Origin of the sequence: Streptomyces sp. NPDC058045 (genome assembly GCF_042885635.1) — a bacterium.
Classification (GTDB): domain Bacteria; phylum Actinomycetota; class Actinomycetes; order Streptomycetales; family Streptomycetaceae; genus Streptomyces.
This window is the reverse complement of record NZ_JBHVRR010000036.1, coordinates 1-57,413: the sequence shown is the minus strand read 5'-3', so window position 1 is coordinate 57,413 and position 57,413 is coordinate 1. Positions and strand designations below refer to the sequence as shown.

Below are 57,413 nucleotides of genomic sequence, written 5' to 3'. Positions count from 1 at the left end.
CTGGGCACTCGACCTCATAACCCTCGGCGAACCCTACGTCTTCTGCGCCAGAGACGAACACGACACCCGATACACCTTCACCACCCAGACCGTGACACCCCAACTCCCGCCCGCCTCAAGGAAGTTCCCGAAGTTCCCGGCAGTGGCCGGGTGCCCCCACCGCTCAGGTGTGGGCGGCTACTGGTCCCAGCCGTTCAGGGAGACTTCCGGGCCTCCGTCGAGGTAGCTGTGGAGAGCGCTCGCAGTGGTGTCCACGAACTCCTCCGGGATGGCGTCGGTCCCGACCCAGCGGACCTGGGCGTGCTTGCGCGGCTCGCGGTTCTCGGGCTCGCCGGTCCATTCATGGGCGACGAAGACGACCGTCAGAAATCCGTTGGGGGCTTCGACTCCCCATGCTCCGTGGATGATGTGGGCGACCTTGAGGGACTCCGGCTGCACGGTGAGGCCGGTCTCCTCGTACAGCTCGCGCACCGCGGTTTCGGTGATCGGCTCGCCGGGTTCGCTCTTGCCGACGGGCAGGTCCCACATGCATTGGGCGAACTTGGCGTTCTCGCTGCGCTGGAGGAGCACGACGCGGTTGGTGGCCTGGTCGTGGACGATGACGGCGGCGACCAGCAGGGTCATGGATTCGAGTGCGGGTTTGAGGGCTTCGGGCTGGTCGTCGGTGGTCGGTTGCGCCACTGTGCGTCCCTTCGTCGGCCGGTTGGTGGGCATGTTAGGCAAGTGCTTCGCGGGCTCGGCGGGCGAGTTCGGCGGCGCCCGGTACCTTGCGGCGCTGATAGATCGCGAGGGTGGACCGCAGTGAGCCCTTTCCAACCTCCCGCGTCGGCTGGGCAGTTGGCCTGACGGACGGGTGAAGCCCCTGGTAGATGGGTTTTCGACCAAGAGAACCGTCTCCAACGATCACAAGCGGCCCGTTCCAGCACGCACCCCCAGCGACCAGCTCATGCGATTATCAGCCCTACGAACGAGCCTGTGAAGGAGTCGCGAGGTGGGTCACGAGTCATCGCACTACCGAAGGCTCTACCGGCAGTCACTCTTCTACCGACCCGGAAGCACGCTGCTGACCACGATCCGCGCGTACACGGGCAGGCCCACACCTGCCCGCCCCGACGACCCGGCTGTCCGTTTCCATCCCGAAGGAGTCGCGTACCACCAGGCATTCGGATACGTCCCCGTGATCAAACTGGGCTGGCCGGCGGTCCGAGCGGTCGCCGTTCTCCCCGGACCGGTCCCGGACCGACAGGCCCTGTGCGTGTACCGGATCAACGAACCACCACAGCCCGACGTCCCGGCCGACGAAGTGTTCACCGGCACTGGCCGGGGCCTCGGAGCCCACTTCCAGGCGCTGTTCGGCACGAGACTCGTGGTGAATCTGCACCACGTACGGGGCCCGTCACTGAAGAAACTCGCCCGGCGCCTACCCGTCTGGATAGACGGGCGCATCACCCTCACCACCGAACGCCCGGCCTGAAGCAGGCCGCCCACCAGGGGCTCTGTGGGCACATCGACTGGAGCACGCGGGCCCGCCGGGGACCGTAAGACGTTCGTTTGACAGACCCTGTCCACGCAATGAGGGTCCATGACCAACGCACCCCTGGGACCAGGGGCTTCACTCCGATCCCGAAGCGGTGGACGGTCGAGCGGACCTACGGCTGGCTGATGCGCCACCGCTGGCCCGCGACTACGAAGCCCTCCCGGCCCGCTCCGAAGCCGTGATTCACCTCGCCATGACCGACCTCATGGCCCGCCGACTCACCGGCGAGAACACTGAGCTTTTCCATCCTCAGTCTGAGCTGGCCAGATGGAGGGTGAGGACAGCTTGGACGAGGCTCGTGATACGGGTCGTCGAGCAGCGGAGCTTGCGGAGGAGCCGCCAGGACTTGAGGGTGGCGATGGCCTGCTCGACCAGTGCCCGGACCTTCGCATGGGACCGGTTGACGGACTGCTGACCCGTGGAGAGGCGGTCCCATCGGCCGCGGTAAGGGAGACGGACCGTGCCACCTGCGCCCTGGTAGCCCTTGTCCGCCCAGCAGGTGATGCCGGCCTCGGCGAGGGCGTCGATGATGCCGTGCTCGCGTGCGGCCCGGACGTCATGGACGGCACCGGCCAGGGCCGGTGAAGCCCACAGGAGACGACCCTTCGGGTCGGCTATGACCTGCACATTCATGCCGTGCTTCTTGTGTTTGCCCGAGTAGAAGGGACGGTCGGCGGCGATCCGGTCGATCGGCAGAAGCGTCCCGTCCAGGATCAGATAGGCCTTCATCGACGCGGCCCGTACGGCGTCGGCGAGCGTGGGGGCCAGGGCGGCCAGGAGCACGACGGCCTCGTTGACGTACCGGTAGACGGTGGTGGTGCCGACGCCGAAACCGGCCGCGAGCTGGGCATAGGGCTGGCCGTTGCGGAGGTGGGCGAGGGTGAGCAGGGCCTGTCGGCCCGCGCTCAGGCGCCGCCATCGGGTGCCGAGAGTGCGGCGGCGTTCCCTCAAGCGGGCGGCGAGGAAGCGGAGGGCGGAGCTGGACACGTCGACGCCGGACGAGTAGACAAGCATGCGAAGCCTCTGGTGGAGACGGTTCTCTTGGTCGAAAACCCATCTACCAGGGGCTTCACCCGTCCGTCAGGCCAACTGCCCAGCCGACGCGGGAGGTTGGACAGGGCTCAGTGGCTTTGTTCACGAGAAGCGACAGCACCTATACACGAGGTTTGGGAGGCGTCGGCGGTGCGTTGTGTTCGATATTCATGAGAAGCCACAGCGCCAGTGCACCCCGCTTCCCGAGTGGGTCTCTGAGGCTGCGCCACGGAGACTCCGCAAAACCCGTTAGAGGACGAGGGCGACACCTGCTACGTTTCCGGGAGGCCGTGCGAGAGATTGAGGAGGTGGTACCCGTGAACACAGTATCGACGTGGGTGCTCCCCTCCGGGGTCACGGTCGGGCGATAGGCAGGTCGTCCGGGAGCGCCGTTCCAGTGCACTCCCGAAAGGCACGACCATGCATTTCACTTCCGAGCAGCCCCTCGACGACGGCATCCTCGAACGCGAGTTCACCCTCGGCGAGATCCCCGGATTCCTGTGGACGCCCGAATCCGCATCCACATCCGCACCGGCGCCGCTGATCCTGCTCAGCCCCCCTCCGCTCGGGCTGCGCAAGGTGTACCCCCGACTGGTGGCCCGAGCCCGGCACGCCGCGGCGGACGGCTTCGCCACGGCCGCCATCGAGCTCCCCGGAAACGGCGACCGCCCCCGCCTGCCCGGCGCCGAGCAGGCCCTCGCCGACCTGCGCCGGGCACTGGAGGCCGGCGAGCCGGTCAGCGACGAGATCATCGATGCCCTCATCCTCCCCCTGGTCGACAAGGCGGTCCCGGAATGGCAGGCCGCCCTGGACGCCATCCTGTCGCTGCCCGAGATCGGCGGCCCGGTCGGGTATTCGGGGGGAGTGATCTCCATCGGGACCCGGCTGGCGGTGGTCGAGCCGCGCATCTCGGCTGCTGTTCTGTTCGCCGGGAGTTTCGTGCCTCGCGCGATGTTCGAGGAGGCCCGGCAGGTCACCATTCCGCTGCATGTCCTGCTGCAGTGGGACGACGAAGGGAACGACCGGCAGGCCGCCCTGGACCTGTTCGACGCGTTCGGCTCCGAGGAGAAGACCCTCCACGCCAACATGGGCGGGCACACCGGTGTCCCGCAGTTCGCAGGGGACGCCGCGGCCCAGTTCTTCACCCGCCATCTGAAGTGAGGCCGGGCCGTCAGATCGGCAGCAGACGTTAACTGGTGTCGGTCGACATGCCGCTCATCGAAGGTAGGTAGCGGCCCTCCGAAGGGTTCGTCACCGTGGGCCCCTGCTGAACTCTCGGCAGGGGCCTGTTCTTCCTGAAGCCATGAATCGTTCGATTTCTGCAGAGCTTCGAGTGCTGCCCAAACTTGTGTATAGGTGCTGCCGGTTCTCGTGAACAAAGCCACTCATCGGGGAGTTGGCGATGGGCAGCGAGCGCTTCCGCCGCCTGTGGGCCCGTGCCGACGTGTGTGCCCGCACCCATGGGCGCAGGGCGTACCGGCATCCGCTGGTCGGGCTGCTGGAGTTGCACCAGGAGAATTTCGCGCTGCCGGACGGGTCGGGCATGGAGTTGCTGGTGCTGTCCGCGGCGCCCGGCAGCCCCACCGAGGACGGTCTGCGGCTGCTGGCGGGCCTGGGGGCGGAGGGCGATGCCGCGGGTGCGGACGTGGAAGTCCGGCGGAGGTGAGAGGTGTCCCTCTGAGGGGTCTCCCGCGCGGTCAACTCCGGGGCGGAGCAGGCTCGTTGGGCTGCTCCGCCCCGGGTGTGGCGGCGGCCGGGGGTGCGGTCCCCGGCGGCCGTCAGCGGGTGGCGGCCGGAGCCGTCACGCGGTGTTGTTGGCCAGGGCCAGCAGACGGGAGCGGTCGCCGCCGAAGACATCGCGGTCGACGTTCCCGGCGACGCCGTTCACCCTGCCGGTGGAGCTGTACTGCCAGACGGTGTAGAAGGGGAAGCCGCGCGGGATGGCGGGGCTGCCGGTGGTCCAGTGGGCCACCCACAGCGGGCTCCTGGCGGACATGCCGGACCAGCCGCCGGTGCAGGAGTTCCACCAGCTCGCGGTGGTGTAGATGACGACGTCGCGGCCGGTGCGGGCCTTGTACCGGTTGTAGAAGTCCAGGATCCAGGACTGCATCGACGCGGCCGACTTGCCGTAGCAGCTTCCCTCGATGTCCAGCACGCCGGGGAGGGTCAGGTTGTCGCGGGACCAGGCGCCGCCGTTGCTGGCGAAGTAGTCGGCCTGGGCCGCGCCGCCGGACACATCGGGCCGCGCGAAGTGGTAGGCGCCCCGGACCACCTTGGCGTTGTAGGCGTTGACGTAGTTGGCGTTGAACGTCGGGTCCTTGTACGTGAGGCCCTCGGTCGCCTTCATCCAGGCGAACTCGATGCCCGCGGCGCGGACCGAGCTCCAGTTGATGCCGCCCTGCCAGCTGGAGACGTCGATGCCCTGGGGGTTCGCCTGGAGGTTGGCGCTGGGGCCCGACGCGGGCTTGCCGAGGTGCAGTTGCCCGGTGTCGGGCTTGAAGTCCTTGCGGTCCTGGACGTAACCGACGCCCATGTAGCCCTTGCCCTGCGGTACGGGGTCGTGCGAGGCGGGGGCCGCGGAGGCGGTGCCCGACATCAGGCTGAAGGTCAGTGCGGCGCTGGTACCGATGACGCCTGCCGCGGTGAGTCTTCGCTGGGGGGACGTGAGGGAGAGGCTCCGAGGGAACAAGGTTTCCTCCTGTTTGGTGGGGGCGAGCTGCGATGGTGCACGAGTGGTGCCGAGTAGTGCTGCGGTGCGGTGGATCTCGGCGCGCCGTGCGAGCGCGGCGCGGCAAACAGAAAGACGTACGGAGTGCGGCCGGCCAGGAGCGGTCGGGCGCGCGCTTCTCCCGTGGTGGAATCTACGCGCGTCCAGTTGACGCGAGCACGACATAGTTTCCACGGGAAAGCAGTTTTGGTAAACGACTTTCCGGCCCATTAGAGGTCTAGGCCAATCCTTGTCCGGCTGAGCTGCGGAAACAGCTCGGCGGCCGCAGAAATTTTATCAATTGGCGTATCCGCACAAGGAGTTGGCGGGCTTCCTGTGCTTCTTGCCCATCGGCTGCTTCCTGCCCCCCGGCTGCTTCCCGCCCATCGGATCGGGCCGCGGAACGGGTCGGCCGTCCCGGCGGCAGATGCCGGGACGGCCGGTGTGATCCGCTTACGGGTCCTCGGGGGTCAGCCCTCACCCCCGTCCACCCGGAGGGCGCCGAGCAGCATCGGCAGGGCGGAGTGCAGTTCGCGCTCCCAGTAGGACCAGCGGTGGGTGCCCGGTCCGTAGAAGTGGGTGGTCACCTGCTTGGCGCCGACCTCTTCCAGCCGGGCGGCGAGTGCGTGGTTCTGCCGGTTGAAGTCGGCCTCCACCGCGCTGGTGCTGCCCGCCGGGTCCAGGGGTCCGGTGGTGCCGTCACCGCAGGACAGGTACACGGGTATGGACCGCAGCCGCTTGGCCAGGTGGTACGGGTCGTGGGCCTGCCAGACGCGGCGCTGGGCGACCGGGTCGCCCCAGACCCGCAGCGGGTCGCCGCCCTGGCCGCCGAAGTACCCCAGGAGGCGCTTCTCGGACTCCTCGCTCAGCAGCGGGTGCACCGAGCCGGAGAAGGCGGCGGTCGCCTTGAACATGCCGGGGTGCCGGGCCGCGTACAGCAGGGCGCCCTGGCCTCCCATCGAGAGCCCGGCCACGACGCGGTTGCTGCCGGCGCCCCAGTCGCGCTCCAGGAGGTGCCGCAACTCCACGGTGTGGAAGGTCTCCCAGGCCGGGTCGCCGCCCTGGCCGTGGTTCCACCAGTCGCTGTACCAGCCGTTCCAGCCGGCCTCCGGCATCACCACCAGGACCTTGCGCAGGCTGTCGGTCCGCGCGAGGTCGGTGAGGGTGGACCACGCGGTGTAGTCGCCGCAGCAGCCGTGCAGCAGCCAGAGGGTGGGCCAGTGCCGGCTGCGGTCGTCCGGATCCCAGCCGTCGGGGGTGAGGAGCCGGACCTTGGCCGAACTGCCGCCCAGGGAGGGCGACTTGACGGTCAGATCGAGTTGGCGGTCCGCGACCCGGGTGGTGTCGACGACCTCGGCACCACCCGGTGCCGCGGCCCGGGTGGCGCCGGCTCCCCCTTCGGGTCCGGCCAGTGCCGGGGCGGCGGGGAGGAGGACGGCGAGCAGTGCGGTGAGGACGAGCAGGACACGGCTTCGCATGGCCTGTACGGAGGACACGGCGGCTCCCTGCGGTTGTTCGCTGCTTGGGGGTGTGTGCATGGGTGTGTGCGCTGGACCGGGACCGGGGTCAGTCCTTGTCGGGCAGGACCAACAGGGCGTCTCCGACGGGGCGTTCACCGGCTGCGTCGGACGGGCGGTTGATCACCTTGCCGTCGACCACGGCGGTGGTGGAGCCGCCGCCGTCGAAGTTGATCGCGTCGCGCATACCGAGCGCCCTGGCGACCTCGGCGGTCTCGGGGATGCTCAGCCCGAGCGCCCCGGTGCTGCGTCCGTCGGCGGTGACCAGCAGGGTCCGCCCGGCCGCGTCCACCCCGGCCAGGGTGCGCGGATTGCGCTTGTGGACCCAGCCGTAGTACCAGCTCGGGTCGCCGGGGTGCACCATGCCGTCGGTCGCCGGGGTGACGTGCAACTTGCCGTCGCGGACCAGTTCGGGGCCGCCGTTGATGACGTCGGTCCTCGGGGACGGCGAGACCGGCTTGCCCTTCCCGTCCAGCAGTGTCGTCTTCAGGCGCAGGGCCTCGCCGGTGCGGGCCAGGCCGGAGAGTTCGCCGACCCGCTTGCCGGTGGCCTGGACGGAGCTGCCGCCCGCGGGCAGCGGTCCGCCGCGCGGCGAGCGCATCTCCGCGACCCGGTCATGGGAGTCCAGGACGGCCTCCACGCCCTCGCCCTGCGGGGTGTTCTTGCCGAAGTCCGGTGTGAAGGCGACGAGTTGGTCCTTGTTGGTGCAGGTCACATCATGCAGCGGCAGGGAGGTCGGGGCGTCGTGCGCGCTGCCGCCGCAGTTCCTGATCAGGCCGGGTACGCGGTTGACGCCGTCCAGGTCCAGCGAGGTGCCGCGGGCGGTGGCCTCGCCCTTCCAGGTGAAGCGGTCGATCCGGCTCTGGCGGGCGTTGTCGTGGAAGACGAACGCGGGGCGCCCACTGACCGGTTCGCTCAGCAACCGGCCGTCGTAGACACCGACACCGGCCGGGTCGCCCGGGGCACCCGCCTTGGGATCGAGGACGAAGAACCCGCCGTTGACCGCCGCGGTCGCCCCCGCCGCCTTCGCCAGCTCGCTGGTCGTCTCCCGCTCCTCCAGATCGGGGCCGTACGCCGCGGACAGGCTGCCGTGGAATGCGCGCGGGTCGATGGTGAGCACCTCGACGCGCCAGGGGCCGCGGTCGGTGGCGGCGCCGTCCCAGCCGGTGTACCAGGCGGAACCGGTGTATCCGGCGGTCTTCAGCCGGGCCCGTTCCGCGTTGGCGGCGGCATCGGAGCCGAACGAGCCGACGCGGACCCGCCAGCCGAGCTCGCCGCCCGCGTAGTCGGTGGTCCGCTCGGTGGTGACCCGCTCCACGCGGGCCTCGAAGCCGTCCCGCTTCAGCCCGGCGGCCAGGGCGTCGGCACTCGCCTTGTCCTTCAGCGAGGTCGGCGGCGCGTCCGGGTCCGGTGAGGTCTCGCCGCCGGGGACGGACATCTCGACCGTCCAGTGCAGCGCCGCGTCCGCCTCGCCGCGCACGATACGGGTGAGGGTGACACCCGGCTGGAGTGTCGTGGTGGTCCGGGTCTCGGTGAGGCCGGAGGGGCCCAACGGCAGTGTGTGCCGGGCCTGTTGGGCGTCCGCGGAGGTCTGCGGGCCGGGGGACGCCTGCGCCGGGAGTGCGCCCGCCGTGACGAGGACCCCGAGGACAGCGGCCGCACCGCACAGTCTCTTCTTCATCTGCACCGCCTGAGAACGTGGAACGGGTGGATTACAGGACACGTCTGAGCACCCTGGTGTAGGCGTCGGCGTAGCGGACCATGCCGAGGTCGTTGGGGTGCGAGCCGTCGGTCGTCGCCTCGTCGTCGTCGCCGAGCAGATCGTCGCCCTTGAGGTAGGTGAGCTGCTTGACGCCCGAGGTGAGCAGGTTCTGGTAGGCCCGGCGGTACGCGGCACGGCTGCCGGCGAGCCGGGTGCGCTCGGCCTCGATCAGCCAGGCGTTGGCGTAGGTGCGGTCCTCGACCATCACGATCGGGGTGTCCGGCCGCGCGGCGCGGAGCCGGCGTACGAAGACCTCGCCGCGTTCGGCGACGAGGTCGGGCTCCATGTTGGGCAGGGCGTCGATGACAAAGGCCTCGGCGTCGAGTTCGGCGAGCAGATCGCCGACCTCCGGGTCCATGAAGGCGTTCCCGGAGAAGCCGAGGTTGACGGTGGGGCGGTCGAAGCGGCGCCCCAGGATGGAGGTGAACGCCATCCCGGGGCGGGAGGCGCAGGCGCCCTGGAGGATGGACGACCCGTAGAACACGACGGGTCTCTCGGTGCGCGGCCGGACGGCCTGGAAGGCGGCCCCCTTGGCGACACCGATCTGCACCGACTCCACGCCGTTGTACAGCGGCAGATAGGCCGTGTACCGGCGGGTGCCCGCGTCGAGTCCGGCGACCATACGGGCGTTCACCGACTGGGCGGTGGGCTTGATCACCGCGAGCCAGCGGTCCCGGCCGCGGGCGTCCTGGGCGTAGAGGTCGATCCCGCTGACGCCGGTGGCGGGCATGTGCGCCAGCGCCAGGCTCGGGGAGTGCAGGGTGTAACGGGCGTGGATGACGGGCGAGTCGGTGCGGAAGCGGGTCAGCATTCCCGCGGAGTTCCGGCTGAGGTTCCACACCGCGGCCCGTACCGTGCCCTCGGCCTTCGCGGGCAGCCGGTCGTAGTAGCGGGAGGTGTCGTTCCAGCCCTTGCCCTCCACGCCCCACTCCGCCACGTCGTACCAGGCGATGTCGTCCTCGATCGTCGCGTTCCGCTCAGCGGAGGCGGCGGAGGCGGCGGTGTCGGCTGCTGTGGAGGTGGTGGCCGCGGCGGCGGCCGGGGCTCCGCCGGTGACCGCGGGGCCGCCCAGTACCGCCGCGCTCGCCCCGAAGGCGGCCATTCCCAGCAACTGCTTGCGGGTGAGTCCCTGGCGCTCCATGGTTGGTCCCCTTCCGCGCGGGGCGGGGGTGAGCCCGCCCGCCTAATGAAACGGACATGACAACATCTCGGCACCCGGCCGAGCGGAACCGGACCGGGCCACGGTCCAACGGCCGCTCGCCCGCCCCATGTTGACGCGGCCGCACGACCAACTGCTGACACAGCCGCAACCAACTAACTAACGGACGATGCATTAATATCGGCGCGCTTCCGACTCACGTCAAGGGCCCGGGAGCGGGCAACATGGCCCCTGCACCCGTGCGGCAGCCCGCCCCGCGTGTAAGGAGGACGCTCCGTGACATCAGCAAGGCCCGCCAGCGGACCGCATGTGCTGCGCCGGATGAACCGCTGCGCGGTACTCGCCGCGGTGAGATCCGCGGCCGCCCCGGTGAGCATCGCGCTGCTGATCGAGACCACCGGACTGTCCCGGCCCGCGGTGACCCGCGCCCTGTCCGACCTGGCCGGCCTCGGGGTCGTCGAACGCCTCGACGCCGGACCGCCACCGGGGAACATCGGGCGCCCCGCCCAACAGGTGCGGTTCCGCGCCGAGTTGGGCTTCGTCGCCGGGCTGGACATCGGCACCCACGGCGTCCATGTGGTGCTGGCCGACCTCCTCGGCCGGAAGATCGCCGAACTCCAGGCCGACGCCGCCCCGTTGGGCACCGACGTCGTCGACACCGCCGCCGACGCGATCCAGCGGTGCGCCGCCTCCGCCGGGCTCGACCCGGGCGGTCTGTGGGCGATCGCGGTCGGGACACCCGGGGTGGTGGACACCGAGACCGGCGAGATCCGCGTCGCGCCCAGCATCCCCGGCTGGGCCGGAGTCCCCGTGGTCGAGACACTGAGCCGGCGGCACGGCTGCCCCGTCCTCATCGACAACGACATGAACTTCGCCGCCCTCGCCGAACAGTCCCACGGCGCCGCCCGCGGCATCGACAACTTCATCTACGTGTACTGGGACGAGCGCGTCGGCGCGGGCATCGTCATCGGCGGCCGGCCCTACCGGGGCGCCTCCTCGGCGGCCGGCGAGCTGGGCTTCATCGACCTCGCCGGCGACCTCGACCGCACCCCCGGCCGGTCCGACGGCGCACCCCCGGACGGCGCCGGCAGCTTCGAACGCCTCGTCGGCGCCAAGGCGGTACGCGATCTGGCGCTGGCCGCCTGCACGGACCGGGGCGCCGGGGAGCTGTACGAGGCGGTGCGCGACACCGCCCTCGACCGGGTCGGACCGATGCTTTTCAGCCGGGCCGACACGGGGGACGCGGTGGCCGCCGCGATCTGCGACCAGGTCGTGGCCCGCTTCTCCGCCGGACTCGCCATCCTCATCATGCTCATCGACCCCGGCGCCGTGATCCTCGGCGGCTCCATGAGCCAGTCCGGCGAACCTCTCCTACGCCGCCTCCGCCACAGCGTCCAGGTCCGCCTCTTCAACCCACCCCGCCTCGTCCTCTCCCCCCTCAGAGAACAAGCAGTAGCCCTCGGCGCCATCGAAGACGCCCTCACCACCGCGGAGAAACACCTGATGCGACTCTGCACGGAGTGACGGGGCCAAGTCCCTTTCTCTCTTGGCCATTTGGGGTCGGTGAGGTCCGTTACGCGAGAGCGGTCACTTGGTCCATGCGTACGCCCTCACCAGGAGGGTGCCTTGGTCTTGCCCTTCTGGGGGAGGGACGATCTCGGCCTTGATGTCCGAGTACCCCGACGAGGTCAGAAGGGCCGACCACTCCTCTGGGGAGTAGTCCCACCTGGTCACCGCCTTCGCCTCCCTCAGCCTGCCCACCGGGTCAGTACCGGCCGTCAGGGGCTTGTGGGAGAAGGCCAGTACGCCGCCAGGGGAAAGCCTCTTACGGACCAGGGGAAGGAGCTGCCCGGGGTCGGTGAACCAGACAGGCCCGAAGATGGACAGCACCACGTCGAACGGGCCTTCCGTGTGTGCCAGGTAGTCGGTCACCTCCGCCGTGTGGAAGGCGAGACCGGGGAGGTGGCCCCAGCGGGCCACGGCCTTCTTGTGCTGGCTGGGTGCGATGTCCACACCGATGCAGTCGGCGCCGAGCGTGGTGAGATGGGCGAGGTTGCATCCCGTACCGCAGCCCAGTTCCAGAACGGTCCGGCCCTGAAGCTCTCCGAGGATCGATTCGTCAGGGCCGTGGTCGGGGTACTGCGTCCAGTTCAACCACGTCTCGGCCCCGGAAGCGTTGGCCTTCCTTCGTGGCGTCCGTCCCCGGGCGTACCGCTCCCAGGCGTCAACGACCTCCATGCAGAACCTTTCCTCATGGCGGCAACTCCCCTGAACCTGAAGGGGAGTTGCCGCGGTCAGTGCGGTGTCACTTCCCGCCGTTGGGACTGTCCGTACACCCGGCGTGGCACTGGGAGCAGTCGGCCGCGTCCTTCATGGTCCACAGCTCCGGGTCGATCTCGAACCCGGAAGCCTTGATCGCCTCGACCGTGTCCCACAGCGCGGGCGGCTCCTGCGTACCCTCTCCGGGCAGGTGCCCTTGTTGCTCTCCATCCGACTGATCTTGGATTGAGACATGTTGCAACGTGCAGCAAGCCGGACCCCTGAGCCACCCCTGGCCCCATGGTGGTCAACTACCGTTGCGGGTAGGGCAGTTACAGGATGCGGGCGACAGGGGGCTGCGATGGCTGCGTCTGGGGTGTGGGGCTGGGCGGTGGCGACCGGCCGGTGGGTGCGGGGGACGCTGATCGAGCCCGGCTCCTGGGCGCCGCGCCGGCCGCGGTTGGCGGGAGCGCTGACGGGGCTCACCGGGGCGGGCGTCCTCATCGGGAGCGGCGTGCTGATCGCCGTCGGGCACCACCTCAACGAACTGGTGCTGGTCGGCCCCGTCCTGCTCGGTGTGGTCGTCCTCCTGTGGCTGCCGCTGATCCTCGGCACGGACTCACCGGGCCATCTGATGGCGCTGCTGCTCCTGGGGATCTTCCTGCTGGTCATGGTCCCGTACGGGTTCCGCAGCGCGGTGCTCGACTGGCGCGGTGAGCATATACGGTCCACGGTCGTCGCGGTGGAGCGCAGCACCTCGTCGCGGACCGGCGGCGACAGCTACACCTGCAAGCTCCGTGACGCACAAGGGCGTTCGTCCACCCTCCAGGCCGACAAGTGCGGCAGCGACTCACGCCCCGGCGACCGCTACGAGATCCTGCGCGACCCCGGCGACCTGGTGGGCGCGCTGAGCTCCGACCCGCCCATCTCCTTCCCGGTACTGCTGGGGTCCACCGGCGGGGCGGCGCTGCTGATGGCCGCGGTCGGCGCCTGGACCATGAGCCAGTCGGCGGGCACAGCCGGAGGAGGGAGAGGCGGGGGATGACACCGGCCGTGCCCACCTTTGAGTCCGGGGGCGCGCGGGGTCATGTCCTCCGGTGGGCGACGCGCGGGAGAGCCGGGTGTTGACGGAGAACTCGGCGGCGGCGACATCCATGTGCTGACCGCTGACCGCTGATCAGCTCCGAGCGCAGGGTGGTGTTCCAGGCCGGGACGACCGCGGTCGGAGCGGGCCGGGTTCGGCATCGAGGAACTCATGGTGATCGCCGAGCGTCGGCACTGCTGAGGCCGGCGCCCACGGGGGTACCGGACATGTGCACGCTTCCGGGGCCGTCCGCCGGGCAGTTGACCGGTCGGGCGGGCCCGGCTGACAGAGGAGTCCTTGCGATGGAACCGGGCGATGCCGCCGCCGAGCCCCACCGGCTCACGGCGCTGGCCATGACCAACTACGGGCATTTCACCACCCTGCGCGCGGAGGGCCGGCGGGTGCGCGGACTCTCGCTCCACCTGGAGCGGCTGCGGCGCGACTGCCGTACCGTCTTCGGCACCGAACTCGACCCGGACGAGGTGCGCGCCCGGATCCGCGACGCCCTGGCCGACGCCCCCGACCCGGTCACCGTACGGGTGACGGTGTCCGATCCGGGGCTGCGGTTGGAGCGGCCCGGTGCCGGGGCGCGGCCGCAGATCCTGGTGACCTGTCGGGCGGCGGCCGGGGAGTTGCCGCCGCTGCGGGTGCGTACCGTGTCGCACTGCCGGGAGGTGCCGGCGGTCAAGCACACCGGGCTGTTCGGCGCGCTGCACCAGCGGCGGCTGGCCCAACTCGCCGGATTCGACGACGCTTTGTTCCTCGACGGGCGGTCCGCGGTGTCCGAGGGCCCGACGTGGAGCATCGGCTTCTTCGACGGCACCGGCGTGGTGTGGCCCGCCGCCGATGTCCTCCCCGGCATCACCACGGCCCTGCTGCGGCGGCACCATGCCGGTGCGCAGCGGACGGCGGAGATCGGCATCGCGCACCTCTCAGGGATGGCGGCGGCCTTCGCCACCAACTCGGCGTTCGGGGTCCGTCCCATCGCCTCCATCGACGAGGTGACCTACGACGTGGAGCATCCCGTCCTGCATGAACTGCGCGAGGAGTACGAGTCGGTCGGACCCGAGCCGGTGTGAGCTCGGGCATGACCGGACGTCAGCCGGCGGCTAGCCCGCAAGTGGGCCCGGGGCAGGCCGAGTTGGGGGTATGCGCACCGCCGTGCGAGGCGGCCCGGTGGGGCCTGCCTCGGTCAGCGGTGCGTCGTCGCGGGGGTCAGTTTCCGCGTTCCATCTGGACGTGGGCGCGCATGAGTTCGCCGGGGTTGGTCTGCGCCGCCAGCAGGGACAGTTCGCCGCAGAGGACGGTGGCGGCGCAGAGGGCGGCGAGCCGGCGGGCGTTGCCGCCGGGTTCGCGCTCGTCCCGGCAGCCGAGCCGGGTCAGATTGGTCTCCACGAAGTCGAGGCCCTTGCCGTTGCCGACGGTGCCGACGATCAGGTTGGGCAGGGTGCAGGAGAAGTAGAGGTCCCCGTCCCGGTCCTCGGCCACGGTCACCCCCTGCGAGCCCTCGACGATGTTGGCCGCGTCCTGGCCGGTCGCCAGATAGAAGCCGAGCAGCATGTTCGCGTAGTGCGCGTTCGCGGAGCGGATGCCGCCGGCCAGGAGCGTACCCAGCATGTTCTTGCGGACATTGAGCTGGGCGATCTTCGCGGCGGTGGTGTGCAGCATGTCCTCGACCACGGCGCGCGGCACCAGCAGTTCGGTGACGACGTTCTTGCCGCGGCCCAGGATGCCGTTGATCGCGGTCGCCTTCTTGTCGGTGCAGTAGTTGCCCGAGATCGACCCGTAGGAGATGCCGGGGATCGTCCGCAGGATGTGCGCCAGCAGGGCGTCGGCGGCGAGGGTGGCCATGTTGTGGCCGGAGGCGTCGCCGGTGCTGAACTCGAAGCGGATGAACAGCAGGTTGGCGGTGATCTCGTGCCGGATCCCGATCAGCCGGGCGAACCGGCTGCAGGTCTGCACGATCTTGTCGAACTCCTCGAAGCCGTCGTCGAGTTGGCGGGCCGCCGCGTGGGCGGTCGCCGCGTCCTCGGCCTCCACCAGGACCGAACGGGTCATCCGCTCGTCCACGATCGTGGCCACGATGCCCTGTTCGGTCTGCCGGGAGATCTTCGCGCCGCGGCCCACGGACGGCCACAGCGGCGACTCGTAGGTGGCGAGCGGGACTTCGGTCTCGGTGGTGGCGGCGTTGCCCGAAACCCTCAGAGGTCCCACCCACCGCATCGGGACCCCTGCGACTGCCTGTGCGTTGTTCAACGTATGCTTCCGATCTTTCGATGGATGGTGTCGGGGGAGCCGGAGCGGGTGGCCAGCCGGCTCGTGTCCACTCCGCGGTCGGCGCAGAACGAGCGCAGCGTGCCGTGGATCAGCACATCGCTCCTCGTCAGCCCGGCCGGGGTCCGGGCCCCCAACGCGGTCATCAGCGCCGCCAGTTGGTCGAGCCAGGTCGTGAGCTGGGCGACCAGCGCCGCCACGCCCTCGTCCACCACGGTCCGCAGAAAGCACCCGGAGGCCCCCGCCGCGGCGGCACCGAGCGCCAGGGAACGGGCGACGTCGAGCGGATGGCGCACACCGCCGGAGGCGAGCAGGGGCAGCCCCGTGCCGCCCGCGTCCAGCAGACAGGCCGGTGCGGACTGCCCCCACCCCTCCAGGAACGCGTAGTCGCCGAGGGCGCGCCGGCCGTTCTCGATACGGGCGAAGTCGGTGCCGCCGCGGCCGCCGACATCGGCCACGGCCACCCCGGACTTCTCCAGCAGGGCGATCGTCTCGCGGCTCAGGCCGAATCCGACTTCCTTCACCACCACCGGAACGTCGACGGCCGCCACGATCTCCTCGATGCGCCGCCCCCAGGAGGAGAACGAGCGGTCGCCCTCCGGCATCACCGTTTCCTGGATGGTGTTGAGGTGGATCTGGAGGGCGTCGGCCCGCACCAGGTCGATGGCCCGCCGCGCGTTGTCGACGGAGGTGGTGGCGTTGATGTTGGCCATGATGAACCCGTCCGGATTCTCCTGGCGCATCACACTGAACGTCCCGGCGGTGTCCGGGTCCTTGAAGTACGGGCTGACCGAGCCCGTCGCGAGGGGCACGCCCGTCGCGCGGGCGGCGATGGCGAGGTCCCGGTTGATGGCTCCGGTCATCTCGCTGCCGCCGGTCATGGCGTTGATATAGAGCGGAACCTGCCATTCGATGCCGGCGAAGCCGGTGGCCAGCGACACATCGCCGCGGTCGACGCCCGCCAGTGCGTGGTGGACGAAGGACACATCGTCGAACTCGTTGTGCCCGCCGTGCCGGTGCTGCTGCTCCACGGCGAGCCGAACGTGATCGTCCTTGCGTTCAGCGCTCAACGCTCATCGTCTCCTCGTCAGCGGGGCGGAGTTCCAGCGGCACCACATCCGCGGCGGCCCACCTCTCCTTCAACTGCGCGGCGGCCGGGCCTGCTTCGGCGTCCAGGAAGGCGATACCGCAGTCCCCGCCGCCGGCCCCGGAGGGCTTGGCGGCACCGCCGGCGGCTTCGGCGGCGTCGCACAGTGCCGTGAGCCGGTCGGTGAAGATGCCGAGCCCGGTGTCCTGGTCCAGTTCGGCCAGCAACTGCCGGGCGTCTCTGATGTGTTGGAGCAGTTCGCGGTGATCCCCCTGCTCGAAGGACTGGACGCAGGCACGCACCAGGGTGGTGGAGCGGGCGGTGAACTCCCGGTATCCGGCGTCGTGTTGCTCGTTGCCCCGGTCGAGGCGCGACACCAGCGATCCGGTGGAGACGGGCTCCCCGGTCCAGCCGATGTGCAGGGCCAGCCCGCGGGGCGGCGGGAGGCGGCGCAGTGCGAAGCCGGGCCACGGGGCGCGCAGCGCCTCCTCGACGCCGTGCCGCCGCGCCAGTTCGAGTACGGCGGCGCGGTCGGGGGCCTGGTAGGCGATCCAGCCGCCCCAGGTGCTGGCGGCGAGATCACCGCAGGAGGACTTGGCGTCGAGCCTCGCCGTCGCGAGCACCGCCAGCCGGAAGCGCGCCTCGGGTGTGAGGTCCAGGCCGCAGTAGCCGGCCAGCGCGGCGATCGCCGCCACCGTCACCGCGCCGCTCGACCCCAGGCCGTACTTCTTGCCCCCGGTGTGCAGGCCGCTGCTGACCGAGAGGTGCAGGGCGGGCGGTGTCAGCCCGCGCTCGGCCAGCAGGGCGTCCACCACCTCGATCGCGGACCGCACATGGGCGAGGCGGCTGCGCGCCCGCTCCTCGTCCGCCGTCTCGTACCCGGTGAGCCCGTCGCGGGTGCGGCGCAGGCGGGCGCCCTCCGGGCAAAGGTCGGAGGTGACGGTGACCGCGCCGGAGTCCATACCGGAGACGGTGACGCCGACCCGCCGGTCGACCGCGACCAGGATGGCCGGGGTGCCCGGTCGCACCACCGCGTACTCACCGGCGATGAACAGCTTGCCCGGCGCGTACCGCACCACCGGCCGACCGTGCGTCACAGGCCGTCCCCGGCCGGCAGACCGTCCCCGGCCCTCAGGCCGGCACCGGGGCCGCGGCGGGCGATGTACGTCCGCGAGGCGCCGGAGCGCAGGGCCCGCGCCACCCGGGGAGCGTCCGCCCCGTCGCAGAGCACCTTGACGTTCGGGCCGGCGTCCATGGTGGCGTAGGCGGCGACCCCCTCCCGCCTGAGCTGGTGCACGGCGTCGAGGACGACGAGGGTGGCCGGGGACATGTACCGCACCGCCGGGCGCGCCCCCAGCATCGTGGCGTGCATCCCCAGCGCGTTCCGCTCCGCGATCTCCCCCACCGCCGCCAGATCGCCCCGCAGCAGCGCGGCCCGCATCTCGGTGAGGTCCGCCCGGCTCGACTCGACCCAGGGCCGGTAGAGCGGCGAGGTGTCCACGGTGCGCCGCATCGCGACCCGGCTGGAGACGGCCTTGGGCCCGGCGTCCACGATCGCGATCACCAGGGCGGCGTCCAGGTCCCCGACCGCGACCGGCTCGGCGTACGAGCTCAAGTCCCCCTCCACGCCCGTGCCTTGGCCGGCGTGCCAGACGGCGAAACCGCCGAAGATCGACCGGGAGGCCGAGCCGGAACCGCGCCGCGCCAGCCGGGAGAGTCCGGTGGCGTCGAGCGGCAGGTCGTAGGCGTCCGCGGCGGCGACGGCCAGCGCGGCGAAGCCACTGGCCGAGGACGCCAGGCCCGCCCCGGTCGGCACGGTGTTGCGGGTGTCCACCACGGCCCGCTCGATCCGCCCGGCCCGGCCGCGCACCAGATCCAGGAAGGCGGCGACGCGCCGGTACGGTTCCTCGGCGGCGGGGGCGCCGTTGAGGGTCACCCGGTCCACCGGAGCCTCGGAATCCAGCCGGACGGTGGTGGTGGTCGAGAAGACGTCCAGGGTCATCGACAGACTGTCCGCCACCGGCAGGATCAGCTCGTCGTCGCGCTTGCCCCAGTACTTGACCAGCGCGATGTTCGGATGGGCGACGGCGGTGGCGCCCCCCGTGGAGGACCGCTCGCCGCTTTCCGGGGCGAGCGGGTACTGGTCAAGACGCATGGCCGGGGAACCTCCCGAGCGGCACGGCCCAAGTCTGCGACGCGCCTGCCGAGTTGAGTTGTCGTGTGATCTGCTGTGCCTGCTCGGGACCGCGGGCCAGGGCGATCATGCATCCGCCCAGGCCGCCACCGGTGATCTTGGCGCCGGGGCTGCCCGCCGCCAGGGCCGTCTCGACCCAGGCGTCGATCCGGCCGGTGCTGAGACCGGCGGTACTCAGCAGCTCGTGGTAGTCCGTGAGCCGCCGCCCGAGGTCGTCCGCCCTGCCGTCCGCGAGATCCCGTACGGCGGCGCGGGTCAGCTCAGTGGCGCGGCCCACGAACCGCTCCTGCGATCCGGGGACGCGCTGGAAGCCGGTGCGCAGCATCTCGACCGCGTCCTTGGTCCGGCCGAAGTCCCCACTGTCCGCGATGAGTACGAGTGCCTCACCGAGGGCGTCCGTCCGCAGTTCCTCGACCTCGCCCGCGGTGAACTTCAGCGGCACCGCGGCACCGGTGGCCACCGCGTCGACACCGCTGGACCTGCCGTGGTTGACGTTCTCGACGGTCTGCACCAGGTCGAACACCGCGTCCCCGTCGAGTTCGCGGCCGAAGAGGTCGGCGAGGGCCAGGATGATCGCCCGCGCGCACGCCGCGCTGGAGCCGAGCCCGCGGCCGGGCGGGACGGCGCAGTCGATGACCACATCCACATGGGACCGCCCGGCGACACCAGCCGTCCGCTTGAACTCGGCGACCAACCGCTGAAGCCCACCGGCCGCCTGCGCCACCAGGGGCCTCGACGCGGATCCGGTCATCGTGAAGGAGGCCTCGCCCCCGTCGGCAGGGGCGTGCGACGACCACCCGGCACTCGCGGTCACGGCCAACTGCGGAACGGGCAGAGCCAGCGCCGGCGCCCCGTAGACGACCGCGTGTTCCCCCAGCAGAATGGCCTTGCCATGGGCGCGCCCTCTACCGACCGAGCGACTGCCGGGCACCCCCTCCGCCGAAGTCGGTAACGTCAACGGGCTCAACTCCCCTTGTCTTTCCCGTATCGAAGACACGGGCAGGGTCCGGCGGAACACCGCATTCATATGGTGTTCCACCGGACCCTGCCGTGTGCTGAATGGAATGCCGCAGCGATACACCCTGGGTCTGAGCTAAACACCGAGGAACCGCGGCGCCGGCACATCCGCGTCACATACTTTCGGACACAGTGAACGTGCCGGAATAGTGACACGCGCGCCACACACACGCCAAGCCCACCAGATTGTGATCCAAATCACTCGACTTCACTCCATCCCCCGGAACCTCCGCTACCGCCTACGCACTCCCAAGTCCCCCCGGACACAACGGAGTTGAGTTTCCGCCAGCTTACTCAATGCCGGGCCTGATAGTGGTAAAAGACCACCGCCCGCCGATTTCATCTGGAGTCCCCTATGACCGTTCGCCGTGTCGTACCCAACATCCGTTCGGAGGCCATGGGCGAAAGCCGTGAGTTCTATGGGCTGTTGGGCTTCGAGGAGGTCATGGACCTCGGCTGGATCACCACCCTCGCCTCCCCCACCACCCCCGCGGCACAGGTCAGTTTGATGTCCGACGACCGGACCGCCCCGGTGGTCCCCGATATGAGCGTCGAGGTGGACGACGTGGACGCCGCCTACGCCGTCATGCGGGAGCGCGGGGCGGAGATCGTCCACCCCTTGCAGGACGAGGAGTGGGGGGTGCGCCGCTTCTTCGTCCGTGACCCCGACGGGCGCGTGGTCAACGTACTGGCGCACCGCTGACGCCCGTTGACGCCCGTGTCGCTACCGGTCACCGTGTCGTTGTGCCGCGTATGACACAGCCGCGTATGACACCTATGGCACCCCCTGACCCGGAAGAGATCGCGCAGGAGTGGCGTGAGCGCGCCACCCGGGCGGGGCTGGCGCGGGTGATGCGCGCCCAGCAGCCGCCGCTGATCGCGGAGGCCGTCACCGCCGAGACCCGGGAGACGGTGGTCCGCCTGCTGAAGCGCGCCGACCAGGAACTGCCGGACGGCCTCGGCTCCGTGGTCGAGGTGGGCTGCGGCATCGGCCGCCTCACCCCGACCCTGGCCGCGGCGGCCGACCGGGTCGCCGCGCTCGACATGACCCCCGGCATGTTGGACGCGGCCCGCTCCACCTGCGCCGGCCTGGACAACGTCACCTTCGAACACGCCCGCGCCCAGGACCTCCAACCGTCCGATTTCCAACGGCTGGTGGGCCGCCCCGCGGATGTCACGGTGTTCGTCTGGGTCCTGATGCACATCCTGGACGACGCCGAACTCGCCGCCCTCTTCCGCACCTTGGCCACCAGCACCCGCCACCTCCTCCTGATCGAGTACGACCACGCCGCCATCCCCGTAGGCCGCTTCTCCAGACTCCGCCCCCTCCCCCACTACCTCGACCTCCTCCCCCACGCCCGCGTCATCGAACACGACGCCCTGTACTACGGCGGCGACCGCTCCTTCGCGGCACTGATCGATGTGGGGGTGACGGAGGGGGCGGCGGCCTGAACCACAGCCCCCGCTCACACCCTGGTCCCCGCCTCGAAGCGGATCTCTGTCTCGGGGGTGAGGGACAAGTCGTGGCCGGTCAGTGGGCGGGGGGCGGTGATGACGATGTTGTAGTGGTTGGGGAAGTGGCAGGCGTCGAAGCCGAGTACGGTGCCGACGGGGCGGCCGGCGGCGAGTACCAGGTCGCCGCGGTCGAGGACGCCGGCGCAGGCCAGTTCCACGAAGCCGAGGAAGCCGACCCGGTCGACGCGGGCGCCGGCGGCCGGGTCGGTGTGGTCGGTGGTGAGCAGTTCGTGCACCTCGCCCCGGCGCACGCAGCGGCTGGCGTACGGCTCCAGTGTCATTCCGCGGGTGTCGAGGCGGTGGACGAGGACCTTGACGAGGGCGCCGTGCACCGGGCGTTTGGCGCCGTCCTCAGCGGGGTTCATACGGCGGGCCGGTGGGTGGCGAAGGCGCATACCGTGTCGGCGATGTGCTCGGTCTCCGCGTCGGTGAGGTGCGGGTTGATGGGGATGGCGAGTTGGCGGCGGCTCGCGGAGAGGGCGTGCGGCCAGGTCCGGCCGGGGGGTGCGAAGCGGGCGAAGGCCGGCTGGTGGGGCAGGGGTTGCGGGTAGTAGACGTGGCTGACGATCCCGGCCGCCGCCAGGTGCGCCTGGAGCGCGTCGCGTTCGTCGGCGAGGAGCGAATACACGTAGTGGCAGCGGCCGTTGCGGCCGGGGGGTGGGGGCACGATGCCGTGGCCGGTGAGCGGGGTGAAGCGTTCGGTGTAGTAGTCCGCGATCCGGGCGCGGCGCTCCAGTCTCGCGGGCAGGCCGGGCAGGCGGTGGAGTTGGAAGGCGGCGAGCAGTTCGTCGAAGCGGCTGTTGCAGCCGACGCGCTGGTGCACGAACCGCTGCCCCTCCTGCCCGTGGTTGCGCAACGCCCTTACCACGCGGGCGAGTTCGGCGTCGTCGGTGACGACCGCGCCGCCCTCTCCGGCCATGCCGAAGGTCTTGACCTGGACGAAGGAGAAGACGCCCGCCTCGCCCCAGGTGCCGGCGGGACGCCCGTCGAGTACGCCGCCCTGGGCGACGGCGGAGTCCTCCACCAGACGCAGCCCGTGCCGTGCGGCGAGTTGCCGCAGCCGCGGCATATCGGCCATCACGGAGAACATATGCGCCGGCATCAGCGCCTTGGTGCGCGGGCCGACGGCCTCCTCCGCGCGGTCCGGGTCGATCACCATGGTCACCGGGTCGATGTCGGCGAAGACGGGGGTGGCGCCGAGGTTGGCGACGGTGTTGCCGAGCGGCGCGCAGCCGTACGCGGGGACGACGACCTCGTCGCCGGGGCCGATGCCCATGGCGGTGAGGATCAGGGTGAGGGCGGAGGTGCCGCTGGAGCAGGCGACGGTGTGGGCCGCGCCGAGGGTCTCGCGCAGGGCCTCCTCGAAGGCGGCGGTGCGCTCGCCGAGGATGAACTTCTGCCCGGGGTCGGTGCCGGTGCGGCGTACCAGGTCGAGCAGGAACGCGCGGTCGTCCTCGAAGAGGTCGGGGGCGAAGAAGGGGATGGTCTCCTGCCGGGTCATGCGGCCCTCCCGGAGTGGTAGCGGCGGACGAGGGTGCACACGGTGTCGATGTCGGCGGTGGTCAGGTCGGGGTGCAGCGGTAGTGCGAGGGTGCGTTCGCAGGCGGCTTCGGCGTGCGGGAACTGCCCCTGTTTGTAACCGAGTTGGGCGAAGCAGGGCTGGAGGTGGAGGGGGGTGGGGTAGTAGGTCTCGGTGCCGATGCCATGGTCGGCGAGGTGGGTGGCGAGCCCGTCCCGCCGCTCGGACTCGACCAGGTAGACGTAGAACACCGGGTCGGTGGGTACGTCGCGCCGGGCGAGGGTGGGGAGGCGGAGCAGGCCGGGGATGTCGCGGAGGCGTTCGGTGTAGGCGTCGGCGAGTGCGCGTCGGCGGCGTACCGCGGTGGCGAGGTGGGGGAGTTTGGCGAGCAGGACGGCGGCCTGGAGGTCGTCCATCTTGCTGTTGACGCCGTTGAGTTCGGTGGCGTTGGAGATGCCGGGGAAGTGGCCGAGGGTGTGGCCGGCGCGGCCGTGGTGCCGCAACGCGGCTGCGGTGGCGGCGAGTTGGGGGTCGTCGGTGAGGATGGCCCCGGCGTCGCCGATGGCGCCGAGGGTCTTGGTGGGGAAGAACGACAGCACTCCGCCCGCGCCCAGCAGACCGGCGTGCACCCCGTCCCAGCGCATCCCGATCGCTTCGGCGCTGTCCTCGACCAGGGTCAGCCGGTGCCGTTCCGCGACCCGTGCCAGTGCGCTCATGTCGGCGAGCTGGCAGAACAGGTGCACCGGCATCAGCATGGTGGTACGCCCGGTGACGGCGTCGGCCGCGGCCCGCGGGTCGAGTGCGTAGGTCACGGGGTCGATGTCCGCGAAGACGGGGCGGCCACCTGCCAGCATCACGGACGACGCGGTGGCGATGAAGCTGAAGGCGGGGACGACGACCTCGTCACCGGGCCGCAGTCCGGCCGCGCGCAGCAGCAGTACCAGGGCGTCGGTGCCGCTGTTGACGGCGACGCAGTGCCGGGCCCCGGTCCATTCGGCCAGCGCGGTCTCCAGTCGGCCGACCTGCCGACCGTGGGAGAACTTGCCGTCGTCGAGCACCTCACCGATCCGGGTGCGGATCTCGGGCCAGATCTCCTCGAACGAGGCGGCCTGGGTGAAGAACGGCACGGGGTGCGCCGGGAGTTGGGGGGCGGTGGTCATCCTGGGGTGTCTTCCTTACGGGGAGGTCGTGAGTCGTGCTGGGGCTCGGTCGCGGTGTCCGGCGCCGGGCCGCCCGCCGCGAGGAATGCGATCACCGCGCATCCGACGGGCATCGCGAGCGACACCACCTGGGCGCCCTCCTCCACGCCGAACGGCCGGCCCAAGTGGGCGCTGTGGAAGGCGAGATGGGGGACGCAGAGGGTGAGTGCGGCGACGGCGGCGGCCCGTAGGAGGTGTGGTCCGGCGGTGCACGCGGCCCAGGCGAGCACCACGGAGAGGGCGAGCACGGCGGCACCGAAATCGCGTACCAGGTGCTCGTTGTAGGGCGGGAAGCCGGCGACCCAGGGGTGGCCGGGGAGGGGGTAGGAGTCGTAGAAGTGGCGCGGCCGGAGCAGCGCCCAGGCGCCCGGGAGGCCTTCGCCGAGGGCCAGCAGCGCCAGGCACCCGCGGGCCCACCGACGGCGGGCGCCGGTCGGAGACATCCCACTCCCTTTTTGTGTCGGCGGCTCGGTGTCCGCGGCGGGGAATCCCGGAAATCGATGCCGCGGCAAGGCGATTACGTATTCGCCGGCGCCGTGGACCGGACGCGGCTGTGGTGTGACAGGGCGCCGGCGCCGGTGAATTCGGCGCCGTATTCGCCGGGACCTGCGGGCGAATCGTACGACGTGGAACAACCCGGGTGGCGCACGACACGGGAACGTCCACACGGAGGCCGTGACGGGCTCTGGACCTGCGTATTCGTCCATCGGGGCGAACCGCGGGGGCGCGCACGCCCGGCGAGCGCCCTCGGACCGTAGAGTCCCCGGGGCGACAGGGGATCACCGATACGGATCAGCCGATATAAGTCAGCCGGTCAACCGATATAAATCATCGGAGTAATGTGATTCGCATTTCATTTGCCTCATCCGTCTTATTTGCCCCACTCGTTGATGTCTACGCGACGGAAAGCCGTTCCCGAAACCACTCCGCAGGAAAGGAACGGGGCCTGTGACGACCCGTACCGAGGCCCGCGTCTTCACACCCGGCGACCCGGTGGTGGAGAGCAAGGCGCGCAGCTACGCCCGGCTGGGCAAGCTCGACGTCTACGACTACTACCCGGCGATCGCCGTGGGCCTCTCGGCGGCGCTGCCGATGGCGAGCGGCACGGTGTCCGGGGCGCTGGCGGCCGCGGCCCTGTTCCTGCTCGGCTCGGTCTTCGTGATCATGTCGATGGTGGCCCTGGACGATGTGACCGGCTACCGCGACGGCAGCGACATCGCCAACTACGGCCCGGACGACCCGCTGCGCAACAAGCGTCGCAAACCTCTGGTCGCCGGGACCCTCACGGTCCGCGAGGCGCTCGGCTTCGCCTGGATCACCGCGGGCGTCGGCGCCGTGCTGTGGGCCGCCGCCGTGGGCGCCGCCCCGTACCGGCCGGTCTGGACGGTGGTGCTGATCGCGGTGCTGTTCGTGGTGTCGCTCCAGTACTCCTACGGCCTGAAGATCAGCTATCACGGCTTCCAGGAGGCGTTCATCTGCGTGCTCGGGGTGGCGATGGTGCTGGCGCCGTACGGTCTGGCCACCGGCCGGTTCTCCGGATTCCTGCTGGTGCAGGGGGTGTTGTTCGGTTTCGGGCCGCTGATGTTCGGGGTGTACTCCAACACCAACGACATTCCCGGGGACCGTGCCGTGGGGCGCCCCACCGCGGCCTGCCTGCTCTCGCCCCGGGGCAACGCGGTCTTCGTCGGGGCACTGTCCGCCGCCGAGTTCCTGCTCGGGGCGACGGCCTCCGCGACGGGGCTCGCGCCCTGGTGGTTCGTGCTGCTGATGCTGCCGGTGACCGTGCTCCGCGCCCGTCAGTATCTGGTCGGGTTCCGCGGCGACGGCGACATCATGCGGGCCCGCAGACTGGGCTTCCGGGTGCACCGGGTCGGCTTCGTCCTGCTGATCGCGGCCAACCTCCTTGCGGGGGTGGCGAGTTGAGCCCCGATCTGGATGTGGCCGTGGTCGGCGCCGGGGTCGCCGGGCTGACCACCGCGCATGAACTGCGGCGCGCCGGGCTCACGGTGCGCGTCTTCGAGGAGCAGCCCCATGTCGGCGGCCGGATGCACACCTTCCGGCACCAGGGCTATGTGATCGACGAGGGCGCCGAGCAGATCCCCGAACGCGGCTACCGCGCCACCTGGGAGTTGCTGGCCCGGCTCGGGGTGACCGGTCGCGAGGTGCCGCGGATCGGGAAGGCGATCGGTGTGTGGCGGGACGGCCGCGCCCACCCCGGGGTCGCCGACCCGGCCGCGCTGGTGTCCGGCGCCGGGCTGTCCCCGCGGGCCCGGCTCGACCTGGGCCGCTTCCTCGCCTGGACGGCGCTGCGCCGCCGGGAGTTCGACGGCGACCACCCCGAGCGCACCCCCGCCGGTGCGCGTACCGTCGCCGCCTTCGCCCGCCGCTACCACCGGGACCTGCACGACTATCTGCTGCAACCGGTCGCCGGGTGCTTCTTCGGCTGGGACACGGCACGTTCCACCGCGGGCCCGCTGATCAGCCTGATGCGGTCGGCGGGACCGGTGTCGGGCTGGCGCACCTACCACGACGGTATGGACCTGCTGGCCCGCCGGCTGGCCGAGGGACTCGACGTCGAAACCGGCTCCCCGGTGCACCAACTCGTGGGCGACGGACGGGCGGTGAAACTGCACGGCCCGTCGGGCACCGTCACCGCACGCGCCGCGGTGCTGTGCGTACCGGCGCCGGTGGCCGCCCGGCTGCACCCGGGGGCGCCGGAGGACGAGCGGGCCTTCCTCACCGCCTGCACCTTCACCCCCACCCTCAAGGTCAGTTGCCTGCTGGACCGGCCCCTCGCCCCCGCCTCCCCCCGCCCTCTGTACGCGCTGCTCACCCCGGACGCCGAGGACGAGTTGCTCTCCGGGATCCTGATCGACCACGCCAAACACCCCGGCCGGGCGCCCGCTGGGAAGGGCCTGCTGACGTTGATGGCCGACCCGCGCCGTATCCCGGAACTGCGCGGCGCCGACCCGCGGGAGACCGCCGGCCGCCTCGTGGAGGCCGCCGCCCGCTATGTCCCCGGCCTGCCCGGCGCGGTCCGCGAACACTTCATGCACGGCTTCACCCACGGCCTGCCCGAGGCCACCCCCCGCGCCCTGGCCCTCCGCCCCCGCTTCACCGCTCGCGCCCCGGGCCCCGTGGAGTACGCGGGCGACTGGCTGACCCTGCGCCCGGCCAGCGAGGGCGCCGTACGCTCCGCCGCCCTCGCCGCCTCCCGCGTACTGAGCCGCCTCGGCAGATCCCCCAGCGCCACCCTCACCTCCCCCGCACCGAGGAGCGACACCCTTGAAACCGCATGACATGGGCGTCCTGCTGGACGAGTGCGCCGACCGCGGCACCGGCACCACCGTCCACCTGGACCGCCCCTTCGACCTCGCCCCCGACAGCGGCACCCACTGGACCGTTCCCCAACTCGCCGAGCTGGTAAGGGAGTCGGCGGGACGGCTGGCCGCCGCCGGGGTACGCGCCGGGGACCGGGTCGCCATCGTCAAGGAGAACCACTGGGACTACGACCTGCTGGCCTGCGCCGCGGTGCGCCTGGGCGCGGTGCCCGCGCAGCTCTCCGCACACCTGTCCCGGGACGCCCTCGCCACCCTGCTGGCCCGGCTGTCCCCGGCGCTCCTCGTCACCACGGCGGGCGTACTGGAGCGGGCCCGGCGCCAGGACACCGACCCGGCCACCGCCGCGACCACCCTCGTCCTGGACGCGGACGGGGTGCCCGGCACCCTCGGCCCGGCCGACGTACGGGGCCACCGGGCGCCCGCACCGGTGCGCCGCGACGACGACGCGCCGCTGGTCATCAACCACACCTCCGGCACCACCGGTGTGCCCAAGCTGGTCGCGCACTCCACCCGCACCATCATCGGCAAGCTGGCCCGCTTCGAAACGGTGCGCTACCCGCGGATCGGGGTGCGCCGCACCGACACCCTGCTCAACGCCAACTCCTTTGCGCACGGCCGGACTTTCTGCTGGACCGCGAGCACTCTGTGCCTGGCGCCCGCCCATATCGTCATCGCCACCACCCGCGACCCGGACCGCGCGGACCCCCTGCTCCGCGCCCACCCACCCACCGTCGTCGAGGCCCTGCCCACCACCTATGTCCGCTTCCGCCCACTGACCGAACGGCTCGACAACGCCTTCCGCGACGTGCGCCTCTTCGTCAGCACCTACGACGCGATGCACCCGCCCACCATCCGCGCCTACCTCGCCGCCAGCCGGCGCCGCGGCCCGCTGTGGATGCAGGGCTGGGGCCAGTCCGAGACCGGGCCGCTGACGTTCCGCTTCCACACCCGCGGCGCCGACGGCGGCCTCGGCGGGCCCGGGGTGCGGAATCTGGGCCGCCCCATCCCCGTCAAGACCCGGCTGCGAGTGGTCGATCCCGGGACGCTGCGTCCGGTGCCGCGCGGACGGCCCGGGCTGGTCCTGGCGCGGACCGGGGCCCGCGCCCTCACCTACCTCGGCGAGGAGACCCGGTGGGCCGCCAAACAGGTCGGTGACTGGTGGAACACCGGCGACATCGGCGTCCACCGCCGCGACGGCAGCGTCGAACTGCTCGACCGGGAGGTCGACCACACTCCCGGACTGAGCTGCCTCAGCACCGAGGACCTGCTGGAGGAACGGCTGCCGCGGGCCCTGGAGTGCATCGTCCTCACCGGCACCGGCGGCCCCCCGCTGCCCGTGGTGGTCACCCCCGACGGGCACCTCGGCGAGCAGGAGTGGCGATCCGCGGCACGCCAACTCCCGCCGCTGGCCGCCCCGTTGGCGCTCACCTGGGACGAGGTGCCGCGCACCGACACCGGCAAGGTGCGCCGCGCCGCACTGCTGCACCAGCTCACCGGCACCACCTCCACCAGCGGCTGCGGCCGCTGGACCTGAACCGCGTCCTTTAAATCCCCGGCCATACCTGCTCAGGAAGGGAATCGCCATGCCCGCCCGCCTGGCCGAAGACCCCGGCTATGTCTTCGACAACGACAGCCTGCACAGCTCGGAACAGCACCGCTGCCTCTCCGCCGCCTACGACGAGGCGACCTGCGCCCGGCTCGCGGAGACCGGTGTCACCCGCGGCTGGCGCTGCCTGGAGATCGGCTCCGGCGGCGGCAGCGTCGCGGCCTGGCTCGCCGACCGGGTCGCCCCCGGCGGCGAGGTCATCGCCACCGACGTCAAACCGCACCACATCCCCGAGCGCCCCGGACTGACCGCGCTCCGCCACGACATCGCCCAAGACCCCCTGCCCGAGGCCGAGTTCGACCTGATCACCGCCCGCCTCGTCCTCCAGCACATCCCGGAACGCCGCACCGTCCTCGACAAACTGGTACGCGCCCTGAAGCCGGGCGGCCGGCTCCAGATCGAGGAGTTCGACACCTCGTACGAGCCGCCGCTGCTCACCCCCGACGAGGAGTCCGCCGAGCTGTACCGGACGTTTCTGGCCGCCAAGTGCGCCGTGCTGCGGGACGGTGGCGGGGACCCGGAGTGGGGGCGGAAGGTGCCGGCCGCGATGCGGGCCGCGGGCCTGGTCGACATCGACCCGAGGCCCCGTATCGAGCTGCGCACCGCCGGCTCGCCCGGGCTTCGGCTGCAACTCCACCACACCCGGCATCTGCACCGGCGGCTGCTCGACGCCGGGATGACCGAGGCCCAACTCCGGTGCGTACAAGGCCTGATGGCGGATCCGTCGTTCCTCGCCGCGTCCAGCGTCATGTACTCGGTGCACGGCACGCGGCCACCAACGGAAGAGACCTCCCGATGACGCTGGCCCCGGCCGCCGGGACGACCACGGCCGACCGGGTCGCCACCCGCCTCCTCGGCCTGCTCGACGACCCCGGCACCGGCGAGGTCGCCCACACCGTCGACTGGGCGGGGCCGCTGCCGCTGCCGCTGGACGGGGAGCGGGACGTGCAGGCGGCCTGCGGTCTGATGCATGTCCACGGCCTGGCCGCGGGCCGCCCCGCGCCGCTCGCCGTCGACTTCGCGGGCACCGCCGCCGGAGTCCTCGCCGCCCAGGGGGTGACCGCGGCCCTCGTCGCCCGCGCCCGCGGCGGCCACCCCACCACCGTACGCACCTCGGTGGCCCAGGCCGCGCTGCTCGCCCTCGCCCAGTACCTCGCCGCCGCGACCAGCCCGGAACCCGGAACCCAACTCGCCCCTGGCAGACCGGAGTTCGTCTCCGCCGACGGGGTGCGGGTCGAACTCGAAGCCCTGTACGCCGAGCAGTGGCTCCACTTCTGGCAGCACCTGGACGCACCCCTCGCGGCCGTACGGCACGGCTGGCGGCCCTTCCAGGAACGCTTCGGCACCGCCGTCTGCCCCCTGGACCCCGCCCTCGCGGCAGCCGTACACGCCGTCCCCCTCACCGCACTCCGCACCGCCGCCGAACACTCCGGAGCCGCCCTGCTGCCGGTACGCGAGGACCCGGCCGCGCCCGAACAGGTACCGCCCTGGACCCTCACCGCGCTGCCGGGCCCCGCACGCCCCGCCCCCGCCGAAGGCGGTCCGCTGCCCCGACTCCCCCTGGCCGGGCTGTCGGTGGTGGAATCCACCCGCCGCGTCCAGGGACCGCTGGCCGGGCATGTGCTGCGGTTGCTGGGTGCGCGGGTGCTGCGGATCGAACCGCCCGGCGGCGACCCGATGCGCGGCATCCCGCCCACCGCGGCGGGCTGCTCGGCCCGCTTCAGCGCCCTCAACTCCGGCAAGGACACCACCGAGATCGACTTCACCACCACCGCGGGCCGCGACGCGGTACGCCAACTGGCCCGCGGCACCGATGTGTTCCTGCACAACTGGGCCCCCGGCAAGGCCGCCCGCCTCGGCCTCGACGCCGAGGACCTGCACCGCGTACAGCCGGGGCTGGTGTACGGGTGGGCGTCCGGCTGGGGTGGGGCGCTGGGGCCGCGGCCGCCGGTCGGCACCGACTACCTCGTCCAGGCGCACACCGGTCTCGCCGCCGCGCTCCGCCCCGGGGACGAGCCGCCCGCGCCCTCCCTGCTGACCGTCACCGATGTCCTCGGCGGACTGCTCAGCGCACAGGCCGTCCTGGCGGCGCTGCTGGCCCGGTTCCGCACCGGCCGCGGGCAGCGCGCCGACTCCTCGCTGTACTCGGCCGCCGCACTCGTCCCCCGTAGCCCGCGACGCGCCCAACACGGGCCGCTGGAACGGCCGTTGGCCTGCCTGGACGGATATCTGTGGCCCGGGACGGAGGCCCGCGCCCAACCGCAGCGCACCGCCCGCGCCCTCGGCGCCACCGACCCGGCCGCGCTCCCCGCCACGGTCCGCCACCGCCCCACCGCCGAGGTGCACACCGTGCTCACGGCGAGCGGCCTGCCGGCGACACCCGTGTGCACCGACCTCGCCGCCCTCGCCCGCGACCCGCGCTTCGCGCCCGCCGTCGGCATCGGCGCCCACGCCTTCGTCCACCCCCCGTGGGAGTTCACATGACACACGGCTGGACCTCGGCCAACGGTATCGAGATCCGGGACCTGGTGCCCGCCGCACTCCGCCGCACCTGGGCCGCCCAGGGCCACTGCCCCGACCGCGACCTCCACACCCTCTTCGCCGCCCACGTCCACGCCCACCCCACCCGCACCGCCGTCACCGACCCCTACGGCAGCCTCGACTATGCCCAACTCGCGTCCCGGGTACGGCACATCGCCGCCCACCTCGCCCAACGCGGCCTGGGCGAACGGGACATCATCGCGGTACGGGTGCCCAACGGGCGGCGGGCGGTGGCCGCGGAGCTGGCGGTGGCCGCGGTCGGCGCCGTCGCCCTGCCCTACCCGCCGGGCCACGGCAGCCGCGGCCCGACAAGCCTCCTCGCCCGCTCCCGGGCCCGCGCCGTCATCACCGACCGGGACACCGAAGACGCCCTCCCCGCCGACGCCCAACTCCCCTACCTGGAAGCCGTGTTCACCTGGGGCGAGCCGACCCGCCCGGCGGGCGTCGACCTGGAGACCCCGGCCCGGACACCGTTCACGCCGAGGCCCGTGGACCCGGAGGCGCCTGCCCGCATCCTGGTGTCCTCCGGTTCCGAAGCCGAACCCAAGATGGTGGCCTACTCGCACAACGCGATGGGCGGCGGCCGCGCCAACTACGTCCGCGCCCTGTCCCCCGACGCCCCCAGCCCCCCGCGCAACCTCGTCCTGGTGCCCCTGGCCTCCTCCTTCGGCTCGCTCGGCACCTCCGTCACGGTGGCCGCGCTCGGCGGCACCCTGCTGGTGCAGGACACCTTCGACCCGCGGCAGGCCCTGCGGATGCTCACCACCCACCGGCCCACCCATGTCTTCGGCGTACCGACGATGCTGCGGCGGCTCGCGGAACTGCCCCCGGCGCCCGGCGAGGACCTCGGGGCGCTGCGGGCGGTGGTCTCCAGCGGCGCCGCCCTGCCCCCGGCCACCGCCGCCGCCTGCGCCCGCCGCTTCGGCCGCCCGGTGATCACCGTCTACGGCTCCTCCGACGGCGTCAACTGCCATACGGCGGGCACCGGTTCGGCCCCGGACGCCGGAACGGGCCTGCCCGACCCGGCAGTTGCCGAGATCCGCATCACCGAAGGCACCGGCGAGATCTGCGCCCGCGGCCCCATGACCCCGCTGAGCTATGTGGCCGCCCCCGAGTTGGACGCCCGCTACCGCACCCCGGACGGCTGGGTCCGCACCGGTGACCGCGGCCGCCTCGACACCCACGGCAGGCTCCACGTAGTGGGCCGCATCAAGCAGATCGTGGTGCGCGGCGGCTACAACATCAGCCCCGCCGAAGTGGAACAGGCCCTCGGCACCCACCCGTCCGTCGCCGAGGTCGCCTGCGTGGGAGTGCCCGACGAGGAGTTCGGTGAGCGGCTGTGCGCCTGCGTCCGCGAGGTGCCCGGCGCGGCACCCCTCGACCTGGCCGCGGTCACCCGCTTCCTGGAGGCCGACTGCCGGCTGGAGCGCCGCAAACTGCCCGAACTGCTGCTGCGGGTCGAGCAGATGCCGCTGGGCCCCACCGGCAAGATCTGCCGCGGCACCCTCGCCCGCCGCGCTCTGCCGATCGAGTGGCGATCGGTGGGCCACACGGAGTGTCCACGGCAGGTGCTGTGACATCCGGGGCCCGGATCGGACAGATATGAGGAGAACGACCGTTTGCGTCTCGCTGAGCTGTGCGACCCACCGGTCCCCGGCCAGACAGGCATCAACGCGCCACACGTCACCGTCCCCTGTTCAAGGAGATAGATCCACGTGAACATCCGGTTCGCCTCGACCGCGGTCGCCGCCGCGGCCGGCGCCGTCCTCCTGACCGTCGCCCCCGCCGCCACCGCCGCGGCCCCCACCGGTTCCGCGGCCACCGCCCCGGCGGCCCGCGCCGCCGCCCCGCTCCAGGCCGAGTTCCCGGTGACGGTCAAGGGCGCGGAGATGACCTACCAGGGCCGCACCTACACCTTCGACCTGACCGGCAAGGCCTCGATCACCGTGGACGCGCCCACCCCGGGCAAGCTGACGACCCAGGCCACCGGCACCCTCAGCGTCACCGCCGAGAACACGGAGCTGGGCAAGATCGTGATGCAGAGCACCGCGATCGGCACCGCGTCCTTCAACAGCGCCCTGAAGCCCTTCCCGGCCAAGCTGGACCTGTCCGCCAACGGTGCCCTGAGCATCGAGAACGCGGGCACCACCGCCGAGGGTACGCAGGCCTCGGAGCCGATGGTCCTCCAGACCCAGACGCCGGCCCACCTCATGGGCAACCTCAACCAGTTCCCGCCGAGCGGTGACGTCCTGGCACTGCAGAACCCGGTCGACCTGGCCGCCGGGGACAGCAGCGACACCGTCGCCAGCGTGACGAAGTTCCCCCTCACCGTCGGCACCATGTGAGCCGATCCGGCTGACGCCAAGGTGCGGGAGCGGCCACGGGGTTGAACCCCGGGGCCGCTCCCGTGCGTCGTGGTCCCGTTCCAAGTCGTGGCCGGCGCCTGGTGGTTGGGGCCGTTGTCAGTGCCGGTGCTTAGCATTCGGGCATGGGTGATTACTTTCAGACGTTCGTGGACCTCGACGCCGGACCCGAGGACGCGCAGCAGTACGCGGACCGCGCGGTCCGGTGGCTGGTGGCCAAGGGCATCGTGCTCGCCGAGCGCACGGACTGCGTCATCGGGCCGCCCCTCGGACACCCGCCCGGCCCGAAGTGGGCCGAGGCGGTGGACTGCCACAGCTCCCAAGAGGCTCCGTACGACGGCCTCGCCGTGTGTGTAGGGCGCGAGATCTTCGACAGCGGGCAGGGCGATCCGGAGGCGGTGACCTGTCCGCGGTGTGCGGCCAGCACCAGTCTGGTCGACGACGACTGGGAGCTCGACCTCGGGCTGTGGCGGCCGTTCAGACAGGCCATGGACACCTGGGAGAGCACCGGGACGGGCGAGGCCCCCTGCCCGGCCTGCGCCCACCCCGTCCCGATCACCGAATTCACCTATGAGGGCTGCGAGTTCGCCTACGGATGCCTCGGCCTCACGTTCTGGAACTGGCCCGAGTTCACCGGCGAGTTCGAAGAGGACCTGTCCGAGGCCCTCGACGGCCACCGCGTCGAATGCATCGAGGGCAAGCTCTAGGCCGCCTCCGATCGGTTCGCCGCCGGATTGGCCGGGGGCGCCGGGGACGGCTGGTTTCGGCGTAGGGCGAGGGTCAGGAGGAGGGCGGTCGCGGTGGCGAGGGCGGCGGCGGCTAGGGACCACCGGAAGGTGACGGTGAACGCCGACATCCGTTCCGTGGCCGTGCCGTCCGCCTCGTCCAGGCCGTTCTGGAGGATGGCGACCAGGACGGCGGTGGCGAGTGAACCGCCCAGCCGCTGGCCCATGGTGAGCTGCGGGGAGGCGTCGCTGATCTGGTGCGGTCGCAGTACGCGGAAGGCCGAGGTCATCGCGGGCATCACGGAGAGTCCGGCGCCGAAACCGGACACCAGCATGGCCGCGGCGACCACCGCGTAGGGCGTGCCCGCGGAGATCAGGACGAAGGGCACCGCGGCGGCCAGGCTCAGGGCCGCGCCGAGGAGCACGGTGAGTCCGGCGCCGAGGCGTTCGACGGCGCGTGCGGAGAGCCAGGTGGCCGCGGCGGCGCCGATGCTGGACGGCACCAGCAGGACACCGGTGGCGACGGGGTCGTCCCCGCGCACGCTGAGGAAGTAGAGCGGCATCAGGACCATTCCCGCGTACATGCCCATCGACAGGAAGACCGTGGTGAGGGTGGCGGCGCGGAACACGGGGTTGCGGTAGAGGCGGATGTCGAAGAGGGGGTGGGGGGTGCGGAGGGTTCGCAGGACGAAGAGGAGGAGCAGGAGTGCTCCGGCGGCGAGGGCGGAGAGGGGGACGGCGGAGGTGTCCGTGCCGGCTTCGCCGAGGCCGTAGGTGAGGGCGACCATGCTGAGGGAGATCGCCGCCAGGCCGAGGACGTCCAGGGGGGCGGACGCCTGGGGCGGGTCCAGGGTGAGGAGCCGTAGTGCGCAGAGCACGGCGAGCGCGCCGACGGGGAGGTTGATGAGGAAGATCCACCGCCAGTCGGCGAAGTGCAGCAGCAGGCCGCCCGCGAAGGGCCCGAAGACGGGTGCGAGCACGATGGGCACGCCGACGACGGCCATCACCCGTTGCAGGTTGGCCGGTCCGGCGGCTCGGGCGAGGATGATCTGTCCGACGGGCATGATGAGTCCGCCGCCGAGTCCCTGGAGGGCCCGGAACGCGATCAGTTGACCCTCGTCCTGCGCCACCGCGCACAGTACGGAGGCCAGGGTGAAGAGGACGACGGCGGCGACGTAGGCGCGCTGGGCGCCGAAGCGGCGGGCCGCCCAGCCGGAGACGGGGATGACGGCGGCCACCGCGAGCAGGTAGGCGGTGGTGACCCACTGGATGGTGTCCAGTGAGGTCCTGAAGTCCGCGGCGAGGGCCTTCAGGGCGACGTTGACGATGGTGGTGTCCAGGAACGACATGGTCGCCCCGAGGATGACGACGGTCGCCGCCTTCCGCACCGCCGGTTCCAGCCGCGGGCGGCGGCCGGTAGCGGCGCTGGTCTGCCGCTGGTCCGTCATGAGTGGTTCCCCTCGTGCTGTGTGCGCAGCCAGTCGTCGACGGCGGTGGCCGCGGTGCCCGCTTCCGCCTCCAGCATGGTGAAGTGGTCGCCCTTCACCTCGGCCGCGGTGTGCGGGTGCGGCCACACCGGATGGTGGTCGCCGGTGAGCGGCTGTGCGGCCTGTACCAGCAGGGTGGGTGCGGTGAGCGGGCCGGGCTGCCAGTGGTGGAAGAGGCCGAAGTAGTGGCCCATCGCGGTGAGTCGGGTGTCGGTGGCCCAGCCGAAGGTCTCCTCGCGGGCGAACATGGCGCCGGTCATCTCCTCGCGGAAGGCGGGGTCGGCGGCGTCCTGCGGCAGGAAGGTGTCGAGGAGGACGAGGGCCGCCACGGGTGTGCCGCGTCCTTCGAGGTGGGCGGCGAGCCCGTGGGCCAGCCAGCCGCCGGAGGAGTATCCGGCGAGGGCGACGGGGCCGCCTTCGCTGCGTTGCTGGACCGAGTCCGCCAACTGCCGTAGCAGGGACGGGAGTTCGGCGGGCAGCGCCTCTCCTTCGGTATAGCCGGGCAGGGGCAGTACGGACAGGGCGCGCCGGTCCCGTAGGGCGGCGCCGAATCGGGCGTACTGGTGCGGGCTGGAGAGGGCGGTGAGGGAGGGGAGGGCGAGGAGGGGCGGGGTGGCGGGGCCGTCCGCGAGGCGGATCGGGGACGGGGGTGTGGGGGTGCCGTGGGGTGGGGGCCAGGTGGTGGTGGGGCGCAGTCGGGCGGCGGCCACCAGGAGGTCGGTGGCTTCGGCGACCTTGCCGTCCGCGCAGGCCCGCCGGTAGAGCGCGGCGATCGGTCCGCCGTGCTGCGGTGGGGCGGGGGGTTGTCCGGGGGTGTCGAGGAGGGTGGCCAGGTGGGTGGCGAGGCGTGCCGGGGTGGGGTGGTCGAAGATCGTGGTGGCGGTGAGGGTGAGTCCGGTGGCGGTGGCCAGGCGGTTGCGGAGCCGTAGCGAGGCCAGTGAGTCGAAGCCGAGGCTGAGGAACTCCCGCTCCGGGTCGACCTGTTCGGGCGAGCTGTGCCCGAGGACGGCCGCGGTCTGGGCGCGTACGACGGCCAGCGGGTCGGAGAGGTCCGCGGCCGGAGTGGTGGGCTGCTGCTGCGGGGTGGGGGCGGTGACGAGGTCGCGCAGCAGGTGCGGCAGGCCCTCCTCGGCGGCACGTTGCCGTAGTGCGGCGGTGTCCAGGCGCACGGGTATGCGCAGCGGGTCGGGTTGGGCGCGGGCGGCGTCGAAGAGGGCGAGGCCCTCCTCGGTGCTCAGCGGCAGCACACCGCTGCGGCCGTCCTCGGTCAACGTGTCGGCCATACCGCCGCGTTCGGCCCACAGCCCCCAGGCGAGGGAGAGTCCGGGCAGCCCCTGGGTGCGGCGCAGTGCGGCGAGCGCGTCCAAGTAGGTGTTGGCGGCGGCGTAGTTGGCCTGTCCGGGGGCGCCGAGGAGTCCGGAGGACGAGGAGAAGAGGACGAAGGCGGTGAGGTCGTGTCCGGTGGTCAACTCATGGAGATTCCAGGCCCCTTCGGCCTTGGGGGCGAGGACGGTGTCCAGCCGGTCCGGGGTGAGCGAGTCCACCACCCCGTCGTCGAGGACGCCCGCGGTGTGCACGATGCCGCGCAGCGGTGTGCCGGCGGGGATGTCCGCGAGGAGTGCGGCGAGTGCGGTGCGGTCGGACACATCGCAGGCGGCGAGGTGTACGGATACGGCGCCCGCGGCGGTGAGTTCGGAGCGGATCCGGTCCGCGGTCGTGCCGGTGGCGCCGCTTCGGCTGAGGAGCAGCAGATGGCGGACACCGTGCGCGGTGACCAGGTGCCGGGCCACCGCCCGGCCGAGGACGCCGGTGCCGCCGGTGATCAGTACGGTCCCCTCGGGGCCGAACTCGCCGCCGGGCAGGGGGGTTTCGGGGTCGGTGGGGGGTGCGGTGCGGGTCAGTCGGGGCAGGTGCACCGTGCCGGCGCGGACGGCGGCCTGGGGTTCGTCCAGGGCTTCGACGGCGGTGGTGTCCGCGGGGGAGGTGTCGGTGTCGAGGAGCCGGAAGAGTCCCGGGTGCTCCGACTGCGCGGAGCGCACCAGCCCCCAGACGGCGGCGGCCACCGGGTCGACCGCGGTCCCGTCCCCGGCCCCGGTGACCCGCACGGCGTCGCGGGTGACGAAGACGACGGGGGTGGGGGACGGTGCCCGCAGGGTCTCCTGCACGGTGTGCAGCGCGGTGTGCAGGGTGGGGCGCAGTCCGGCGGCGGTGTCGACCTCCACGGTCCGCGCGGTGGGTGCGGTGGGTGCGGTGCCGGGGGCGGTGCGCGGTGCGGGCGCCGGTTTCCAGCGGACCTGGAGGAGGGCGTCCTGTGCGAGGCCGTGGCCGGGTGCGAGGGGGCGCAGCAGCAGCGACTCGGCGGTGGCGGTGAGCCGTCCCGCCCCGTCCCACAGGGTCAGGGCGACCGCGTCCCGGCCCGCCGGGGAGAGGCGTGCCCGCAGCGCTCCGGCGCCGGGCCGGTGCAGCCGTACCCCGGTCCAGGCGAACGGCAGCCGCACCCCCGTCCCGTCGAGGAGGCCGCCGAGGCCGGCCGCGTGGAGTACGGCGTCGAGGAGCGCCGGGTGCAGGGCGAACCGGTCGGGTGCCACCGCCTGGGTGCCGGTCCGCACCTCCGCGAAGACCTCCGTGCCGCGGCGCCAGGCGGCGTGCAGTCCGCGGAACTCGGGGCCGTACTCCAGGCCGGTGCCGGCCAGCGCCTCGTAGAAACCGTCGAGGGGGACGGCTTCGGCGCCCTGCGGTGGCCATACGGGTTCCGCGGCGGAAGGCTCGGGTGGGTCGGCGGGGGTGAGGGTGCCGGAGGCGGCGGGGGTGAGGGTGCCGGAGGCGGCGGGGGTGAGGGTGCCGGAGGCGGCGGGGGTGAGGGTGCCGGAGGCGTGGCGGGTCCAGGGTTCGCCGGGGCGGCGGGCGTGGACGGTGAGGCGCCGGTGGCCCCGGGGGTCGGCCGGGTCGGCGGTCACCTGGAGGTGGACCGTGCCCTGGGCGGGGATCTCCAGGGGCGCCTCCAGGGTGAGTTCGGCGACCTGCGCCGCGCCCGCGCGCTGTGCGGCCTGGAGTGCCACTTCGGCGAAGGCGGTGCCGGGGAGCAGTACGGTGCCCCACACCGCGTGGTCCGCGAGCCAGGGGTGGCCGCGCCGGGAGAGGCGTCCGCCGAGCACCAGTGAGTCGTTGCCGGCGAGGGTGACGAGTGAGCCGAGCAGCGGATGGTCCAGCGCTTCCACTCCGGCGGCCGCCAAGTCCCCTGCGGGCGCGCCGGGTTGGAGCCAGTAGTGCTCGCGTTGGAAGGCGTAGGTGGGCAGGGCGACCCGGTCGGCCCCGGCGAACACGGCCTGCCAGTCGGCCGCCACGCCCTGGGTGAACGCCTCCCCCAGTGCGGCCAGGAACCGCCGGGTGCCGCCCTCCCCGCGCCGCAGGGTGCCCAGGCCGTGGTGGTCGGCGCCGGGCAGGTCGATACCGGGGATGAGGACGGGATGCGGGCTGACCTCGATCAGCACCGGCCGCCCCCGCTCGGCGAGCAGCCGCGTCACCTCGTCGAAGCGCACCGTCTCCCGCAGGTTCCGGTACCAGTACCCGGCGTCGAGTTCACCGCCGTCCAGCCACTCCCCCGTGACCGACGACAGGAACGGCACCTGGGCCCGGCCGGGCCGCAGCGGGGCCAGCACCTCCGCCAACTCGCCCTCCAGTTCGGCCACTTGGGGCGAGTGGGAGGCGTAGTCCACCAGCACCCGGCGGGCCCCCTCGACCTGTGAAAGTACCTCGTCGAGGAGCGGGCCGTCACCGGAGACGACCACCGAGCGGGGTCCGTTCACCGCGGCCACCGACAGCCCGTCCGGCAGTACCGCCCGCGCGTCCGCCAGGGAGAGCGGCAGTACGGCCATTCCGCCGCCGCGGCCCGCGAGGGACCGCAGGGCCGCGCTCCGCAGCGCCACCACCCTCGCCCCCTCGTCCAGGCTGAGCGCGCCCGACACACAGGCCGCCGCGATCTCCCCCTGCGAGTGCCCGACCACCGCGGCCGGCACCACCCCGCAGGACCGCCACAGACGCGCCAGCGACACCATCACCGCCCACAGCGCCGGCTGCACCACATCCACCCGGTCCAGCGGCGGCGCACCCGGCGCACCGCGCAGCACCTCCGGCAGCGACCAGTCGGTGTACGGCGCCAGCGCCTCGGCGCACTGGGCCATCCGAGCCGCGAACTCCGGGGAATCCGCCATGAGTTCCAGGGCCATGCCCTCCCACTGGGCGCCCTGCCCGGGGAACACGAAGACGGGGAGGGCCGGTTGGCGGGCCCGGCCCTGGACCAGATGGTCGACCGGCTCCCGATCGGCCAACCCGTCGAGCCCGCCGAGGAGTTCGGCACGGTCCCCGCCCACGACCGCCGCCCGGTACTCCAGGGCGCTGCGGGTGGTGGCGAGCGACCGGCCGACATCCGCCGGGGCCAGGTCGGGCCGGCCGCGGACATGGGCGGCGAGTGCGCGTGCCTGGCCGGACAGTGCGGCGGGGGACGCGGCGGACAGCAGCCAGGGCACCGCGGCGCCCCGGAGCACCGGTTCCGCGGTGGGGGCGGCCGGGGCGGGCGCGGGGGGTGCTTCCTCCAGCACCACATGGGCGTTGGTGCCGCTGATGCCGAAGGAGGAGACGGCGGCGCGCCGGGGGCGGCCGGTCTCGGGCCACTCCCGCCGCTCGGTCAGCAGCCGGACCGCGCCGGACTCCCAGTCCACATGCGGGCTGGGTTCGTCCACATGCAGGGTGGGCGGCAGCACCCCCGCCCGCAGGGCCATCACCGTCTTGATGATGCCGCCGACTCCGGCGGCGGCCTGGGTGTGCCCGATGTTCGACTTCAACGAGCCGAGCCACAGCGGGAGTTCGGGGTCCCGCCGCTGCCCGTAGGTCGCCAGCAGGGCCTGCGCCTCGATGGGGTCGCCGAGCGTGGTGCCCGTACCGTGTGCCTCCACCGCGTCCACCTCGCCGACGGTCAGGCCGGAGTTGGCGAGGGCCTGGCGGATGACGCGCTGCTGGGCGGGGCCGTTCGGTGCGGTCAGGCCGTTGGAGGCACCGTCCTGGTTGGTGGCGGAGCCCCGGACCACGGCGAGCACTTCATGGCCGTTGCGCCGGGCGTCGGAGAGCCGTTCCAGCAGCAGCAGGCCCACGCCCTCGCCCCAGCCGGTGCCGTCCGCCGAGGCAGCGAAGGACTTGCAGCGGCCGTCGCCGGCCAGTCCGCGCTGGAGGGAGAACTCCACAAAGGTCGTCGGTGTCGCCATCACGGTGGCACCGCCCGCCAGAGCGAGGGAGCACTCGTTCTGGCGCAGCGACTGCGCCGCCAGATGCAGGGCGATCAGCGACGACGAACAGGCCGTGTCGACGGTCAGCGCGGGCCCTTCCAGCCCGAGGGCGTAGGAGATCCGACCGGACAGGACACTGCCCGCGTTGCCGGTGCTCAGATAGCCGTCGACCCCCTCCGGGACCTCGCCGAGCCCGCCCGCGTAGTCGTGGTACATCACCCCCGCGAAGACTCCGGTACTGCTGCCGCGCGCGGACACCGGGTCGATGCCGGCGCGTTCGAAGACCTCCCAGGCGGTTTCCAGCAGCAGCCGCTGCTGCGGGTCCATCGCCAGCGCCTCGTGCGGGGAGATCCCGAAGAATCCGGCGTCGAACTCCGGTGCCTCGTAAAGGAATCCACCCTCGTGGACGTAGGAGCTGCCCTCCTTGCCGGTGCCGGTGCCGAGGAGTGCGTCGAGGTCCCAGCCGCGGTCGGTGGGGAAGGGTGCGATGGCGTCCCCGCCGGTGGCGACCAGGTCCCACAGGTCCTCCGGGGAGCGGACTCCGCCCGGATAGCGGCAGGCCATACCGATGACCACGACCGGGTCGTCCTCGGCCGCCGCACGGACCACCACCGCCCCCGACCCGACGGCGGCCGGACCGGCACCGTCCACCAGCCGCTCCCGCAGATGGTCCCCGAGCGCCGCCGGTGTGGGGTGGTCGAACACCAGGGTGGCCGGCAACCGGAGGCCGGTCACGGAGCCGAGACGGTTGCGCAGCTCCACCGCGGTCAGCGAGTCGAAGCCCAAGTCGCTGAAGGCACGCCCGAGTTCGACACCGGACGTCCCGGAGTGACCCAGCACCGCGGCCACCTGGGTGCGGACCGCCTCCATCACACTCTCGCCGGTCCAGTCGGCGCGCGGCTGCCCGGTGCCGCGGTTCACGGCCGGGCGGCGTACGGCGGACCGGACCAGGCCGCGCAGCAGGGGCGGTACGGGGGCGGTGGACGGCCGCAGGTCCAGCTTGGCCGGGACGAGCAGCGGGGCGTCCTGGCCGAGCGCCAGATCGAAGAGGGCGAGCCCCTCGGCCGCGGAGAGTGCCGCCACCCCCGACCCGGTGATCCGCTCCCGGTCGCCGCCCGCGAGCCGCCCGCCCATGCCGCCGCCCTCGGCCCACAGCCCCCACGCCAGCGAGGTGGCGGGCAGACCGTGCGCCGCCCGGTGCTGCGCCAGCGCGTCCAGGAAGACGTTGCCGGCCGCGTAACTGCCCTGCCCAGGCGCGCCGAAGACACCGGCGGCGGAGGAGAAGAGGACGAAGGCGGTGAGGTCCCGGTGGGCGGTGAGCTCATGCAGATGCCAGGCCGCGTCCAGCTTGGGGCGCAGCACGGTGTCCAGGCGGGCCGGGGTGAGGGAGCCCAGCACACCGTCGTCCAGGACACCCGCCGCATGGACCACGGCGGTCAGCGGATGCTCGGCGGAGACGCCGTCGAGGAGTGCGGCCAGCGCGTCACGGTCGCTCACATCGCAGGCCGCGAGCCGCACCTCAGCACCCAACTCGCCCAGCTCGGCGGCGAGTTCACGGGCACCCTCGGCGGAGGCACCGCGTCTGCCGGCGAGCAGCAGGTGCCGTACACCGTGCGTCCGCACCAGGTGGCGGGCGAGGAGTGCGCCGAGGCCGCCGGTGCCTCCGGTGACCAGGACCGTTCCGGCCGGGGCGAAGGGGGTGGCCGGGGCGGACCCGGCGGCGGCACGGGTGAGGCGCGGCGCGAGCATCTTCCCCGCACGCAGGGCGAGTTGGGGTTCATCCAAGGCGAGCGCGGCGTGCAGAGCGCTGTCCTCGGGTGGCTCCTGGCCGTCCGCTCCGGGGTGGTTGCCGGGGTCGTCGGTGTCGACCAGGCGCAGCGCACCCGGGTTCTCCGCCTGCGCGGACCGCAGCAGCCCCCACACGGGCGCGGCGGCCGGGTCGCGCAGCTCCTCCCCGAGGACGGCGGCCACCGCGCCCCGGGTGACGCACACCAGCTCCGAGCCGGCGTAACGCTCGTCGGCGAGCCAGACCCTGGCCAGGTCGAGGACACGGTGGACGAGGGCACGGGCAGCGGCGGGGAGCCCCGGGGCCGTAGCGGTGGCGGTGTCCGCGGAGGTGGTGCAGGAGATTAGGACCCGTGCGGGTATCTCGTCCAGGGCGGCCAGTTCCTCGGCCGAACTCACCCATGTACCAGGCGTGTTGACCGGGAGCGGGGTGCCGGTGACGTCCTGCCAGGTGAGGTGGAAGAGGGAGTCGGGACGCCGGGCCACCGTCTCCAGGACCGGTCGCAGCGCGAGCCCTTCGACGGTGACGACGGGCGCACCACTGAGGTCCGCCGCCTCCAGGGCCACGGTGTCCTGGCCCGCCGGGGAGATCCGCACTCGCAGCGCGGCGGCACCCGTCGCGTGCAGGGTCGTACCCGCCCAGGAGAAGGGCAGGCTGGGGCGGTTGCCGGTGACGAACTCGCCCAGACCGACCGCGTGCAGCGCCGCGTCGAACAGCGCCGGGTGCAGCCCGAACCGGGTCGCCGTACCGGCCTCCTCGGGCAACTCGACCTCCGCGTACACCTCTTGGCCCCCGCGCCAGACGGCCCGCAGCCCCTGGAAGGCGGGACCGTAGGCGAATCCGGCTTCCGCCAGATGTGCGTACAGGCCCGCCACGGGGACCGGCTCCGCACCGGGGGGCGGCCACTCGGGGGCGGTGGGCGCGGGAGTGGTGTCGGCGGTACGCAGGGTGCCGGTGGCGTGCCGGGTCCATGGTTCGCCGTCGTGCCGGGCGTGGAAGGCGAGGGGGCGGCTGCCGTCGTCCTCCGGTGCTCCCAGGCGGACTTGGAGGTGCGCGGCACCGTCCTCGGGCAGTACCAGCGGTGCCTCGATGGTCAGTTCGTCCAGCCGCCCGAGGCCCACCTCGTCACCGGCCCGAACGGCCAGCTCCACCAAGGCGGTTGCCGGAACAAGCACGGTACCGTCGACGGCGTGGTCGGCCAGCCACGGGTGGGTGGACACCGACAGCCGGCCGGTGAGCAGCACCTGCTCGTCCTCCGCCAGCGTCACGGCCGCCCCCAGCAGCGGATGCGCGGGGTCGCTCAGCCCCGCCGCCGTCACATCACCCTGACGCCCCGGCTCGGGCCAATACCGCTCCCGCGCGAAGGGATACGTCGGCAACGGCACCCGCCGCCCCGGCAGGGCCTCACCCCATCCGGTACCAAGACCGCAGGTGAACAGCTCCCCCATCGCCGCGTACGCCGACCGCACCTCATCACCGTCCGGGCGTTGCAGGGCGACGAAGGCGTGGGAGTCGGGGGCGGAGTCCTCCAGGGATTCCTGCGCGAGGGCGGTGAGGACGGCGTCCGGGCCCAACTCCACGTAACGGGTGACCCCTTGGGCCTGCAAGGTCCGGACGCCCTCGTGGAACAGGACGCTCTGGCGGGCATGACGCATCCAGTAATCGGGAGTGGTCACCTCCCGGCCCACCACCTCACCCGTCACATTCGACACGAGCGGGATCCGCGGCTCACGCAACTCCAAACCCGCGACCACCTCGCCGAAACGCTCCAACATCGGCTCCATCAAACGGGAATGGAACCCGTACCCGGCCGGGAGGCGACGTGCACGACCACCGCCGCCCCGGACCAACTCCACCGCCTCATCCACCACCTCCACATCCCCCGACACCACACACGACCGGGGACCATTCACCGCCCCCACCTCAAGACGGCCACCGAACCGGGCGCACAACTCCTCTACCTCGGCCAACGGCAAGGCCAGAGCGGCCATCCCGCCCCCCGAGGCCAACTCCCCCATCAGACGGCCGCGTTCACCCACGAGCCGAGCCGCATCCTCCAGGTCGAGAACCCCCGCCACATACGCCGCCGCCACCTCACCCACCGAATGCCCCAACACCACATCCGGCCGAACCCCCCACGACCCCGCCAGCCCAGCCAACCCCACCTCCAACGCAAACAACCCCGCCTGCGCCCACCCCGTAGACCCCGGCACACCCTCATCACCCAACACCCCCCACACCTCATCGAACACCCTCGCAAACACCGGAAAAGCCTCATGCAACTCCCGCCCCATCCCCACCCGTTCCCCACCCTGGCCAGAGAACAGGAAGGCCGTGCGGCCCTCCATCGGGGTGCGGAAGGCGGGCTCGGAGAGGTTGTCGAGGGCGGTGAGCAGGTCCTCGCGGGTGGTGCCGGTGAGGGCGGTGCGGGTGGGGAAGTGGGGGGCCAGGGCCAGGGAGTGGGCGAGGTCGGTCGCGGTGTGGTGGGGGTGCTGTGTGGTGTGGGTGCGCAGGTCGGCGGCGCGGGCGCGGAGGGCTGCCGGTGTCTTCGCGGAGAGCAGCCAGGTGGTGGCCGGCGGCTGGGGGCTCTCGGTGTGCGGCCGGGCTGGTTCGGGGGCCTGTTCCAGGATGACGTGGGCGTTGGTGCCGCTGACGCCGAAGGCGGAGACTCCTGCGCGGCGGGGTGTGTCGGAGTCGGGCCAGGTGCGGGCCTCGGTGAGCAGGCGCAGGGTGCCGGCCGACCAGTCGACGTGCGGGGTGGGTGGGTCGGCGTGCAGGGTGCGGGGGAGGGTGCCGTGCCGCAGGGCGAGGACCATTTTGAGGAGGCCGGCGACTCCGGCGGCGGCCTGGGTGTGCCCGAGGTTGGACTTCACCGAGCCGAGCCACAGGGGGTGCCCGGCGGAGCGGCCGGTGCCGTAGGTGGCGAGGAGGGCCTGGGCCTCGATGGGGTCGCCGAGCGTGGTGCCGGTGCCGTGGGCCTCGACCGCGTCGACCTGGTCGGGGGTGAGGCGGGCCTGGGCGAGGGCCTGCCGGATGACGCGCTGCTGGGCGGGGCCGTTGGGTGCGGTGAGGCCGTTGGACGCCCCGTCCTGGTTCACCGCCGAACCACGCACCACGGCAAGCACCTCATGCCCGAGGCGCACGGCCTCCGACAACCGTTCCAGTACCAGGATCCCGGCGCCCTCGCCCCACCCCGTACCATCCGCGTCCGCGGCGAAGGCCTTGCAGCGGCCGTCGGCGGCGAGTCCGCGTTGGCGGGAGAAGTCCACGAAGACCCGGGGGGTCGCCATCACGGTGACTCCGCCGGCGAGGGCGAGGGTGCACTCGGAGCGGCGCAGGGCTTCGGCGGCCAGGTGCAGGGAGACCAGGGAGGACGAGCAGGCCGTGTCGACGGTCAGCGCCGGCCCTTCCAGACCCAGTACATAGGAGATGCGGCCGGACAGGACGCTCGCGGCGTTACCGGTGCCGAGGTAGCCCTCCAGTCCGTCGTCCGGGGTGCCGGAGCCGAAGAGGGCTCCGTAGTCCTGGCCGTTGGTGCCCATGAAGACACCGGTACGGCTGTCGCGGAGGGCGGCCGGGTCGAGTCCGGCGCGTTCCAGGGCCTCCCAGGCGACCTGGAGCACGATCCGCTGCTGCGGGTCCATCGCCTTCGCCTCGCGTGGGCTGATGCCGAAGAACGCGGGGTCGAACTCGGCTGCCCCGTCGAGGAATCCGCCCTCCCGCACATAGCTGGTTCCGGCGCGGTCGGGGTCGCTGTCGTAGAGGGTGGCCAGGTCCCAGCCGCGGTCGGTGGGGAAGGGGGTGAGGGCGTCGGTGCCGTCGGCGAGGAGCTGCCACAACTGCTCCGGTGTGCGCACTCCGCCGGGGAAGCGGCAGCCCATGCCGATGACGGCGATGGGTTCGTGCTCCCGGCTCTCGGCCTCCTTCAGCCGCCTGCTCGTCTCGTCCAGGTCGCTGGTGACCCGCTTGAGGTAGGACAGCAGCTTCTGTTCGTTGCTCATCTCAGTGGGTCCCGTACTTCTGGTCGATGTAGGCGAACAGGTCGTCCGCCGTGTCGAGGTCCGAACTGCCGTTGTCCTGCTCCTCGTTCGGGACCTCGGCGGGGGTGTCGCGCAGTGCGGTGAGGAGTGCCGTCAGACGGTCCGCGGCCTCGGCCCGGGTGGCCGTGTCGAGGTGGGGCAGTGCGCTCTCCAGCCGGGCGAGGCCGTCCAGCGCCCTGCCCGCGGCGGTGCCACCCAGTTCGGCGGTGAGGAAGGCGGCGAGCGCGTCGGGGCTGGGGTGGTCGAAGACGACCCCGGTGGGCAGGCTCAGACCGGTGTCCGCGCCGAGGGCGTTGCGCAGGTCCACGGCCATCAGCGAGTCGAACCCGAGGTCGCGGAAGGGCTTTTGGGCCGCGACGCGGTCGGTGCCGCTGTGGCCGAGTACCTCGGCGGCCCGGTCGAGGACCAACCGCCGCAGGGTGCCGAGTTGCTCCTGCTCGGTCATCGCGCCGAGCCGCTCACGCAGCCGCCCGGCACCCTCCTCGTGCGGCTGCGCACGCCGGGTGGCGGCCTCCGCCAGCCGCGACAGCAGGGGGCTCGGCCGTACGGCGGTGAGCCCGGCGGCGAACCGCTCCCAGTCGATGTCGGCGACCACCAGGGAGGTGTCACCGTGGTCGAGGGCCTGCTGAAGGGCGTCGAGTGCGCGGGCGGGGGCCATGGCGCGGATGCCGTGCCGGTCGAGTCGCGCGCTGACACCGTCCTCGGCGGTGGCCATTCCGCCGCCGCCCCAGGCACCCCAGGCGATCGCGGTCGCGGGCAGCCCGTCGGCACGCCGCTGCTCCGCGAAGGCGTCCAAGTAGGCGTTGGCCGCGGCGTAGTTGCCCTGCCCGGTGCCGCCCACGACCCCGGCGAAGGCGGAGTACATCACAAAGGCGTCGAGGTCGTGCCCCAGGGTCAGTTCGTGCAGGTGGCGTACGGCTTCCGCCTTGGGCCGCAGGACGGTGGTGAGGCGGTCCGGGGTCAGCGAGTCCAGCACACCGTCGTCCAGGACGCCCGCGGTGTGCACCACCGCGGTGAGGGGGAACTCGGCCGGGATACCGTCCAGGAGCTGGGCGAGGTCGTCCCGGTCGGCCACATCGCAGGCGGCCACGGTGACGCGGACATCGCGGGCCGAGAGTTCCGCGGCGAGTTCCCTGGCGCCCGGTGCGTCGAGACCGCGGCGGCCGGTGAGCAGCAGATGGGCGGCGCCACGGTCGGCCAGACGCCGGGCGAGCCGGGCGCCGAGAGCACCGGTGCCACCCGTGACCAGCACCGTCCCGGAGGGCCGCCACTCGGCGGTCGCCGCGGTGGGCCGTTCCGCCCGCACCAGTCTGCGGGCGTACAACCCGCCTTCCCGCAGGGCCAGTTGATCCTCCCCGGCTCCGGCCGGATCGGCGGCGAGTACGCGGCAGAGCGCCTCGATCGTGTCCGCCGACGGCTCGTCCGGTACGTCGACCAGGCCGCCCCAGCGCTCGGGGGTCTCCAGGGCCGCGGCCCGGCCCAGGCCCCAGAGCTGCGCCTGCGCGGGCTCGGTGAGCCGGTCGCCGGGGCCGGTGGTGACGGCGCCCGAGGTGAGACACCACAGCGGCGCGTGTACGGCGGCGTCACCGAGCGCCTGATGCAGCAGAAGCAGCGGGGCGAGCCCGGACTCGCCGGGGGCCGGGGGCAGGCTCAGCACCCCGGACGGCGCGTCCCGCCCGGCGAGCACCGCACGAATCCGCTCGGCGGTCGCCGCACGGTCGTCCGCCACCTCCAAGGTCAGCACCTCGGCCCCCAGCCCGGCCAGCCGATCAGCGACCGCCTGCCGGACAGACCCCGAGCCGACCAGCAGCCACGCCCCGGACACCCCTCCGGCGGGCCGCCGCGCGACCTGTTCCCAGACGACGCGGTACTGGAGGTGTGCGGAGGCGTCCCGCGCGGCGGCGGTGTCCACGGCTCGCGCCGCCCAGTAGCGTTCCCGCTGGAAAGGATAGGTGGGCAGCACGACCCGCTCCCGCCCCCCACCACCACCCGAACTCCCGTACACCGCCTGCCAGTCGGGCACCAGCCCCGAGCAGAACAGCTCCCCCAGCGCTCCGTACGCCGACTCGACCACACCACGGCCGGGACGTTGCAGGACGACGAAGGAACGGGAACCGGAGTCCTCCAGGCACTCTTGCGCCAGGGCGGTGAGGACGGCATCCGGACCCAACTCCAGGTAACGGGTGACTCCTTGGGCCTGCAAGGTCCGTATGCCGTCGTGGAACAGGACGCTCTGGCGGGCATGACGCATCCAGTAGTCCGGGGTGGTCACCTCCCGGCCCACCAGCCCACCCGTCACATTCGACACGAGCGGGATTCGCGGCTCACGCAGATCCAACCCCGCCACCACCTCGCCGAATCGCTCCAGCATCGGCTCCATCAGGCGGGAGTGGAACCCGTACCCGACCGGGAGGCGACGCGCACGACCACCGCCGCCCCGGACCAACTCCACCGCCTCGTCCACCGCATCCGCGGCCCCCGACACCACACACGACCGGGGACCATTCACCGCCCCCACCTCAAGACGGCCACCGAACCGGGCGCACAACTCCTGGGTCTCAGACAGCGGCAGGGCCACGGCGGCCATCCCGCCCCCGGAAGCCAACTCCCCCATCAACCGGCCCCGTTCACCCACCAACCGAGCCGCATCCGGCAGGTCGAGAACCCCCGCCACATACGCCGCCGCCACCTCACCCACCGAATGCCCCAACACCACATCCGGCCGAACCCCCCACGACTCCACCAACCCAGCCAACCCCACCTCCAACGCAAACAACCCCGCCTGCGCCCACCCCGTAGACCCCGGCACACCCTCATCACCCAACACCCCCCACACCTCATCAACCACCCCCGCAAACACCGGAAACGCCCCACACAACTCCCGCCCCATCCCCACCCGTTCCCCACCCTGGCCAGAGAACAGGAAGGCCGTGCGGCCCTCCACCGGGGTTCCGCGGAGTGTGCCGGGGGTGGGGTCGCCGGTGGCCAGGGCGGTGAGGGCGGTGAGTAGGGCCTCGCGGGTGGTGCCGGTCACGGTGGCGCGGTGGTCGAGGGCGGCGCGGCCGGTGGCGAGGGAGTGGGCGATGTCGGCGGGGTGGAGCCGCGGGTGGTCGGTCATGAAGGCGTGCAGGGACGCGGCCTGGGCGCGCAGCGCGGTGGAGTCGCGGGCGGAGAGCACCAGGGGGACCAGAGGGAGGGGGCGGGGGGCGGTGGTGTCGTCGTGGGGCGGCCGGGGTTCGGGGTCCGGGGCCTGTTCCAGGATGACGTGGGCGTTGGTGCCGCTGATGCCGAAGGAGGAGACGCCTGCCCGGCGGGGTCGGCCGGTGGACGGCCAGTCGGTGTGCTGGAGGAGCAGGCGGACGTTTCCCGCCGACCAGTCGACCTGGGGGGTCGGTGCGTCGATGTGCAGGGTGCGGGGGAGCTGGCGGTGGCGTAGGGCGAGCACGGTCTTGATGACTCCGGCGACGCCTGCCGCGGCCTGGGTGTGCCCGAGGTTGGACTTCACCGAGCCCAGTAGCAGGGGGAGTTGGCGGTCCCGGCCGTAGGTGGCGAGGAGGGCCTGGGCCTCGATGGGGTCGCCGAGGGCGGTGCCGGTGCCGTGGGCCTCGACCGCGTCGACCTGGTCGGCGGTGAGACGGGCGTCGTCCAGTGCCTGCTCGATGACCCGTTGCTGGGCGGGGCCGTTGGGTGCGGTGAGGCCGTTGGACGCCCCGTCCTGGTTCACCGCCGAACCACGCACCACGGCAAGCACCTCATGCCCCAGCCGCAACGCGTCCGACAACCGCTCCAGCACCAGCACTCCGGCGCCCTCGCCCCACCCCGTACCGTCCGCGCCCGCCGCGAAGGCCTTGCAGCGGCCGTCGGCGGCCAGTCCACCCTGGCGGCTGAACTCGGTGAACAGGGTGGGCATCGACATGACGGTGGCACCGCCGGTGAGGGCGAGGGTGCACTCGCCGCGGCGCAGCGCCTGGCACGCCTGGTGCAGGGCGACCAGCGAGGAGGAGCAAGCGGTGTCCACGGTCACCGCGGGGCCTTCGAAGCCGTACACATAGGAGAGCCGGCCGGAGAGGACGCTGGCCGCGTTGCCGGTCATGATGTGTCCGGCGAGGTCGTGCCCTGAGTTGATGGCGACGGGCGCGTAGTCCTGGCCGTTGGTGCCGATGAACACGCCGGTCCTGCTGCCGCGCAGGCCGGTGGGGTCGATCCCGGCACGTTCGAAGGCCTCCCAGGAGGTCTCCAGCAGCAGCCGCTGCTGGGGGTCCATGGCGAGGGCTTCGCGGGGCGGGATACCGAAGAACCCGGCGTCGAAGTCCCCGGCGCGGGGCAGGAATCCGGCTTCCCGGGCGGGTGCGCCGTACGGTGTGTCCGGGTCGAGGAGGGTGTCGAGGTCCCAGCCGCGGTCGGTGGGGAAGCCGGTCATGGCGTCGGTGCCCGAGGCGAGGAGGTCCCACAGTGCCTCCGGGGTGTCGGCTCCACCCGGGAAGCGGCAGCCCATGGCGATGACGGCGAGCGGTTCGCCGGCGCGTGCCTCGGCCTCCCGCAGGCGTTCCCGGGTCTGCTCCAACTCGGCGGAGACACGCTTGAGGAAGTGGCGGAATTTGGCTTCGTTGGACACGGGCGGGTTCTCCGTAGGGGTCGGACCGGAGGCGGGGCGGGGGGTGGGTGGGGTGGGCGCGGGGCTCATGTGATGCCGAACTTCTCGCCGATGAGGCCGAACAACTCCTCGTCGTCGTCCGTGTCGAAGTCCTCCTCGGCAGCGGTCCCGGGTGCCCCGGTTGTCCCGGAGGTCCCGGTATCCGCGTCGGAGCCGTCGCGCCATTGGTCCACCAGGGCCCGAAGGCGCCGCATGATCCTGGTGTGTTCGGTACCGGTGCCGAGTGCGCGCAGTTCGCCCTCCAGCCGTTGGAGCGCTTCCCCGGCGGTGTCACCCGCCTCCGTACCGGTGCCGAGTACGGCGGCCAGGTGTGCGGCCAGTGCGGCGGGGGTGGGGTGGTCGAAGACGAGGGTGGCGGGCAGGGGGATGCCGGTGGCGGCACTGAGGCGGTTGCGGAGTTCGACGGCGGTCAGGGAGTCGAATCCGGCGTCCCGGAAGGCCCGCGTGCCGGACACCGAGGTGGGCGTGTGGTGGCCGAGGACGGTGGCGGCGTGGGCGCGTACGAGGTCGAGGAGGGTGCTCTCGCGGTCGGCGGCGGTCAGATCCCGGAGGCGGTTCCGCAGCGGGGGACCGCTGGGCTGCTCCGTCTCGCGGGCCGCCAACACGGCCTGTATCTCGGGGAGTTGGCTGAGGAGCGGGCTGGGGCGGCCGGTGAGGAAGGAGTCGGCGAAGCGCTCCCAGTCGACCCGTGCGACGACCAGATGGGACTCGTCGCGGTCCAGGGCCTCCCCCATGGCGGTGAGGGCGAGCGCGGGGTCCATGGAGCGCATCCCGCCGCGCCGGAGACGTTCGGTGACGACCTCGGTCCCGGTGGCCAGACCGCCGCCGCCCCAGGCTCCCCAGGCGAGGGAGAGTCCGGGCAGCCCCTCCGCACGACGCCGCTCCACCACCGCGTCCGCATGAGCATTCGCCGCCGCATACGCACCCTGACCCGCACCACCCACCGAACCAGCAAACGACGAAAACACCACAAACGCCGAAAGCCCCCACCCCCGCGTCAACTCATCCAACAACTCAGCCCCCACCGCCTTAACCCCCAACACCCCACCCAACCGCTCCCCCGACAACCCCTCCACCACACCGTCATCCACCACACCCGCCACATGAAACACCGCCGACACTCGATACACGGACAACAACCCCTCCATGTCATCCCGGCTACTGACATCACACGCCACCACCGAGACCCGCGCCCCCAACTCCTCTATCTCCTTTACGAGTTCAGCCGCACCCGGCGCCTCCGCACCACGACGACCCGCCAACACCACATGCTCAGCACCCCGACCCACCAACCACCGCGCAACCCCCGCCCCCAACGCACCCAAACCACCCGTCACCAACATCGACCCCGACACCCGCCACCCCTCAACTCCAGTACGCGACCCCGACGCACGCACCAAACGCCTGCCGAACAACTCACCCCCACGCACGGCCACTTGATCCTCATCCGACACCCCCGACAACACACCGGCCAACAACTCCCCCGACCTCTCATCCACCACCTCCGGCACATCCACCAACCCACCCCAACCCAATGGGCGCTCCAACGCCACCACCCGGCCCAACCCCCACACCTGCGCCAACTCCCCCACCGGCACCACACCATCCCCACCCACCGAAACCCCACCCCGCGTCACACACCACACCCCAACCGACACACCCACCAACTCACCCAAAACCCCCAACAACCCCTCGGCAGACCCCGGACACACCACCACACCCGCCAACAAACCACCACCAACAGCATCTGCCAACCCGGCCGCGTCAGCAGACGAAACACACACCACCTCAGCACCCGCAGCCGCCAGCGCACGCCCGATATCACCAACCTCCACCCCCTCACCCAACACTAGCAGCCAACGACCCGACAGGCGGGCGGCGTTGGGGTCGGGGGCCGGGAGGGGAGTCCAGGTGATGCGGTAGTTCCAGGAGGCGAGTTCGGCACGGTCGCGGCGGGTGCCGCGCCAGTGGGCGAGGGTGGGAAGTACCTCTTCGAGGGCGGTGCGCGCGGGCTCCGGGGCGCCGATCGTGTCGGCGAGGGCGGGCAGGTCGGCCCGGTCGACGGCGTCCCAGAAGGCACGCTCGGCCGGGTCCGCCGCGGGGTTACCGGCGCTGTGGGGCCGCGGCCAGTAGCGGGTGTGCTGGAAGGGGTAGGTCGGCAGGGGCGTGGTGCGGGTGGCGGGGTAGAGCGTGGTCCAGTCGGGGTCGACGCCACGGACGTGGGCCTCGGCGAGGGAGAGCAGGAAGCGGTGGAGGCCGCCGTCGTCGCGGCGGAGGGTGCCCACGCCGTCCCCGGGGAGTGACTGGAGCAGTACGGGGTGCGGGCTGATCTCGATGAACTCGTGTCCGCCGCGCTCGGCGAGGAGTCGGGTGACCTCGTCGAGACGGACCGGTTGCCGGAGGTTGCGGTACCAGTATCCGCCGTCCAGTTCCTCACCGTTCAGCCACTCCGCTGTCACCGTCGACAGGAAGGGCACCCGTGCCGGGCCGGGTGTGACGGGTGCCAGGGCTGTCGCCAACTCGGCCTGGAGTTCCTCCACTTGGGCGGAGTGGGAGGCGTAGTCGACATCGACGCGCCGGGCCCGGATGTCCTGGGTTTCGGCGTGGGCGAGCAGTTCGTCCAGTGCATCGGCGTCGCCGGAGAGCACGGTGGCGGCGGGTCCGTTGAGTGCGGCCACCGAGATCCGGCCCTGCCACCGGTCGGCGAGCCCTTCGGCGGTCTCCCGGTCCGCGGCAACCGAGACCATACCGCCGCGTCCGGCGAGCCGTACCAGGGTGCGGCTGCGCAGTGCGACCACCCGTGCCCCGTCCGCGAGTTCCAGCGCGCCGGCGACGCAGGCCGCGGCGATCTCGCCCTGGGAGTGCCCCACCACCGCGGCGGGCCGCACCCCGTACGACTCCCACAGGGCGGCGAGGGAGACCATCACCGCCCACAGCACCGGCTGTACGACGTCGACGCGGTCGAGTCCCGGGGCGTCTTCCGCGCCGCGCACCACGTCGAGCGGGGACCACTCCACATACGGGTCCAGGGCGGCGGCGCACTCCTCGAAGCGTTCGGCGAAGACCGGCGCGGAGTCGAGCAACTGCCTTGCCATGCCGTCCCATTGGGTGCCCTGGCCCGGGAAGACGAACACCGGTGTGCGGGGGGCGGGGGCGGTGTGCTCGGCCACCTCGGGTGCCGGGCAGCCTTCGGCGAGGGCGGTGAGGGCGGTGTGGAACGCGGTGTGCCCGTCGGCGACCACGGCCGCGCGGTGGGCGAACCGGGTGCGGGTGGTGGCCAGGGACAGTCCCACCTCGGCGAGTCCGAGCCCGGGACGGTCCGCGAGGAAGGCGGCGAGGTCGCGGGCTCGGGCCCGCAGCGCGGCCTCGGACTTGGCGGACAACGGCCACAGGCAAGGTCCGTCCCCGGCGGCCGACAGGGGCTGCGGGGCGGGGGCCGAGGGGGCGGGAGCCTCCTCCAGCAGGACGTGCGCGTTGGTGCCGCTCATACCGAACGAGGAGACACCTGCCCGCCGCGGTGTCCCGGTGGGCGGCCAGGGCTGTGGCTCGGTGAGCAGCCGTACCGTGCCGGAGGACCAGTCGACCTGCGGGGTGGGGGCGTCGATGTGCAGGGTGCGGGGCAGCAGGCCGGCACGGAGCGCGAGGACCATCTTGAGCACTCCGGCGATCCCGGCGGCGGCCTGGGTGTGGCCGATGTTGGACTTCAACGAGCCCAGCCAGAGCGGGTGTTGGGGGTCCCGCTGCCCGTAGGTGGCCAGCAGTGCCTGGGCCTCGATGGGGTCGCCGAGGACGGTGCCGGTGCCATGTGCCTCTACGGCGTCGACCTCGTGCGGTGTCAGCCGGGCCTGGGCCAGGGCCTGACCGAGGACGCGCTGCTGGGAGGGGCCGTTGGGTGCGGTCAGGCCGTTGGAAGCACCGTCCTGGTTGACGGCCGAGCCGCGCAGCACGGCCAGGATCTCGTGCCCGTTGCGGCGCGCGTCGGAGAGCCGTTCCAGCAGCAGGACACCGACGCCCTCCCCCCAGCCGGTGCCGTCCGCCGCCGCCGCGAACGCCTTGCACCGGCCGTCCGCCGCCAGGCCGCGCTGCCGGGAGAACTCGGTGAAGACGGTGGGGCTCGTCATCACGGTGACACCGCCCACCAGGGCCAGCCCGCACTCCTTCTGCCGCAGCGCCTGAGCGGCCAGATGCAGGGCGACCAGCGACGACGAGCAGGCCGTGTCGACGGTCAGCGCCGGCCCTTCCAGACCCAGTACGTAGGAAAGGCGGCCGGACAGCACACTGGTGGCGTTGCCGGTGGCGAGGTAGCCGTCGGTTTCCTCGGGGCCGCCGACCAGAACGGTGCCGTAGTCGGCCCCGTTGGAGCCGACGAAGACACCGGTGGCGCTGCCGCGCAGACTCACCGGGTCGATCCCGGCGCTTTCGACGGTCTCCCAGCAGGTCTCCAGCAGCAGCCGCTGCTGCGGGTCCATCGCCAGGGCCTCACGGGGCGAGATCCCGAAGAACTCCGCGTCGAAGCCCGCGACTTCGTCGAGAAAGCCACCCTCGTCGACATAGCTGGTGCCCTTCCGCCCCGGGTCGGGGTCGAGCAGCTCCGCCAGGTCCCAGCCCCGGTCCGACGGGAAGGGTGACAGGGCGTCCCGGCCGGAGGTGAGCAGCGCCCAGAGGTCCTTGGGCGACCGCACACCGCCGGGAAAACGGCAGCCCATCCCGACGATCGCCAGGGGCTCACGGGGCGCCTGGGCGAGCCGGCGGTTCTGCTCACGCAGCCGTTCGGTCTCCTTCAGCGAGGTCCGCAGTGCTTGCAGCAGTTGGTCGTCAGAGGCAGCCATGTCGTCCAGTCCCATACTTCCGGCGCGTCCGGTACGTTCCGCGCGTCACGATTCGCTGTCGTCCAGCGCCAGTTGGATCAGGGCGTCCGCGTCCATCGCGTCGATGTCCGCGGACGGAGTCTCGTCGGGTGCGGGCAACTCCTCCTCGACGCCCGCGAGTTTGAGCAGTACGTCAAGGAGTCCCGCCTCCCTGAGCCGGGCCAGCGGCAAACTGGCGAGCGCCTGCCGCACCACCGCCTCCCGCGCGTCCAACTCCCCACCCTCCACCCCGAGTTCGCCCAGCAGATACGAGGCGAGAACCGCCGGTGTCGGATAGTCGAAAAGGAGACTCGACGGCAGCGCCAACCCGGTGGCCGCCCCCAGCCGGTTGCGTAGCTCGACCGCGGTCAGCGAGTCGAAACCGAGGTCGGTGAAGGCACTCTCGGCCTCGACGCCCCCGTCACGCCGGTGACCGAGCACCGCCGCGGCGTGGGAACCGACAAGGGCGAGCAGGGACCGATGCCGCTCCGCCGGGGGCAGCCCGGCGAGCCGTACCGCAAGGGGTTCGGCCACGGGTTCGGTCCGGTTCACCGCCGCCTCCGGGAGGGCGTCGAGCAGGGGGCTCGGCCGGGACGCGGTGAAGCCGGCCGCGAAACGCTCCCAGTCGATGTCGATGACGGTGGCGGTGGTCCAGTCCTCCGCGAGGGCCCGTTCCAGCACCGCGAAGGCGGTGTCCCGGCTGAGCAACGTCATCCCGGCGAGCCGAGCCCGCTCCACCACGGCCTCGTCCGTCGCCATACCGCCCTCGGCCCACGGCCCCCAGGCAAGGGAGAGTCCGGGCAGCCCCTCCGCACGACGCCGCTCCACCACCGCGTCCGCATGAGCATTCGCCGCCGCATACGCACCCTGACCCGCACCACC

36 protein-coding genes and 2 pseudogenes are annotated in these 57,413 nt (G+C 72.3%); 17 read left to right on the top strand and 21 right to left on the bottom strand.

Annotated features, from left to right (window positions below; translation table 11 throughout):
* Window positions 1-177: 177 nt before the first annotated feature.
* Window positions 178-714, bottom strand: coding sequence for an NUDIX domain-containing protein (locus ACFVST_RS21225; protein WP_390154148.1), 537 nt, complete (start codon window positions 712-714; stop codon window positions 178-180).
* A 277-nt stretch (window positions 715-991) separates the two neighbouring features.
* On the opposite strand from ACFVST_RS21225, the gene ACFVST_RS21220 reads away from it, so the two are divergent.
* Together ACFVST_RS21220 and ACFVST_RS21215 are read left to right on the top strand one after the other, a co-directional pair.
* Window positions 992-1,474: a hypothetical protein gene (locus ACFVST_RS21220; RefSeq protein WP_390154146.1), complete on the top strand. Its 483-nt coding sequence runs from the start codon at window positions 992-994 to the stop codon at window positions 1,472-1,474.
* 116 nt (window positions 1,475-1,590) lie between these two features.
* Window positions 1,591-1,772 (top strand): annotated as a pseudogene (locus tag ACFVST_RS21215) (IS5/IS1182 family transposase); the annotation flags it as partial.
* A 14-nt stretch (window positions 1,773-1,786) separates the two neighbouring features.
* On the opposite strand, the gene ACFVST_RS21210 reads toward ACFVST_RS21215, so the two are convergent.
* Complete coding sequence (locus tag ACFVST_RS21210) at window positions 1,787-2,551, bottom strand: IS5 family transposase (RefSeq protein ID WP_390154143.1); 765 nt, start codon at window positions 2,549-2,551, stop codon at window positions 1,787-1,789.
* 438 nt (window positions 2,552-2,989) lie between these two features.
* Here ACFVST_RS21210 and ACFVST_RS21205 point away from each other — a divergent pair, with 438 nt between their 5' ends.
* Together ACFVST_RS21205 and ACFVST_RS21200 are read left to right on the top strand one after the other, a co-directional pair.
* Window positions 2,990-3,730, top strand: a complete 741-nt coding sequence (locus ACFVST_RS21205; RefSeq protein WP_390154140.1) for an alpha/beta hydrolase — start codon at window positions 2,990-2,992, stop codon at window positions 3,728-3,730.
* Between the two features lie 223 nt (window positions 3,731-3,953).
* A pseudogene (locus ACFVST_RS21200) lies at window positions 3,954-4,235 on the top strand (XRE family transcriptional regulator); the annotation flags it as partial.
* A 135-nt stretch (window positions 4,236-4,370) separates the two neighbouring features.
* Here the strand turns inward: ACFVST_RS21200 and ACFVST_RS21195 are convergent.
* The 4 genes from ACFVST_RS21195 to ACFVST_RS21180 form a co-directional block, all read right to left on the bottom strand.
* Complete coding sequence (locus ACFVST_RS21195) at window positions 4,371-5,258, bottom strand: GH25 family lysozyme (RefSeq protein WP_390154137.1); 888 nt, start codon at window positions 5,256-5,258, stop codon at window positions 4,371-4,373.
* Between the two features lie 488 nt (window positions 5,259-5,746).
* The gene (locus ACFVST_RS21190) at window positions 5,747-6,754 is read right to left on the bottom strand and encodes an alpha/beta hydrolase (RefSeq protein WP_390154135.1); all 1,008 of its coding nucleotides are present in this window, start codon (window positions 6,752-6,754) and stop codon (window positions 5,747-5,749) included.
* Window positions 6,755-6,842: 88 nt separating this feature from the next.
* Window positions 6,843-8,474, bottom strand: a complete 1,632-nt coding sequence (locus ACFVST_RS21185; protein WP_390154133.1) for a phosphodiester glycosidase family protein — start codon at window positions 8,472-8,474, stop codon at window positions 6,843-6,845.
* Between the two features lie 31 nt (window positions 8,475-8,505).
* Window positions 8,506-9,696: an SGNH/GDSL hydrolase family protein gene (locus tag ACFVST_RS21180; protein WP_390154130.1), complete on the bottom strand. Its 1,191-nt coding sequence runs from the start codon at window positions 9,694-9,696 to the stop codon at window positions 8,506-8,508.
* A 294-nt stretch (window positions 9,697-9,990) separates the two neighbouring features.
* On the opposite strand from ACFVST_RS21180, the gene ACFVST_RS21175 reads away from it, so the two are divergent.
* Complete coding sequence (locus ACFVST_RS21175; RefSeq protein ID WP_390154127.1) at window positions 9,991-11,238, top strand: ROK family transcriptional regulator; 1,248 nt, start codon at window positions 9,991-9,993, stop codon at window positions 11,236-11,238.
* A 63-nt stretch (window positions 11,239-11,301) separates the two neighbouring features.
* Here the strand turns inward: ACFVST_RS21175 and ACFVST_RS21170 are convergent, their stop codons facing one another.
* Entirely contained in the window at window positions 11,302-11,952 is a 651-nt protein-coding gene (locus tag ACFVST_RS21170; protein ID WP_390154124.1) for a class I SAM-dependent methyltransferase, read from the bottom strand.
* A 382-nt stretch (window positions 11,953-12,334) separates the two neighbouring features.
* On the opposite strand from ACFVST_RS21170, the gene ACFVST_RS21165 reads away from it, so the two are divergent.
* Both ACFVST_RS21165 and ACFVST_RS21160 read left to right on the top strand, forming a co-directional pair.
* Entirely contained in the window at window positions 12,335-13,018 is a 684-nt protein-coding gene (locus ACFVST_RS21165; protein ID WP_390154122.1) for a hypothetical protein, read from the top strand.
* Between the two features lie 341 nt (window positions 13,019-13,359).
* Complete coding sequence (locus ACFVST_RS21160; RefSeq protein ID WP_390154119.1) at window positions 13,360-14,136, top strand: aminotransferase class IV; 777 nt, start codon at window positions 13,360-13,362, stop codon at window positions 14,134-14,136.
* 136 nt (window positions 14,137-14,272) lie between these two features.
* On the opposite strand, the gene ACFVST_RS21155 is transcribed toward ACFVST_RS21160, so the two are convergent.
* The 5 genes from ACFVST_RS21155 to mvk are packed head-to-tail and all read right to left on the bottom strand — an operon-like array spanning window position 14,273 to window position 19,570.
* Complete coding sequence (locus tag ACFVST_RS21155; RefSeq protein ID WP_390154116.1) at window positions 14,273-15,280, bottom strand: hydroxymethylglutaryl-CoA reductase; 1,008 nt, start codon at window positions 15,278-15,280, stop codon at window positions 14,273-14,275.
* Between the two features lie 29 nt (window positions 15,281-15,309).
* Window positions 15,310-16,401, bottom strand: a complete 1,092-nt coding sequence (fni, locus tag ACFVST_RS21150) for a type 2 isopentenyl-diphosphate Delta-isomerase (RefSeq protein WP_390154113.1) — start codon at window positions 16,399-16,401, stop codon at window positions 15,310-15,312.
* Window positions 16,391-17,515 (bottom strand): phosphomevalonate kinase, encoded by a 1,125-nt coding sequence (locus ACFVST_RS21145; protein ID WP_390154110.1) that lies wholly within the window; start codon window positions 17,513-17,515, stop codon window positions 16,391-16,393. The genes fni and ACFVST_RS21145 overlap by 11 nt, the downstream gene beginning before the upstream one ends.
* Window positions 17,512-18,573, bottom strand: a complete 1,062-nt coding sequence (gene mvaD, locus ACFVST_RS21140; protein WP_390154107.1) for a diphosphomevalonate decarboxylase — start codon at window positions 18,571-18,573, stop codon at window positions 17,512-17,514. The genes ACFVST_RS21145 and mvaD overlap by 4 nt, the downstream gene beginning before the upstream one ends.
* The gene (mvk, locus tag ACFVST_RS21135) at window positions 18,563-19,570 is read right to left on the bottom strand and encodes a mevalonate kinase (protein WP_390154104.1); all 1,008 of its coding nucleotides are present in this window, start codon (window positions 19,568-19,570) and stop codon (window positions 18,563-18,565) included. Before mvk ends, mvaD begins: the two co-directional genes overlap by 11 nt.
* A 414-nt stretch (window positions 19,571-19,984) precedes the next feature.
* Between mvk and ACFVST_RS21130 the strand changes: the two genes are divergently transcribed.
* Together ACFVST_RS21130 and ACFVST_RS21125 are read left to right on the top strand one after the other, a co-directional pair.
* A complete protein-coding gene (locus tag ACFVST_RS21130; protein ID WP_390154100.1) occupies window positions 19,985-20,332 on the top strand; it encodes a VOC family protein in 348 nt (115 codons plus the stop codon).
* Window positions 20,333-20,406: 74 nt separating this feature from the next.
* On the top strand, window positions 20,407-21,081 hold the full coding sequence (locus ACFVST_RS21125; protein ID WP_390154097.1) for a class I SAM-dependent methyltransferase: 675 nt from the start codon (window positions 20,407-20,409) through the stop codon (window positions 21,079-21,081).
* A gap of 14 nt (window positions 21,082-21,095) precedes the next feature.
* Here the strand turns inward: ACFVST_RS21125 and ACFVST_RS21120 are convergent, their stop codons facing one another.
* Genes ACFVST_RS21120 through ACFVST_RS21105 form a run of 4 tightly spaced genes read right to left on the bottom strand, consistent with a single transcriptional unit; the run spans window position 21,096 to window position 24,305 of the window.
* Window positions 21,096-21,509: a DUF6917 domain-containing protein gene (locus ACFVST_RS21120; protein WP_390154094.1), complete on the bottom strand. Its 414-nt coding sequence runs from the start codon at window positions 21,507-21,509 to the stop codon at window positions 21,096-21,098.
* Complete coding sequence (locus ACFVST_RS21115; RefSeq protein WP_390154091.1) at window positions 21,506-22,645, bottom strand: DegT/DnrJ/EryC1/StrS family aminotransferase; 1,140 nt, start codon at window positions 22,643-22,645, stop codon at window positions 21,506-21,508. The genes ACFVST_RS21120 and ACFVST_RS21115 overlap by 4 nt, the downstream gene beginning before the upstream one ends.
* Window positions 22,642-23,823 carry a DegT/DnrJ/EryC1/StrS family aminotransferase gene (locus ACFVST_RS21110; RefSeq protein ID WP_390154089.1) on the bottom strand — a complete coding sequence of 394 codons (1,182 nt, stop codon included), beginning with the start codon at window positions 23,821-23,823 and terminating at the stop codon, window positions 22,642-22,644. The genes ACFVST_RS21115 and ACFVST_RS21110 overlap by 4 nt, the downstream gene beginning before the upstream one ends.
* On the bottom strand, window positions 23,820-24,305 hold the full coding sequence (locus ACFVST_RS21105; protein WP_390154087.1) for a hypothetical protein: 486 nt from the start codon (window positions 24,303-24,305) through the stop codon (window positions 23,820-23,822). The genes ACFVST_RS21110 and ACFVST_RS21105 overlap by 4 nt, the downstream gene beginning before the upstream one ends.
* Before the next feature lie 505 nt (window positions 24,306-24,810).
* Here ACFVST_RS21105 and ACFVST_RS21100 point away from each other — a divergent pair.
* From ACFVST_RS21100 to ACFVST_RS21065, 8 genes are all read left to right on the top strand, one after another.
* The gene (locus tag ACFVST_RS21100) at window positions 24,811-25,785 is read left to right on the top strand and encodes a UbiA family prenyltransferase (RefSeq protein WP_390154084.1); all 975 of its coding nucleotides are present in this window, start codon (window positions 24,811-24,813) and stop codon (window positions 25,783-25,785) included.
* Window positions 25,782-27,161, top strand: a complete 1,380-nt coding sequence (locus ACFVST_RS21095; protein WP_390154081.1) for an NAD(P)/FAD-dependent oxidoreductase — start codon at window positions 25,782-25,784, stop codon at window positions 27,159-27,161. The genes ACFVST_RS21100 and ACFVST_RS21095 overlap by 4 nt, the downstream gene beginning before the upstream one ends.
* 1 nt (window position 27,162) lies before the next feature.
* Window positions 27,163-28,737, top strand: coding sequence for an AMP-binding protein (locus ACFVST_RS21090; protein WP_390154157.1), 1,575 nt, complete (start codon window positions 27,163-27,165; stop codon window positions 28,735-28,737).
* 49 nt (window positions 28,738-28,786) lie between these two features.
* Window positions 28,787-29,608 (top strand): class I SAM-dependent methyltransferase, encoded by an 822-nt coding sequence (locus ACFVST_RS21085; RefSeq protein WP_390154078.1) that lies wholly within the window; start codon window positions 28,787-28,789, stop codon window positions 29,606-29,608.
* Window positions 29,605-31,293, top strand: a complete 1,689-nt coding sequence (locus tag ACFVST_RS21080; RefSeq protein WP_390154075.1) for a CoA transferase — start codon at window positions 29,605-29,607, stop codon at window positions 31,291-31,293. Before ACFVST_RS21085 ends, ACFVST_RS21080 begins: the two co-directional genes overlap by 4 nt.
* Window positions 31,290-32,927: a class I adenylate-forming enzyme family protein gene (locus ACFVST_RS21075; protein WP_390154072.1), complete on the top strand. Its 1,638-nt coding sequence runs from the start codon at window positions 31,290-31,292 to the stop codon at window positions 32,925-32,927. The genes ACFVST_RS21080 and ACFVST_RS21075 overlap by 4 nt, the downstream gene beginning before the upstream one ends.
* 138 nt (window positions 32,928-33,065) lie before the next feature.
* Complete coding sequence (locus ACFVST_RS21070; protein ID WP_390154069.1) at window positions 33,066-33,695, top strand: hypothetical protein; 630 nt, start codon at window positions 33,066-33,068, stop codon at window positions 33,693-33,695.
* 143 nt (window positions 33,696-33,838) lie between these two features.
* Window positions 33,839-34,420, top strand: coding sequence for a hypothetical protein (locus ACFVST_RS21065; RefSeq protein WP_390154066.1), 582 nt, complete (start codon window positions 33,839-33,841; stop codon window positions 34,418-34,420).
* On the opposite strand, the gene ACFVST_RS21060 is transcribed toward ACFVST_RS21065, so the two are convergent.
* From ACFVST_RS21060 to ACFVST_RS21040, 5 genes are all read right to left on the bottom strand, one after another.
* On the bottom strand, window positions 34,417-35,886 hold the full coding sequence (locus tag ACFVST_RS21060) for a DHA2 family efflux MFS transporter permease subunit (RefSeq protein ID WP_390154064.1): 1,470 nt from the start codon (window positions 35,884-35,886) through the stop codon (window positions 34,417-34,419). The genes ACFVST_RS21065 and ACFVST_RS21060 overlap by 4 nt on opposite strands.
* Window positions 35,883-46,970 carry an SDR family NAD(P)-dependent oxidoreductase gene (locus ACFVST_RS21055; RefSeq protein WP_390154154.1) on the bottom strand — a complete coding sequence of 3,696 codons (11,088 nt, stop codon included), beginning with the start codon at window positions 46,968-46,970 and terminating at the stop codon, window positions 35,883-35,885. Before ACFVST_RS21055 ends, ACFVST_RS21060 begins: the two co-directional genes overlap by 4 nt.
* A gap of 22 nt (window positions 46,971-46,992) precedes the next feature.
* The gene (locus ACFVST_RS21050; RefSeq protein ID WP_390154061.1) at window positions 46,993-51,645 is read right to left on the bottom strand and encodes an SDR family NAD(P)-dependent oxidoreductase; all 4,653 of its coding nucleotides are present in this window, start codon (window positions 51,643-51,645) and stop codon (window positions 46,993-46,995) included.
* A gap of 65 nt (window positions 51,646-51,710) precedes the next feature.
* On the bottom strand, window positions 51,711-56,522 hold the full coding sequence (locus tag ACFVST_RS21045) for a type I polyketide synthase (protein ID WP_390154151.1): 4,812 nt from the start codon (window positions 56,520-56,522) through the stop codon (window positions 51,711-51,713).
* 36 nt (window positions 56,523-56,558) lie between these two features.
* A partial coding sequence (locus tag ACFVST_RS21040; protein WP_390154059.1) for a beta-ketoacyl reductase occupies window positions 56,559-57,413 on the bottom strand: 855 nt, incomplete at its 5' end.

Bases quoted from the DNA above. Each gene is read 5' to 3' on its own strand.
- ACFVST_RS21110 (WP_390154089.1), bottom strand. From the start codon at position 23,823: ATGACCACCGCCCCCCAACTCCCGGCGCACCCCGTGCCGTTCTTCACC.
- ACFVST_RS21060 (WP_390154064.1), bottom strand. From the start codon at position 35,886: ATGACGGACCAGCGGCAGACCAGCGCCGCTACCGGCCGCCGCCCGCGG.
- ACFVST_RS21115 (WP_390154091.1), bottom strand. From the start codon at position 22,645: ATGACCCGGCAGGAGACCATCCCCTTCTTCGCCCCCGACCTCTTCGAG.
- ACFVST_RS21185 (WP_390154133.1), bottom strand. From the start codon at position 8,474: ATGAAGAAGAGACTGTGCGGTGCGGCCGCTGTCCTCGGGGTCCTCGTC.
- ACFVST_RS21190 (WP_390154135.1), bottom strand. From the start codon at position 6,754: ATGCGAAGCCGTGTCCTGCTCGTCCTCACCGCACTGCTCGCCGTCCTC.
- ACFVST_RS21065 (WP_390154066.1), top strand. From the start codon at position 33,839: ATGGGTGATTACTTTCAGACGTTCGTGGACCTCGACGCCGGACCCGAG.
- ACFVST_RS21120 (WP_390154094.1), bottom strand. From the start codon at position 21,509: ATGAACCCCGCTGAGGACGGCGCCAAACGCCCGGTGCACGGCGCCCTC.
- ACFVST_RS21085 (WP_390154078.1), top strand. From the start codon at position 28,787: ATGCCCGCCCGCCTGGCCGAAGACCCCGGCTATGTCTTCGACAACGAC.
- ACFVST_RS21125 (WP_390154097.1), top strand. From the start codon at position 20,407: ATGGCACCCCCTGACCCGGAAGAGATCGCGCAGGAGTGGCGTGAGCGC.
- ACFVST_RS21210 (WP_390154143.1), bottom strand. From the start codon at position 2,551: ATGCTTGTCTACTCGTCCGGCGTCGACGTGTCCAGCTCCGCCCTCCGC.
- ACFVST_RS21130 (WP_390154100.1), top strand. From the start codon at position 19,985: ATGACCGTTCGCCGTGTCGTACCCAACATCCGTTCGGAGGCCATGGGC.
- ACFVST_RS21080 (WP_390154075.1), top strand. From the start codon at position 29,605: ATGACGCTGGCCCCGGCCGCCGGGACGACCACGGCCGACCGGGTCGCC.
- ACFVST_RS21075 (WP_390154072.1), top strand. From the start codon at position 31,290: ATGACACACGGCTGGACCTCGGCCAACGGTATCGAGATCCGGGACCTG.
- ACFVST_RS21225 (WP_390154148.1), bottom strand. From the start codon at position 714: ATGCCCACCAACCGGCCGACGAAGGGACGCACAGTGGCGCAACCGACC.
- ACFVST_RS21090 (WP_390154157.1), top strand. From the start codon at position 27,163: ATGGGCGTCCTGCTGGACGAGTGCGCCGACCGCGGCACCGGCACCACC.
- ACFVST_RS21170 (WP_390154124.1), bottom strand. From the start codon at position 11,952: ATGGAGGTCGTTGACGCCTGGGAGCGGTACGCCCGGGGACGGACGCCA.
- ACFVST_RS21180 (WP_390154130.1), bottom strand. From the start codon at position 9,696: ATGGAGCGCCAGGGACTCACCCGCAAGCAGTTGCTGGGAATGGCCGCC.
- ACFVST_RS21165 (WP_390154122.1), top strand. From the start codon at position 12,335: ATGGCTGCGTCTGGGGTGTGGGGCTGGGCGGTGGCGACCGGCCGGTGG.
- mvaD (WP_390154107.1), bottom strand. From the start codon at position 18,573: ATGCGTCTTGACCAGTACCCGCTCGCCCCGGAAAGCGGCGAGCGGTCC.
- ACFVST_RS21105 (WP_390154087.1), bottom strand. From the start codon at position 24,305: ATGTCTCCGACCGGCGCCCGCCGTCGGTGGGCCCGCGGGTGCCTGGCG.
- ACFVST_RS21205 (WP_390154140.1), top strand. From the start codon at position 2,990: ATGCATTTCACTTCCGAGCAGCCCCTCGACGACGGCATCCTCGAACGC.
- ACFVST_RS21160 (WP_390154119.1), top strand. From the start codon at position 13,360: ATGGAACCGGGCGATGCCGCCGCCGAGCCCCACCGGCTCACGGCGCTG.
- ACFVST_RS21155 (WP_390154116.1), bottom strand. From the start codon at position 15,280: ATGCGGTGGGTGGGACCTCTGAGGGTTTCGGGCAACGCCGCCACCACC.